34 protein-coding genes and 1 other RNA gene (2 of these 35 running past the window's edge) are annotated in these 57,671 nt (G+C 38.8%); 19 read left to right on the forward strand and 16 right to left on the reverse strand.

The genetic code is table 11. The features are described from left to right. From acs to Q0940_RS07520, 4 genes are all read left to right on the forward strand, one after another. Positions 1 to 1,362: the 3' portion of an acetate--CoA ligase gene (gene acs, locus Q0940_RS07505; protein WP_299266430.1), read on the forward strand. Its footprint begins 582 nt before the window's first position; 1,362 of the gene's 1,944 nt are visible here — the last part of the coding sequence; its start codon lies off the left edge, out of view; its stop codon occupies positions 1,360 to 1,362. 4 nt (positions 1,363 to 1,366) lie between these two features. Continuing rightward, entirely contained in the window at positions 1,367 to 2,020 is a 654-nt protein-coding gene (locus Q0940_RS07510; RefSeq protein WP_299266432.1) for a response regulator transcription factor, read from the forward strand. 190 nt (positions 2,021 to 2,210) lie between these two features. Beyond that, positions 2,211 to 2,534 (forward strand): hypothetical protein, encoded by a 324-nt coding sequence (locus Q0940_RS07515; RefSeq protein ID WP_299266435.1) that lies wholly within the window; start codon positions 2,211 to 2,213, stop codon positions 2,532 to 2,534. Positions 2,535 to 2,704: 170 nt separating this feature from the next. Further along, entirely contained in the window at positions 2,705 to 2,911 is a 207-nt protein-coding gene (locus Q0940_RS07520) for a cold shock domain-containing protein (RefSeq protein WP_299266438.1), read from the forward strand. Between the two features lie 271 nt (positions 2,912 to 3,182). Here Q0940_RS07520 and Q0940_RS07525 read toward each other — a convergent pair whose 3' ends face one another. The 3 genes from Q0940_RS07525 to Q0940_RS07535 all read right to left on the reverse strand — a co-directional run bounded on the left by Q0940_RS07525 (position 3,183) and on the right by Q0940_RS07535 (position 9,272). Next, positions 3,183 to 6,632 (reverse strand): PAS domain-containing hybrid sensor histidine kinase/response regulator, encoded by a 3,450-nt coding sequence (locus tag Q0940_RS07525; protein WP_299266440.1) that lies wholly within the window; start codon positions 6,630 to 6,632, stop codon positions 3,183 to 3,185. A gap of 64 nt (positions 6,633 to 6,696) precedes the next feature. Further along, complete coding sequence (locus Q0940_RS07530; RefSeq protein WP_299266443.1) at positions 6,697 to 7,401, reverse strand: exonuclease domain-containing protein; 705 nt, start codon at positions 7,399 to 7,401, stop codon at positions 6,697 to 6,699. Next, positions 7,401 to 9,272: a DUF294 nucleotidyltransferase-like domain-containing protein gene (locus tag Q0940_RS07535; protein WP_299266446.1), complete on the reverse strand. Its 1,872-nt coding sequence runs from the start codon at positions 9,270 to 9,272 to the stop codon at positions 7,401 to 7,403. The genes Q0940_RS07530 and Q0940_RS07535 overlap by 1 nt, the downstream gene beginning before the upstream one ends. A gap of 309 nt (positions 9,273 to 9,581) precedes the next feature. On the opposite strand from Q0940_RS07535, the gene Q0940_RS07540 reads away from it, so the two are divergent. From Q0940_RS07540 to Q0940_RS07570, 7 genes are all read left to right on the forward strand, one after another. Next, positions 9,582 to 9,833, forward strand: a complete 252-nt coding sequence (locus tag Q0940_RS07540) for a DUF4212 domain-containing protein (protein ID WP_105050787.1) — start codon at positions 9,582 to 9,584, stop codon at positions 9,831 to 9,833. Further along, positions 9,833 to 11,572, forward strand: a complete 1,740-nt coding sequence (locus Q0940_RS07545; RefSeq protein WP_299266459.1) for a sodium:solute symporter family protein — start codon at positions 9,833 to 9,835, stop codon at positions 11,570 to 11,572. The genes Q0940_RS07540 and Q0940_RS07545 overlap by 1 nt, the downstream gene beginning before the upstream one ends. A 212-nt stretch (positions 11,573 to 11,784) precedes the next feature. After that, positions 11,785 to 12,222 (forward strand): hypothetical protein, encoded by a 438-nt coding sequence (locus Q0940_RS07550; RefSeq protein WP_299266461.1) that lies wholly within the window; start codon positions 11,785 to 11,787, stop codon positions 12,220 to 12,222. Positions 12,223 to 12,457: 235 nt separating this feature from the next. Then, on the forward strand, positions 12,458 to 12,628 hold the full coding sequence (locus Q0940_RS07555) for a hypothetical protein (RefSeq protein ID WP_299266463.1): 171 nt from the start codon (positions 12,458 to 12,460) through the stop codon (positions 12,626 to 12,628). Between the two features lie 302 nt (positions 12,629 to 12,930). After that, positions 12,931 to 16,653: a BspA family leucine-rich repeat surface protein gene (locus Q0940_RS07560; protein WP_299266465.1), complete on the forward strand. Its 3,723-nt coding sequence runs from the start codon at positions 12,931 to 12,933 to the stop codon at positions 16,651 to 16,653. A 324-nt stretch (positions 16,654 to 16,977) separates the two neighbouring features. After that, entirely contained in the window at positions 16,978 to 21,525 is a 4,548-nt protein-coding gene (locus tag Q0940_RS07565; protein WP_299266467.1) for a BspA family leucine-rich repeat surface protein, read from the forward strand. A 318-nt stretch (positions 21,526 to 21,843) separates the two neighbouring features. Next, positions 21,844 to 25,653, forward strand: coding sequence for a BspA family leucine-rich repeat surface protein (locus Q0940_RS07570; protein ID WP_299266474.1), 3,810 nt, complete (start codon positions 21,844 to 21,846; stop codon positions 25,651 to 25,653). Between the two features lie 650 nt (positions 25,654 to 26,303). Here Q0940_RS07570 and Q0940_RS07575 read toward each other — a convergent pair. The 3 genes from Q0940_RS07575 to rsmI all read right to left on the reverse strand — a co-directional run bounded on the left by Q0940_RS07575 (position 26,304) and on the right by rsmI (position 29,083). Continuing rightward, complete coding sequence (locus tag Q0940_RS07575) at positions 26,304 to 26,837, reverse strand: hypothetical protein (RefSeq protein ID WP_299266476.1); 534 nt, start codon at positions 26,835 to 26,837, stop codon at positions 26,304 to 26,306. 703 nt (positions 26,838 to 27,540) lie between these two features. Then, an RNA gene (gene rnpB, locus Q0940_RS07580) (RNase P RNA component class A) lies at positions 27,541 to 27,949 on the reverse strand. A gap of 294 nt (positions 27,950 to 28,243) precedes the next feature. Further along, the gene (gene rsmI, locus Q0940_RS07585; RefSeq protein ID WP_299266479.1) at positions 28,244 to 29,083 is read right to left on the reverse strand and encodes a 16S rRNA (cytidine(1402)-2'-O)-methyltransferase; all 840 of its coding nucleotides are present in this window, start codon (positions 29,081 to 29,083) and stop codon (positions 28,244 to 28,246) included. Positions 29,084 to 29,357: 274 nt separating this feature from the next. Here rsmI and Q0940_RS07590 point away from each other — a divergent pair, with 274 nt between their 5' ends. From Q0940_RS07590 to dolP, 4 genes are read left to right on the forward strand one after another with little or no spacing between them, the layout of a single operon-like run. Next, positions 29,358 to 31,169, forward strand: a complete 1,812-nt coding sequence (locus Q0940_RS07590; protein WP_299266482.1) for a penicillin-binding protein activator — start codon at positions 29,358 to 29,360, stop codon at positions 31,167 to 31,169. After that, positions 31,147 to 31,509 (forward strand): YraN family protein, encoded by a 363-nt coding sequence (locus Q0940_RS07595; protein ID WP_299266486.1) that lies wholly within the window; start codon positions 31,147 to 31,149, stop codon positions 31,507 to 31,509. The genes Q0940_RS07590 and Q0940_RS07595 overlap by 23 nt, the downstream gene beginning before the upstream one ends. Next, entirely contained in the window at positions 31,506 to 32,093 is a 588-nt protein-coding gene (locus Q0940_RS07600) for an SIS domain-containing protein (protein ID WP_105050794.1), read from the forward strand. The genes Q0940_RS07595 and Q0940_RS07600 overlap by 4 nt, the downstream gene beginning before the upstream one ends. A 45-nt stretch (positions 32,094 to 32,138) precedes the next feature. Beyond that, the gene (gene dolP, locus Q0940_RS07605) at positions 32,139 to 32,711 is read left to right on the forward strand and encodes a division/outer membrane stress-associated lipid-binding lipoprotein (protein ID WP_299266491.1); all 573 of its coding nucleotides are present in this window, start codon (positions 32,139 to 32,141) and stop codon (positions 32,709 to 32,711) included. A 115-nt stretch (positions 32,712 to 32,826) separates the two neighbouring features. Here dolP and Q0940_RS07610 read toward each other — a convergent pair whose 3' ends face one another. From Q0940_RS07610 to Q0940_RS07620, 3 genes are all read right to left on the reverse strand, one after another. Continuing rightward, the gene (locus Q0940_RS07610; RefSeq protein ID WP_299266494.1) at positions 32,827 to 35,058 is read right to left on the reverse strand and encodes a hypothetical protein; all 2,232 of its coding nucleotides are present in this window, start codon (positions 35,056 to 35,058) and stop codon (positions 32,827 to 32,829) included. A gap of 357 nt (positions 35,059 to 35,415) precedes the next feature. Next, entirely contained in the window at positions 35,416 to 35,790 is a 375-nt protein-coding gene (gene erpA / locus Q0940_RS07615; protein ID WP_299266497.1) for an iron-sulfur cluster insertion protein ErpA, read from the reverse strand. A gap of 156 nt (positions 35,791 to 35,946) precedes the next feature. Further along, positions 35,947 to 36,663 carry a DUF6776 family protein gene (locus Q0940_RS07620; RefSeq protein ID WP_299266500.1) on the reverse strand — a complete coding sequence of 239 codons (717 nt, stop codon included), beginning with the start codon at positions 36,661 to 36,663 and terminating at the stop codon, positions 35,947 to 35,949. A 134-nt stretch (positions 36,664 to 36,797) separates the two neighbouring features. Between Q0940_RS07620 and Q0940_RS07625 the strand changes: the two genes are divergently transcribed. The 4 genes from Q0940_RS07625 (at position 36,798) to hemL (ending at position 41,497) form a co-directional block, all read left to right on the forward strand. Beyond that, complete coding sequence (locus Q0940_RS07625) at positions 36,798 to 38,489, forward strand: chloride channel protein (protein WP_299266502.1); 1,692 nt, start codon at positions 36,798 to 36,800, stop codon at positions 38,487 to 38,489. Continuing rightward, complete coding sequence (gene hemJ, locus Q0940_RS07630) at positions 38,486 to 38,935, forward strand: protoporphyrinogen oxidase HemJ (protein WP_105053618.1); 450 nt, start codon at positions 38,486 to 38,488, stop codon at positions 38,933 to 38,935. The genes Q0940_RS07625 and hemJ overlap by 4 nt, the downstream gene beginning before the upstream one ends. Before the next feature lie 161 nt (positions 38,936 to 39,096). Then, a complete protein-coding gene (locus Q0940_RS07635) occupies positions 39,097 to 40,101 on the forward strand; it encodes an aspartate carbamoyltransferase (protein ID WP_299266505.1) in 1,005 nt (334 codons plus the stop codon). A 115-nt stretch (positions 40,102 to 40,216) separates the two neighbouring features. Continuing rightward, on the forward strand, positions 40,217 to 41,497 hold the full coding sequence (hemL, locus tag Q0940_RS07640) for a glutamate-1-semialdehyde 2,1-aminomutase (RefSeq protein ID WP_299266507.1): 1,281 nt from the start codon (positions 40,217 to 40,219) through the stop codon (positions 41,495 to 41,497). Between the two features lie 694 nt (positions 41,498 to 42,191). Here hemL and Q0940_RS07645 read toward each other — a convergent pair. From Q0940_RS07645 to Q0940_RS07675, 7 genes are all read right to left on the reverse strand, one after another. After that, positions 42,192 to 46,433 carry a BspA family leucine-rich repeat surface protein gene (locus Q0940_RS07645; protein WP_299266510.1) on the reverse strand — a complete coding sequence of 1,414 codons (4,242 nt, stop codon included), beginning with the start codon at positions 46,431 to 46,433 and terminating at the stop codon, positions 42,192 to 42,194. 674 nt (positions 46,434 to 47,107) lie between these two features. After that, positions 47,108 to 49,387: a penicillin-binding protein 1B gene (gene mrcB / locus Q0940_RS07650; RefSeq protein ID WP_299266515.1), complete on the reverse strand. Its 2,280-nt coding sequence runs from the start codon at positions 49,385 to 49,387 to the stop codon at positions 47,108 to 47,110. A gap of 115 nt (positions 49,388 to 49,502) precedes the next feature. Beyond that, complete coding sequence (locus Q0940_RS07655; protein WP_299266520.1) at positions 49,503 to 50,654, reverse strand: ABC transporter permease; 1,152 nt, start codon at positions 50,652 to 50,654, stop codon at positions 49,503 to 49,505. Further along, entirely contained in the window at positions 50,651 to 51,589 is a 939-nt protein-coding gene (locus Q0940_RS07660; RefSeq protein ID WP_299266523.1) for an ABC transporter ATP-binding protein, read from the reverse strand. Before Q0940_RS07660 ends, Q0940_RS07655 begins: the two co-directional genes overlap by 4 nt. Next, positions 51,586 to 52,566 (reverse strand): HlyD family efflux transporter periplasmic adaptor subunit, encoded by a 981-nt coding sequence (locus Q0940_RS07665; RefSeq protein ID WP_299266526.1) that lies wholly within the window; start codon positions 52,564 to 52,566, stop codon positions 51,586 to 51,588. Before Q0940_RS07665 ends, Q0940_RS07660 begins: the two co-directional genes overlap by 4 nt. Before the next feature lie 98 nt (positions 52,567 to 52,664). Further along, positions 52,665 to 55,241, reverse strand: coding sequence for an ATP-dependent helicase HrpB (hrpB, locus tag Q0940_RS07670; protein ID WP_299266529.1), 2,577 nt, complete (start codon positions 55,239 to 55,241; stop codon positions 52,665 to 52,667). 367 nt (positions 55,242 to 55,608) lie between these two features. Next, a protein-coding gene (locus Q0940_RS07675) for a hypothetical protein (protein ID WP_299266532.1) crosses the window boundary here: on the reverse strand, positions 55,609 to 57,671 show its 3' portion. Its footprint extends 268 nt past the window's final position; 2,063 of the gene's 2,331 nt are visible here — the last part of the coding sequence; its start codon lies off the right edge, out of view; the stop codon is at positions 55,609 to 55,611.

Below are 57,671 nucleotides of genomic sequence, written 5' to 3' on the forward strand. Positions count from 1 at the left end.
AGCTTACCACTAAAACAAAATGTAGATGAAGCATTGGCAAGAGACGACGTTACTTGTGTCGAAAAAACCATAGTGTTTAATCATGACGATCACAAAATGCCATTACTGGACAAACAAGTTTGGTGGGACTCATTTGTTGGGGATCTTGAAACTACATGCCCTGCTGAACCTATGAATGCAGAAGATCCTCTGTTTATTCTTTACACATCAGGTTCAACTGGTCAGCCAAAGGGGCTAGTTCATACTACTGGCGGTTATTTAGTTTATGCATCGCTGACTCATCAAATGATTTTTGATTATAAACCGGGTGAAGTTTACTGGTGTGCTGCCGATGTTGGTTGGGTTACCGGTCATACCTATATTGTTTATGGACCACTTGCTAATAGAGCAACAACCGTAATGTTTGAAGGTATTCCAACTTACCCAGACGAACGCCGTATTGGTCAAATTATCGATAATCATAACGTTAATATTCTATATACAGCGCCAACTGCTATTAGAGCATTAATGGCAAAAGGTGACTTGGCAGCCAAAGACTCTCACCGTGATTCTTTACGTTTATTAGGTAGCGTGGGTGAACCTATTAACCCTGAAGCTTGGCAGTGGTATTACGAAGTTGTGGGTAAATCAAGATGCCCAATTGTTGATACTTGGTGGCAAACTGAAACAGGTGGAGCAATGATCACTCCACTTGCTAGCTCTACAAAATTAAAACCAGGCTCTGCAACCTTCCCTTTCTTTGGTGTGCAACCAGCACTAGTTGATCCTGAAGGTAATGAACTTGAAGGCGAAAATGAAGGGAACTTAATCATTAAAGACTCTTGGCCAGGACAGGCAAGAACCATACATGGTGACCATAAGCGTTTTGAAGAAACTTACTTCTCAGCTTATGATAATGTTTATTTCACGGGTGATGGTTGTAAGCGTGACGCTGACGGATATTACTGGATCACAGGGCGTGTAGATGACGTTCTTAACGTGTCAGGTCACAGGTTAGGTACCGCTGAAATTGAAAGTTCATTAGTTGCACACGAAAAAGTCGCAGAAGCAGCCGTTGTGGGTTATCCTCATGATATTAAAGGCCAAGGTATTTATGTTTATATCACTCCTATATCTGGAACGGAAGTAACGGAAGAATTGACCAAGTCTATACGTGATTGGGTTCGTCACGACCTTAGTCCTATAGCAACACCAGATATGATCCAGTGGACAAACGGTTTACCAAAAACCAGAAGTGGCAAGATCATGCGCCGTATATTAAGAAAAATTGCAGCTAATGATTATGCTCAACTGGGTGACACGTCTACTTTGGCCGATCCGACTGTGGTGGATTCCATCATAGAAAATCGACTAAACAGATGAGTATATGGCTAACTTTTTAATTGCAGACGACCATCCATTATTTCGTGAAGCGCTTATTGGCGCTTTACGAAGTCAATTTTCTGAGCTGAGTATTGTGGAGTCCGATTCACTTGAATCCACAATCCAGCAAATTGAAAACCACGATGACCTAGACCTAGTATTACTAGATTTACATATGCCTGGTAGCGGTGACTTATACGGCATTATTAGAATTAGAGAAGATTACCCAGAATTACCAGTTGCGGTAATTTCTGGCTCAGATCAACTGGATATCATTTCAAAAGTCATGGGGTTTGGTGCAATGGGCTTTATTTCCAAATCTTCATCATCCGTTCAAATCGCTCAAGCAATTAATAACATATTAGAAGGCGATACTTGGCTTCCTCCTGGCATTGAAAATCAAATTCAAGCGCTATCAAGCGATGATCTTAATTTAGCTAACCGAGTCGCGAAGCTAACGCCTCAGCAATATCGAGTTTTATATTTATTACATGAAGGTATGCTAAACAAACAAATTGCTTACGAGCTTAATGTTACTGAAGCTACCATCAAAGCGCACATAACGGCAATATTCAAAAAGTTAGGAATTAACAATAGAACTCAAGCTGTATTACTTGCAGAAAAACTACAACTTGAGCCTAGTATTTCTAGCAAATAACTTTAACGATATAAATTTATGCTATTTCAACTTTAAATAGGATTTATGAGGTTCAATGGTATTTACTCAGCGACATTACAGTACAATAGTTTCAAGCGTGAGGGTTATACCGACGGCTACAATTTGTTACAATCGCAATATGAGCACTTGTAGCTCGAATCTATTAATCTTATAAGAGTAAAATAACGTAATGAACAAATTTTCAAATATTGCCGAATTAATTGAAGTTTACGAAGCAGAAATTAATGCGCTTAACGTTAATATTGCTACTTTAAAGAAAAAACCACAAAGCTTTAATGAACGTGTACTTTTTAATTATATTGATACGGGTAGCACAGGAAAAACTAAAGATTTTGTTAGAGCATTAGGCATAATGTCTGAACGTGGTTCATTATTTTCGTCCGCTGATGTAAGTAAATTAATCAAAGATGGTGCTGGAGATGTCTCTCCTGAGTTGTTATCGATAGCCAGAAAAGTCGTTGGAATGAAAAAAAGAAACGGTAAAGGTCAATAATTTCATAATAATTGACAATAGTAGGCATTGTTTATCAGTTTGGTATAGCCAAACAGCAATAAAAAATTTAAACTAGCTGAAGTTAGTTAATTGAATAAAATTCAAAGTCTGATTTGTAATGGTGATAACAAGTCAGAAATTTATTTTTCACCGAAGAGAAAGAGAAAGTTATGAGTAAAGGTACAGTTAAGTGGTTCAGCGCAGATAAAGGTTTCGGATTCATTACTCCTGAAGACGGAAGCAAAGATTTATTTGTTCACCATTCAGAAATTCAAGCAGGCGGTCAATTTGCAACATTAGACGACGGTCAAGCTGTTGAGTTTGAAGTTGGCCAAGGTCCTAAAGGCCCTTGTGCAAATAAAGTTGTTGCTCTTTAAGCGATAACTCATAGGCTGGCTGATGCGCATAGCGCATTAGCTTTCCTATACTTCCCCACCCTAGATTGAATTTACACCTGCAGTAAAAAGTATCCGCCTTACAACAAAATACATTCCTAAAGAACTTAAATACAATCAACAAATAATTACACCACCTTTATTAGATTGCCTTTTTTAGAATATTTCTAGCTCTATAATTTTAGCTCCATACATTCAGTCATTCCCAAATTCATTAATACACAAGCCATTCAGCTTAAATCAACATCAGCTATTACTGCTTTTGCACCAAACTTTTCAGCCAAGATTTTAATGCCGCTGGCTTTAATGGTTTTGGCATATAACGTACATCTAATTGTTTACACGTTTCTTTTAAGCTCTCTTCTTTAACTGCTGTTATTAAAGCCGCAGGAATGTCCAAATTCCAATGCGATCGAACTTGTTGTATTAATTCTAACCCTGAGGTTGTAGACGGTACTAATTGATAGTCAATTAATAGTGCATCTGGGCAAACGCATTCAGATAATTGTAAATACTCACTGAGTGCTTCAACACTAGAAAAACATAAACAATGGCAGCTCCATTTCTCCAACAGAGACTTCATAGCATCTAAGTTTTGAATCTCATCATCAACACAAATAACATTTAAATGATTAAACTGACTAGATTCATGTTGTGCAAATTTTGATGTTTCCGCAACGAGATTAGAGTCGCCCAATTGAATACTGACACCAAAGCAAGAACCTTTACCAAAGCGCGATGATAGTTTTATTGGGCATTTAAGTTGTTCACTCATACGTTCAACAACACCTAAGCCTAATCCTAACCCTTTAATACTTCCGGTATGTGTGCGGTAAAAATCTTGAAAAACATGTTGATGATCTGACTCTGAAATACCTTCTCCGGTATCCCAGACTTCAATTCTTATCGTTCCTTTTTTTTCATGCCTAATACCAATTAATACTTTACCTTCATTAGTATATTTAACTGCATTTGATAGAAAGTTTTGTAGTATTCTGCGCAAATAAGTTGCATCGCAATACACAACAACATCATGCCAATGCTCAATAAAGTGGATCCCCTTATCTTGGCATTGAGCTGAAATTTCATCACATAAAGAGCGTAATACGCTAGATAGTTTAAAATGAGTAAATGTGGGGACTAAAGCACCTTGCTCTAATTTAGATATTTCCAACAAAGTCGCGAGTAAATCCTCCATTGCATATAATGACTGATCAACTTTATCTAAAGTTTGATGCTGGCTTTCGGTAAGTGAGTCTTCACTTAATGATGAAACATATAACCTTGCTGCATTTAATGGCTGCAATACGTCGTGACTCGCCAGTGCTAAAAATCGGGTTTTTGATGCATTGGCTTGTTCGGCTTCTTGCTTAGCTAACCTTAATTCTTGGCTAATTTCACTTATTTGATCGACTCGACGTTTCACCTTATGCTCAAGGTTAATATTAGCGTCTTTTAATGCTTGTTCAGTTTCTATAAAACTGGTGATGTCATTAAAACTTGTTACAAAACCACCATTAGGCAAGGGGTTTCCAACCATTTCAATCACACGACCGTCTGAGCGTCTACGGATAAAACTATGTGTTTGGCTGCTTTGTAAATGTGATAAACGCTTATTTACTAATTCATCAATTTCGCCATGACCGCACTCACCTCTTAATGCATTAAATTGGATCAAGTTTTTTACCGGCAATCCAACTTTTACCATAGATTTAGGATAATCAAATAACTCTAAATATTGCTTATTCCAAGCCACCAAATTTAAGTCTTTATCTATGACACTAATACCCTGGCTTAAATTTTCTAATGAACTAAATAGAATGGCTTGATTAGTTTTTAATGCCATCGTGGTATCGTCAAAGAAGTTCACAACATCTTCAACATCTAATTGTTTACCGGAGAGAACTATATTAACCAACGACTGAGCAGAAGAAGCGCCTAACACCCCAGCCAACATCCGTTCACAATATTCGACAAAGTGATGTGTTAATTCTTCAGTGTCTTTTAATTTAACAACTTTGGAACCTTCTTTAATCGCTAGCTCTTCTTGGTCTTGTTCATATTCCAGTAATAGTTGTTCACATCGACCATTACCTAAAAAGGTCATCAGCAAATCAGTTAAATCTTTTACGCTTGCGCTAGTATGCACCAACCTTTGTTTAGCAATCGGAACTTTAACATTTGGGTGCACAAACGCTGCGGCCTGAATTTTATCAATTAATCGTTCTTTGGCCATTAACGAAAATGCATAATAAGCCAAACAATTCACTATTAAACTTATGATCACGCCTTGGCTAATTATCCCACTATGTTGTGATACATCACTCGCTGACGCAAGTGGCATAAGTAGAAACATCAACCAACTTAAGAAACCAAGTGTTAAACCAGCGTAAACCCCATTAGCGTGACCTTTTCGCCAATATAAGCCACCAATAATAGCGGGTAATAATTGGATCACTAAAGAAAAGGCAATAAGGCCAATACTGTGTAACGAGGTTTGATTTGCCCAAGATAAATAATAGGCGTAAGACAAGAGTAAAATGGCACCAATAGTAAACTGTCGTAAAGGAACAACTTTAAATTTGTACATTCCTTGATCTAGTATTTGGTGGCTATCACGTTTTAATAGTAACGGCATAAATACATCATTTGTGATCATTGTACTTAAGGTTAGTGTCGCGACAATGATCATGGCACTAGCAGCCGATATACCACCTAAGAAAACAAATATAGTTGCCCAATGACTATTAACGTACATTGGTAATTCCATTGTGAAAATATCTTTATTAACACCTGTATCTAATAAAAAATAATGACCCGCTAGGGCAATAGGAATAATCGCAGCTGCTGTTAATACTAGATATAAAGGAAATAACCAACGCGCTGTTTGTAAGTTTTTTGAATCGCTGTTGTCCACCACCATGACATGAAACTGCCTTGGTAAACATAATATTGCAGCGCCAGCCATAAAGGTTTGTACAATAAAATCTAAGCTAAAAAATCGGTCTGTAGTCCAAATCGATTCAGGCATAGCAGGTAAATCAGCAATTTCTATTTGATCAAATAACGTTAATGCTATCCAAGCAGAAACCACTAAACCGAGTAGCTTAAATAAAGATTCAAACGCAATGGCAAAAATAAGTCCAGAGCGATACTCAGTAACATCCGCTTTCCTTGCTCCATATAAAATAGCGAATAAAGCAATTAATAATGCCGCTAAAAATGCTGAAGTATATTCAATACCAGTCACACTATCGTTTACTAAAGTAAGAGCTGAAAAACTCGCGTTAATGGCTTTAAGTTGTAATGCAATATAAGGAATGATGGCCAAAGTCGCGATAACAGTGACAATAAGCGCCGTTTGCTGACGTTTGCCATAACGAGCTGAAATAAAGTCAGCAATGGACGTTAAATTTTGTTTTTTAGATACTTGAACTAATTTGGCTAATATAGGATAACCAAATAACATCAATAAAATAGGGCCTAAAAGAATTGGTAAAAACTGCCAACCATCAGTAGATGCTGTGCCTACAGCTCCAAAGTAAGTCCAACTAGAACAGTATATGCCCAGCGCAAATGCGTAAATGATAGGATGATGAGTGATCTTTTGTGATAACGGATTGTTAGTTCTGTCGCCCCATCGAGCTATTAAGAACATTATCCCTGCATATATAGCTGAAACTATAATTATCACTGCTGTCATTAATTTTCCCTTATGCGTTATCTACACAGTACTATTTTCGTTACTGCAACATTTAAGTAAGCTACTAAATTAACACATCTTTTAATTGCATTCTGTTTGCTTTTTTCTCATCGATCATAGTCAAATACAACTCTGCTGTTGCGATTGCATCTGACAATGCATGATGTTGTTGATAAAAAGGTAATTTGGCTCGCTTTCGTAAATTAGCTAAGGTTAAATCTTGTGGTTCAAAAGGAAGGCCTCGACGATTAAATGCTTTATTAGCTAACACCAAAGTATCTATCATAGGTAATACAGGTGCGACACCATACAACTTTATGCAAGCTTCATTAATAAACTCACGTTCTATTTTATTAAAATGCACCAACATCACCTTACCTGCAATAAGCTTTAAAAACTCATCCATGACTTGCCTAAGGGATGAGCCTTTTTGACATTCAGAATCAGTAATTGTATGGATAGTGACATTCTCTGCATCAAGCGCTTGATCTATAGCAATGATCTCATGAAAACTTGAGCCAAGTTGAATTTGGCTATGGGACATATTTACGCAGCCAATACTCAATAACTTATCTTTTGTTGCATCTAAACCTGTTGTTTCAAAATCTACAGAAACAATATCAACTGACGACAATTTAGCATTCAACGCTGGCATTGGAACTGATAAAAAATCATAAAGACCGTTATCTTTTGATAAACGGTGTAATAAAGATAATCGTACTTTTTCATACTTACGATTTGCCGGAGTTAACAACCAACCTAAAGGCATTAGAGAACCGCCTGCCTTGCATCTTGCAAGGTTTTAATAACTTTAAATGCGTCTTTTAAATATGTACGTTCAAGACGAGAAATATCCCCAGGCGATAAATAATTATTAACCGGCAAACCCGCCAAACTTTTTTTCAAATATAAACCTAGTTTTAATTGAACCAAAAATTCAAATGCATCAATCAAACTAAGTGCCGATGAACGACTCACAACACTATTACCCGTTTTCATTTCTGCCACTTTTTGTAGTCTGCCTATTGTGCAAGTTTCTTCTATTCCAAGTGCTAAAGCATAAATACGCGCTAAGTCTACGATGGGAGCAATCGCATTATGTTTTAAGTCCATGGTTGATTTATTATCACCACTTTGAATTAATACAAAATCCCTAATAAAGCCTAACGGGGGTCTATGTGCTTGCATATTCTTACTTAAATGTGCCAAAAACAATGTGCTTTTAGTGGTTTTGCTCAGCACGTATTTTTTTATGTCACTAATTAAACTAACTTCGCCATACACAAAACTTAAATCAAAAAAGATACTAGAATTTAATAAAGCTTGTGGTGATGGGGTATCAATCCAAGCTCGAAAGTAATCAAGCCATACCTTTTGGGTTTGACGCCACTTAATATTGCTGGCCATAACATTACCAGGACAATACACAAAACCACAAAGGTTCAAGCCATCACAGACAAAATTGGCTAACTTTTTAAACCAATCAAAATGCTCAGGTAAGGCTTTATCACTAATGATCAAACCATTATCTTGATCCGAATACGCTAACTGCTCTTGCCTCGCTAAAGAGCCTGCCGAAAACCAAGCAAATGGAACCGGAGCTTGGCCTAACTCTTCTTGCCCCAACTCTATAAGTCTTACCGTAAGTGCTTTTGATAATGCGCTAATGCTCTTACCTATTTGTAATCCTGCTATGCCTAACTTAGTCATTTTCAATTGTACGTCAGGTAGCATTACACCGACTTTGACTAACTCATCCACCGTTTTAGCTCGGCGGATGACACTGATAAGATGCGCGGCATTTTGCGCTTCTTTGTGCATTAAGTCGGTAATGGTGATAACACCATGTAGCTGACTATTTTTAGTAACAAGTAAGTGATGAATATTCTTATCCATCATCATAATGAGTCCATCAAAAGCAATACTATTAGCATCTATGCTGTAAAGATCTTTGGTCATGATCTCACTAACTTTGGTGTTATACGGTAAACCTTCCGCAACACAACGCACACGAATATCTCTATCTGTGACTATACCCAAGTCTTCGATAGCAATTGAATTTTCTTGTTTTAAAACAACTAGACTGGAGTAGCCTAAACGAGTCATTTTTTCAGCGGCTTGTTGAACCGTCTCATCTTGCAAAATGGTTGCGGCTTGTTTGGAAATTAAATCACCAATCAAAGTATTATTTAACGGAGATGCATTTATTTCAGTAGCATGCTGGCTAATAATTGTTTGTTTAAGTCTTGTCTCATGTGAGGCAGTTAAAAACTGTATAACACTTGGATATTCGTCCACGGCAGATAAAATATCATCAAGCTTCAAGCAATAGACTAAGGCATCCTCTTCTACTACTAAGGTTGAGTTATTGTTTAAAATTAACTGACGGCATAAATCACCTTCACCGTATTTTTCAATGGTACTTGTTTCATTATTTATGCAGGTTCGTTTTACCAAAATGCCTTTTTTAATCAGTAATATAGTATCTTGCAACTCGTCATTATCTGTGAGCACTTGACCTGCTGTTACATAAGTAATAGTTATGTTTTTAGTTAATTCTTGCAAGACTTGTTTGGGCAAAATATCAAATGGAGGGATTTGTTGAACAAACATGACATGTTCTATTAACTCGCTATTCATCTCTTTCCCCTAAATCCATTCGAATTTGCAATTTCATTGCATATTAATTTTTACATGCTTTATTTTTAAAGGGTTAACGCTATTTTTACAAGATTTAAATCGCCTCTTTAGACTAAAGTTGAATACCGCATATGTGATCTCATTGTTAATGTAATTCTAGTTGGTTGGTGTATCAATGTTGTTGATAGTCTACGTGCTTAACTTTTATGATTCGGCTTTAACAGGGTTAGCTTCTAAGAGTTTAGTTTCCATAACAATGATATATCAAATCTCCCTTTGCAATTAACAGAGATTAATTTGGAGTAAGTTGTGGAAAATAAAACGTCATATTGGCAAGAAAATCTTCGCCTAATATTTATCTGCTTAATAATATGGTTTGTTGTGTCATTTGGTCTAGGCATTATGTTTGTCGAAGAACTTAACACAATACGATTAGGCGGTTACAAACTTGGATTTTGGTTCGCTCAACAAGGTTCTATCTATACTTTCTTAGGTCTTATTTTTTGGTATACCAAGAAAATGAATGACCTAGATAAAAAATATAATGTGGAGGAAGAATAATGGAACAGCTGAAACTCTTTACCTATATCGCCGTATTCGGCTCTTTCGCGTTATATTTTGCTATTGCATGGTGGGCTCGTGCTACCACAACTAGCGACTTTTACGTTGCCGGCGGCGGCATAACGCCATTACAAAATGGTATGGCCATTGGTGCCGACTGGATGAGTGCTGCGTCGTTCATATCTATGGCTGGCTTAATCGCTTTCCTTGGTTATGGTGGCTCTGTATTTTTAATGGGTTGGACAGGTGGTTATGTTTTACTCGCCATGTTACTCGCCCCTTATATGCGTAAACACGGTAAATTTACCGTTCCAGAATTTATCGCTGATAGGTATTATTCAAAAACAGCACGTATAGTTGCTGTTATTTGTTTAATCATCGCTTCATTAACCTACATCATAGGTCAAATGAAAGGTGTAGGCGTTGCTTTCTCTCGCTTCTTAGAAGTTGAATATGACAATGGTTTATACATAGGTATGGCGGTTGTTTGGGTTTATGCTGTTTTAGGCGGCATGAAAGGTATTACTTACACGCAAATCGCACAATATTGTGTACTTATATTTGCTTACACCATCCCAGCTGTATTTATCTCATTAGAATTAACAGGTAATCCAATTCCACAACTTGGTTTAGGTAGCACACTAGCCGATGGCAGTGGTATGTACTTGTTAGACAAACTCGACTTAGTAGTAACTGATTTAGGCTTTAAAGAATACACCACAGACAATATGGGCGGTTCAGTTAATATGTTCGCTTATACTCTATCGTTAATGATAGGTACTGCGGGTTTACCTCACGTTATTATGCGTTTCTTCACCGTACCTTCGGTAAAAGCAGCACGTTCATCTGCAGGTTATGCTTTAGTATTCATCGCGTTACTTTACACAGTTGCTCCAGCTGTTGGCGCAATGGCTCGCTTAAACCTTATGAATACGATTGAACCAGTTGCAGGTCAAAACTTAGAATATGCAGAACGTCCTCAATGGTTTAAAGATTGGGAAAAAACAGGCCTATTAAAATACGAAGACAAAAATGGTGATGGTAAAATTCAATACACGGCAAACAAAGAAACAAATGAAATGGTTAAAGTTGACCAAGACATTATGGTTCTTGCTAACCCTGCTATTGCTAACTTACCAAACTGGGTTATTGCACTTGTTGCCGCAGGGGGGATTGCAGCAGCACTGTCCACCGCAGCAGGTTTATTACTCGCCATTTCTTCATCAGTTTCGCACGATTTAATGAAAGGAGTCTTTACGCCTGACATATCGGAAAAGAATGAACTGTTGGCCGGCCGAGTAGTAATGACAATATCGATCATGGTCGCAGGTTACCTCGGACTCAATCCGCCTGGATTTGCCGCAGGTACGGTAGCGTTAGCCTTTGGTTTGGCTGCGTCATCTATCTTCCCTGCACTAATGATGGGTATATTCTCTAAACGTATGAACAGCAAAGCCGCTATCTGGGGTATGTGTTCTGGTATAGGCGTAACTATGCTGTATGTATTCCAACATAAAGGCATTATGTTTATCCAAGGCACTGATTTCTTAGGTGGTTTAGAGCCAAACTGGTTCTTTGGAATTTCACCTAATGCATTTGGTGTCATCGGCGCAGTTGTTAACTTTACCGTAGCATTTATCATACTTCAGTTCTCAGAAGATGCTCCTGAAGAAATTCAAGAGATGGTAGAAAACTTCAGAACTCCAGTGGGTGAAGTAGTTGCAGCACACGATCACTAAACTCTAAGCAACACCGTTCCTAGCTTGGCCTCTTTTTAGAGGCCTTTTTTTCTTGACCTTTTTGGTGAGCTATTGTCTTAGTTATTAACTTTCTTAACTATTTAATCTGACTCTTTTGATATAGTCTTTTACATGGCTTTTATTTTTACAGAAATTTTATATAAGCCCCTATATCGTCCTTTACAAAATCAATAACAATTAACGGATACGAAATGAACAAACATACCAAAACTGCATTATTTGTTGCACCAGTGTTAATAATTTTAGGTTATATATTGTCGGATATATACTTAGAGAACAATGCCTACAACGACAAAGTCGTTCAGCTATTACCAGTGGGTAATTGTGATATTCTTAATAAGTCCTGCGTGTTAGAGGCCGATGATTTACAAGTTAGTATTTACGATGAAAACGGTACTACCTTCATCAACTCTACATTTCAATTAACAAAAGCCACTTTATTTTTGGTTGATATAAACGGCCAAAGCACAGAAGTAAAACTACAAATGCACGACAATCCATTTTATTGGAAACAAGAAACTCAGTTGAGGCAGTTAACATCAAATTCAGGTGATAAGTACAAGCTAAGATTAATAGCCGAAATCAAAGGCGGAAAATACATTAGTGAGTTTTATACCAAAACGTTTTAAGTTGTAAAAGTAACCATCTAACACCAGGTTATTTATGTTTCGTGACTATTAATGAGAGTTTATAACTTTGTGTTTTATCTTAGCGTTTCTACTTTCGTGCTCTGGTTCTCTTTCCATTACTATAAATTTCAAATCCGTTACCTTTTTAAAGTCTGGAGGCGGATCCAAGTTTAGCCGTAGCCTTATTATTACGGCAACGATATAATCCCTTTAAATACACACTAAGGTGATCATTATGTCTGAGAAAAAAGTTAAATTTGAATTTGAAAAAGCCACCAAGAACAGTGTGCGCTATAAAGAAGTGCCCGAAGAAGGCATGCCACCGATCATAGGAAGTATCTACATACAGAAATGGTTTGCTGGCGATAGTAAAAACATAGAAGTGACTATTAATAAAAAAGATTAGAAATACCCCCTGCCATAAGAATGAAAGTTTGAGCACTAACTCAAACTTTTTATATTAAAACCATTCTTAATTTAATATTAAAACTAACAAAAACGCCCCGTAAATTTAAATAGCGATAAAAAACCATCAAATTCAAGTACATAAAACAGGCAATTTTTACGTTGATAAATACCAACTGGTAAAGTAAAATGCGCGCCAATACCGAATGGTAAGGTAGCGACCTTTTTTTCTTACCATTAATGACTCATTTATAACTATTTCTAATGCTGTATTAGCTTTACGTTAATTAAAGGAAACGTTACATGTCTTTGCCCTCTTTAATCGTCAATAACCTTGGTTATTTGAACTTATTTAACCTACTTCGTAATAGCGTCCGAGCACTTGCTGTTGTTACTTTAACTTTATCGCTGGCGGCTTGTGGCGGTGGTTCATCTAGTGGCGGTGACTCTAGTGACGGGGAAGTGATCATTGAAGACACAACAGCACCAGTTATTACGTTAAACGGTGAAAGTGAGATAACGATTGAATTAAACAGTGTTTATTCAGAATTAGCTGCGACAGCAACGGACGATACTGACGATAATGTTGAAGTTTCAATTACAGGTGAAGTCGATACTTCTACAGTGGGAACTTATATCATCACTTATACAGCGACCGATTCAGCGGGTAATATTGCAACGTTAACCTTAACAATTCACGTTGTTGATCCTGGCTTCCCTACAATTACCTTAAATGGTGACAACCTCATTGAGCTAGTTCATGAGAATACTTATAGCGTTTATAACGAACTTGGTGCGACCGCTTTTGATGAACAAGATGGTGAGCTTGAAGTTACTATTTCTGACAATATCGACATAAATACACTTGGTAGTTACACAGTTACTTACACAGCAACAGATAGTGAAAATCATGAAACTATTATAACGCGTACTGTTAATGTCGTTGAACCAACGCCATTTATTACCGTGTGGAAAACGGATAATTATAGACAATTTCCTACTTATGATTCAGATGATGACCAAATACGCATTGGTACGCTTGGTGAGGGATATAACTTTACGATTGATTGGGGTGATGGCACTGTTGAGTCAAATCAAACAGAAGGAAAGACCCACACATATGCTCAACCTGGCATTTATACGATAAAAATCACAGGCCAATTTCCAAGGTTATATTTTGATTCTGATCGTAGAGGGTATGACAATGACAAGTTATTATCTGTTGAACAATGGGGAAATAACATTTGGCAAGACATGACACAAGCATTTGAAGATGCAAGTTATGTTGTTTTTAATGCCACTGACAAGCCTAATTTAACTCAAGTTACTAGCATGTCTTCTATGTTTGAAGGCGCAACTTCTTTTAATAGTGATATTACTGATTGGGATGTATCTAACGTAACTAATATGGGGTCGATGTTCTACTATGCCCAAAACTTTAATCAAGATTTAACTAATTGGGACTTTTCACAAACCCAATATCTTAGTTTTTATAACGCTAGTTTATCTCGAGCCAATTATGATGCATTGCTTATTAGTTTAAGTAAACAAACGCTACAACCTGATCTAAATATTACAGTAGACGCTTATTATAGTGAAGCTGGTGAAGCAGCTAGAACCTTCATTGAAGAAACATACAATTGGACCTTTGACGATTGGGGACTATACAGTTCATCCATTCCAGATGATAGAGAACCGGATTCAATTGTAAATGGTGAGTCACTGGTTACTGTAGCTCTTAATGGCACTTATGTTGAGTTAGGTGTGATTTTTATTGATGAAGTTGATGGTGCACTTGACGTGGTCATCACAGGCGAGGTGGATACCAGCACTGTCGGTACTTACACGTTAACTTATACTGCAACAGATAATTCAAACAACTCACTTTCAACAAATCGTACTATAAGTGTCGTTGATATAGATGTAACTAAACCGACCATTATCCTTAAAGGTGATAGCTCTGTCACACTAGGGCAAGATGAAACCTATGTTGAGCAAGGTGCCAATGCTGTAGATGCACGAGATGGTACATTAAGTGTCACCATTACAGGTACTGTTGATGATAAAACAACGGGGACTTACACGTTAACCTACACCGCAGAAGATGCCGCCGGCAATATAGCAAGCGTATCACGTACAGTGATTGTTCCTGCCGATAACAGCGCCCCTATTATTACTTTAAATGGTGACTCAGTTATTAAACTAACTATTGATACCTCTTATACAGAATTAGGTGCCACAGCTAATGATTGGCGAGAAGGTGAAATTACCAACATCACCATTGATGATAGTGATGTTGAAATAGATACTATAGGTACATATACCGTAAGTTATAGTGCGACAGATAGTAAAGGTAATACTGCTACTGTTATGCGTACTGTAGAAGTATTAGACCCTGATGATACAGACCCAGTTATTATATTAACGGGTGATTCTACTATGGAGTGGACACAAGGATTTGACTATAGCGATTTAGGCTTTGCTGCGTTTGATGAGCGTGATGGTGACATTACCGTTGTAGTAACTGGTAGTGTAGACACTTCCACAACAGGCTCTAACACAATAACTTACACAGCAACCGATGCAGCTGGCAATACAACAAGCATAGACAGAACAGTTAACGTTGTTGCAGCTACCCCATTTATTACCACATGGGACATGCCTGCAGATGACTTAACATTAACCATACCAACAACTGGAACAGGTTATGATTACACTATTGATTGGGGTGATGGCACCACTGAAAATAATCAAACAGGCGATGCCACTCATACTTATTCATCTGAAGGTGTGTATACGGTAACTATTACAGGCCCATTCCCAAGGTTGTATTTCAGATTTGGTGGTAATGGTAATAATAAAGAATTACTAACCGTTGAACAATGGGGGAATAATATTTGGTCAAGTATGGAAAGAGCATTTTATAGAGCTGAAAACATGACGATGATGGCAACGGATATACCTATACTTCACCAAGTTACTAGTATGGCTAATATGTTCGACTCTGCCGATTCATTTAATGGATATATCGGCAACTGGGATGTATCAAACGTTACAAATATGTCGGATGCATTTAGAAGTGCCGAGTCATTCAACCAAGATATTGGTGGTTGGGATGTATCTAATGTAACCAATATGGACAGCATGTTTCACAGTGCATTTATATTCAACCAAGATATTAGCGCTTGGGATGTCTCAAACGTCACAAATATGGATAGCATGTTTTACTCTGCACGGGTTTTTGATCAAGATATCAGTACGGCCAATGGTTGGGATGTTTCAAACGTCACAAATATGGCCAGCATGTTTCACAGTGCATATGTATTCAACCAAGACATCGGTGATTGGGATGTATCAAACGTAACTGATATGAGTAATATGTTTAGAGGTGTCAGCCGATTTAATCACGATATCAGTGGTTGGGATGTATCAAACGTAACTAATATGGCAGGGATGTTCATAGGTGCGAATGCATTTAATCAAGATATTAGTACCGCTAATGGCTGGGACGTATCTAATGTGACCAGTATGGCTTCAATGTTTGCATCTAACAGCACATTTAATCTAGATATCAGTGACTGGGATGTATCTAACGTAACAGATATGCAAAGTATGTTTAATAACTCTAATTTTAATCAAGATATCTCTGGCTGGGTTGTCTCTAACGTAACAACGATGGAAAGTATGTTTGAGAACAATGATAAATTTAATCAAGATATTAGTATTTGGAACATATCAAGTGTTACGAATTTAGAAAGTATGTTTGAAGAGGCTTCTGCGTTTGATCAAAACCTTGGAGATTGGACCATGTTGAACGTAACATCAATAAATCGAATGTTTTACCTCAGCGGGTTATCTACAGCTAATTACGATGCTGCACTAAATGGCTGGTCTACTCAGGTATTACAACAAGGTGTATATTTCACAAGCTCTGGTAGCGTTTATAGCAGCGCCGGTGAAGCTGCTAGACAGTATATTATAGACACTTATGTTTGGACTTTCTCTGGTGATAGTTTAGAGCCTTAACAAATAACTTTTAGCTTTGATTCAAATGCCGCTTTACAGCGGCATTTTTGTTTTCAGTTTATTAACTTATTGCTAATAACCAGTCATAAAATCGCTTCCCATAAATCACTATTCATAAAACAGGCTTACCTGTCTAATAAAAAGCTATCAAATTCAAGTACATAAAATAGCCAGTTTTTACGTTGATAAATACCAACTGGTAAAGTAAAATGCGCGCCAATACCGAATGGTAAGGTAGCGAGCTTTTTTTCTTACCATTAATGAACTCATTTATAACTATTTCTAATGCTGTATTAGCTTTACGTTAATTAAAGGAAACGTTACATGTCTTTGCCCTCTTTAATCGTTAATAACCTTGGTTATTTGAACTTGTCTCACTTACTCCGTAATAGTGTACGAGCACTTGCTGTTGTTACTTTAACTCTATCGCTGGCGGCTTGTGGCGGTGGAAGTGGTGATTCGGCTGAAGAAGTTATAATAGAGGTACCTGTTGATGATGCTGGTAGTGAAGTAGTTGTAGACACAACAGCTCCAATAATTACCTTAAATGGTGATGCAGAAGTAAACACTGAATTTGGTAATGCTTATATAGATTTAGGCGCGATAGCGACAGATGAAAGAGATGGCACTGTTGATGTGGTAATTACAGGCTTAGATGTCGTAGATACATCCGTATTTGAAACTTATATCATCACTTACACGGCAAGTGATTCTGCTGGAAATACAACAAGTTCAACACGTACAGTTACTGTTGTTGATACAACCCCGCCTTTAATTACGTTAGAGCACCCTTCAGATGTTAGTTTTGTTTTAGGAAACCCTTACAGTATTTATGAACAAAGCAGTGCAACGGCTGTTGACTTAGTAGACGGTGCAGTTGATGTCACAATCACAGGAACAGAAGAGGTCGATACTACAACCGTAGGTAGTTATAAAGTTACTTTCACAGCTACCGATGCGCGAGGCAATGAAGCTATTACAATTCGTACTGTTAATGTTGCTGAACCAACGCCTTTTATTACGACATGGCAAACTAACCACCCAAATGCAAATTACAGTTACAGCTCTGGTGAAAATCAAATTAAAATTGGTACTTACGGCTCTGGTTATGACTTTACGATTGATTGGGGTGACGGTACGGTTGAGTATAATCAAACTGAAGGGAAAACTCACACTTATGTCGAAGCTGGCACTTACACCATAACGATTACCGGTACATTCCCACGGTTATATTCTGATTCAGACTCTATTGGTTATGACAATAGAAAATTATTATCCGTTGAGCAGTGGGGGAATAATATCTGGCAAAATATGGCTCAAGCTTTTCATTCTGCTAGCAATATGAATATTAACGCGACAGACACTCCAGATTTAAGTCAAGTCACTAATATGTATGACATGTTTTATAATGCAACTTCATTTAATAGTGACATTAGTCAGTGGAATGTTTCAAATATCACAAACATGGAAAGGATGTTTTATGGTGCAGATACCTTTAATCAAAATATAAGTGAATGGGACGTATCAAGTGTTACAAGTATGGAAAGGATGTTTTCTAATGCTTATGCCTTTAATCAGTACATTAGTCAATGGAATGTGTCTAATGTCATCACTATGGAAGGTATGTTTTCTGGTGCTGACGCTTTTAATCAAGACATCAGTCAATGGGATGTTTCCAGTGTCATCACTATGGAAAGTATGTTTTCTGGTGCTGACGCTTTTAATCAAGACATCAGTCAATGGATTGTGTCAAATGTTACCACTATGAAAAGTATGTTTTCTGGAGCTAATGTTTTTAATCAAGATATTAGCGGTTGGGATGTTTCTAGTGTTGAAAGTATGGAGGATATGTTCAATGGAGCTTCTGTGTTTAACCAATATATTGGGGGTTGGGATGTCTCAAGTGTCACCGATATGGAATCTATGTTTGAAGGAACAACATACTTTAATCAAGATTTAAGCCTGTGGGATGTGTCGAAAGTAACAACTATGGCATATATGTTTCATGAGGCTAACGCATTTAATCAAGACATCAGTAACTGGCAAATATCTAATATATCGACACTGAACCAGATGTTTTATGAGGCACATTTATCAGTGTCTAATTATGATGCATTACTGGATGCTTGGAGCAAACAAACTGTACGAACAAATGTTAATCTAAATGTTGATTCATACTATAGTTCAGCATCCAGTGCCGCTAGAGGTATATTAGACGTGGATTCAGGTTGGGATATATCCGATTTGGGTAAGTTACCAGAAACTGCCGACCAAACAGCCCCTATAGTAAGCTTAATAGGAAACTCCTCTATTACAATTTCAACTGGCACTGATTACGTTGAGCTTGGAGCCTTATCGATTGATGACCGTGATGGAGCTATGCCCGTTACTACGATAACCGGAACGGTAGATACATCGAAAATAGGTCAGTACATATTAGCTTATATCGCAACAGATGCAGCCGGCAATAAAAATAGCGCAACGCGTACTGTAAATGTCGTAGAAGCTGATATCCTTGCTCCAGTTATATCACTCAGTGGTAAAAGCTTAATAACTTTAGAGCAAGATGAAGCTTATTTTGAGACTGGTGCAACGGCTGTAGATGCCCGAGATGGTATTTTACCTGTAATCACTACAGGTTATGTGGACGATAAAACAACTGGTACTTATACATTGACGTACAGTGCTACGGATGTTGCAGGTAATACAGGTGCCACTACACGTTCCGTTATTGTACCTGCGGATATTACTCCTCCAAACCTTACATTAAATGGGAACGATGTTATTAAACTTGCCGTTGATGAGGTGTATACAGAGTTAAATGCTACAGCTACAGATTGGCGAGATGGGGTTATAAATAACGTCGAGATTTCTGGAACAGTAAACACAGCAGTATTAGGCGATTATATTATTACTTATACAGCACAAGACAGTGCTGGCAATGAAGGTATGATCACCCGTATCGTTCAAGTGTTAGGTGATGACATTGTACCTCCCGAAATCACCTTAACAGGTGGCGAAACAATCAATTGGACTCAAGGCTTCAGTTATAGCGACTTAGGGTTTTCTACTTATGATGCACGTGACGGTGACATCACAGTGGAAATAACAGGTGAAGTTGAAGTTGATACTACCCAAACAGGTTCTTATACCATAACTTACACAGCTACCGATGCAGCAGGTAATGAAACTGTTGTGACTCGTACAGTTAACGTAGTTGCACCAACACCATTTGTTACCGTATGGCAAACGGATGCGGAAGGTGGTAATGACACATATCAATCAGATGAAAATCAAATAAGAATTGGCACCACTGGTTCTGGTTATGATTTTACTATCGACTGGGGTGATGGCACCGTTGAAGAAAATCAAACTGCAGGTAAAACTCATACCTATACAGCTGCTGGAACCTATACGATAACAATCACGGGAGCATTTCCTCGTTTATATTCAGATTCGTTTTTCCGGGGATATGATAATGCGAAGCTATTATCTGTTGAGCAATGGGGGAATAACCACTGGGCAAGTATGGAGAAAGCATTTCATAGTAACCTCAATTTAGTGATTAATGCGGCTGATACGCCTGTGTTACACCAAGTGACGAGTATGGCTGAAATGTTTTATGGAGCAACAAAAGTCAATAGCGACATCAGTAATTGGGATGTATCTACGGTCACTGATATGCGTGAAGCTTTCTATAACGCTAGCTCTTTTGATCAAAACATTAGTGGTTGGGATGTATCTAATGTAACCGATATGAGCGGGATGTTTAATAGCGCTCGTGTGTTTAATCAAGATATTAGTAGTTGGGATGTATCCAATGTGACCGATATGGCCAGCATGTTTAATGGAGCCTACGCTTTTGATCAACCAATTGGAGACTGGGGGAATAAAGTTTCTAAAGTGACAGATATGTCTTTTATGCTTTTTGGCACTACAGTTTTCAACCAAGATGTTAGTGGTTGGGATATATCTAATGTAACTAATATGAGTGGAATGTTTGGAAGCGCCCGTATTTTTAATCAAGACTTATCAAGTTGGAAATATGATGTATCAAATGTAACGGACATGTCTAAAATGTTCAACGGAGCCGAAAGTTTCAATAAAGATATTAGCGACTGGGATGTTTCTAACGTAACAGATATGAGTGGTATGTTTAGGAATGCTAGTCTGTTCAATCAAGATATTAGTGGCTGGGATGTATCTAACGTAACAGATATGAGTGGTATGTTTCAGGGTGCAACTATTTTCAATCAAGATATTGGTGAGTGGGATGTACTTAAGGTAACAAGCATGGAGGCAATGTTTTATGACGCCTCCAACTTTAACCAAAATATTAACGAGTGGAATGTATCCAATGTAGTAAATATGAATCACATGTTTCGCAATGCTTTTGACTTTAACCAACCAATGGATGAATGGGCAAACAAGCTGTTAAATGTAAGTTCTATGAATTACATGTTTTATAGCGCTGATGTATTTAATCAAGATGTTAGTCAATGGGATGTCTCCAATGTAACAGATATGAGTTACATGTTTTATAGCGCTGATGTTTTTAATCAAGATATTAGTGGCTGGGATGTATCCAGTGTAACAGTTATGAGTAGCATGCTTCGCGATACAGTTGCTTTTAATCAAAACTTAGGGGAGTGGAACGTATCATCGGTAACTTTAATGAATAGTATGTTATCCGGCAGTGGATTATCCACCAATAATTACGATGCACTGTTAAATGGTTGGAGTTTACAAACGTTACAATTAAATGTTCGTCTAGATGTTGGCTCTAATTTCAGCGCAACTGGAGAAGCTGCTAGAGAATCAATTATAAATATTTATGGCTGGACTATTTATGATGATGGCTTAGAGCCTTAACTCAAAAAACTTTGAGTGAAGCGCCAAGAGAGCAAATCATTTGAAGTTATAATCTGTAAGTAAAAACGATCCCTAGTTTCGAGAAAATTGAAACTAGGACTCCACCTCCTTGAACTCTGTTGTACTAGCTCAGTTATTTTAACCGCCCCCAAAAAGCACATAAAATAGACAGTTTTTACGTTGATAAATACCAATTGGTAAAGTAGAATGCGCACCAATACCGAATGGTAAGGTAGTTTAACTATTCTTATCTTTGCGATTAATTTACAACTATTTCTAATGCTGTATTAGCTTTACGTTAATTAAAGGAAACGTTACATGTCTTTGCCCTCTTTAATCGTCAATAACCTTGGTTATTTGAACTTATTTAACCTACTTCGTAATAGCGCCCGAGCACTTGCTGTTGTTACTTTAACTTTATCGCTGGCGGCTTGTGGCGGTGGTTCATCTAGTGGCGGTGACTCTAGTGACGGGGAAGTGATCATTGAAGACACAACAGCACCTGTTATTACCTTAAACGGTGAAAGTGAGATAACGATTGAATTAAACAGTGTTTATTCAGAATTAGCGGCGACAGCAACAGACGACACTGACGGTGATGTTGAAGTAACCATTTTAGGTGAAGTAAACACCTCTGAAATTGGTACTTATACTATTACTTACACCGCAAGTGATGCTGCAAGCAATACAGCCACAGCAACTCGAACTGTAAATGTAAATGTAAATGTAAATGTTGTTGATACAACCCCGCCAGTTATTACGTTAATGGATGATTCAGAGGTTCATTTAGTTCAAAATAATACTTTCAGCGTTTATGAAGAAACTGACGCAACTGCCTTTGATAATATTGATGGTGAAGTTGATGTCGTTATTACCAATGATATAGACACGACAACCGTTGGTAGTTATACAGTAACCTACACAGCAACAGATAGTAGCGGGAACGAAGCAGTTGAAACTCGTAGTGTTAACGTTGTTGAACCAACCCCTTTTATTACAACATGGAAAACAAACCAAGAAAGTGATAATTCATCGAATGATTCAGAAGATAATCAAATAAAAATTGGTACCTATGGTGATGGCTATAACTTTACGATTGACTGGGGTGACGGCACCATTGAAGAAAATCAAACCAAGGGGAAAACTCATACTTACGATGTTGCAGGTACTTACACGATAAAAATAACTGGGCAATTTCCAAGATTATATTTTTCTTCTGTATATAGCGGGTATGATAATGACAAAATATTGTCAGTTGAGCAGTGGGGAAATAACATTTGGCAAAGTATGGAAAGAGCATTTTATTATGCTGACAATGTTGTTTTTAATGCCACAGACATCCCAGACCTAAGTCAAGTTACCAGTGTGTCCGGTATGTTCAGAGGCTCTGAATTTTTTAATAGTAATATTAGTGATTGGGATGTGTCTAATGTAACAGACATGAGTTATATGTTTTCCGATGCAACGGCTTTTAATCAAGATATCAGCCAATGGACCGTCTCTAATGTAACAGACATGAGCTATATGTTTTCCGATGCAACTGCTTTTAATAAAAATATCAGCGGTTGGAATGTGTCAAACGTCACAAACATGAGAAACTCGTTTTCTAAAGCAATAACATTCAATCAAGATTTGAGTGGTTGGGATGTATCTAATGTCACTGACATTTACTACATGTTAAATGAGGCAGCCTTATCTATAGATAATTACGATGCTTTACTTATTGCTTGGAGTAAACAAACATTACAATCCGGTTTACGTTTTAGAGCCACCTCTTATTATAGCGAATCAGCAAAGTCAGCTAGAGACGTAATTAGAAATACCTATGGTTGGAGTATTACAGCCGATGAATTGTGGGAAGATACCGATGTAGATACAGACGAGCCAGAAATAGAGCTTTACGGTAATAGAATAGTAACTATAAGTGTAGGTTCAACGTATGTTGAGTCCGGTGCATTCGCTATTGATGAGTTAGATGGTTCACTTGATATTGTTATTACTGGTGTTCTTGATATCAATACTATAGGCAGTTATACGTTAACTTACACAGCTACGGACAATGCAGGTAATGAAGATTCGACAACACGTACTATTAATGTAGTTGAAGTGGATGTTGTTGATCCGATTATCACCCTTAAAGGTGACAGTACTATCACGTTAGAGCAAGATGAAACCTATATTGATCCCGGAGTTACAGCTGTAGATGCTCGCGATGGAGTGTTAACCCCTAATATTATAGGTAAAGTGGAAGATAAAATTACAGGCACCTATACACTAACTTATACCGTTACAGACAGTGCTGGCAATTCAGCCAGTGTAGATAGAACGGTTGTTGTTCCTCTTGATACTACAGATCCTGTTATTAGTTTAATTGGCGACGAAATAGTAAAATTAGACGTAAATTCAGGTGATTATATAGATGCGGGTGCAACAGCAATAGATTGGCGAGATGGAGATGTCACGGTTACCATAATAAGTAACGATGTTGATATGACTAGTGTATCAACCTCTTACGAAGTGGTTTATCAAGCCACAGATGCTGCTGGTAATGTCGGTGAAGCAACTCGATATGTCCAAGTTTTAAATCCTGATATAAAAAGCCCAGCAATCGCTATAACCAATGGAGATTCGATTGAGTGGACGGTAGGATTTGATTACAACGACTTTGGTGCTAGCGCTTATGATGAGCGTGATGGTGAAGTAACGGTTACCCAAACTAATGATATAGACACTTCTACAACTGGCACTTATACAGTTACTTACACAGCCACAGATGCAGCAGGCAATGAAAGTACAGCAACTCGTACAGTAGACGTAGTTGCCGCAACCCCGTTTACTACAACATGGGATATACCAGCTAACTTTGAATTAACCATACCAACCACAGGGACAGGTTATAATTACTCCATAAATTGGGGAGACGGTAATACAGACACAAATCAAACTGGCGACGCTACACATACTTATCTAACAGAAGGTGAGTACACCATTGAAATTACAGGCCCATTCCCAAGGTTGTACATTAACAACAATACAACAATTAAAGATAAAATTATCTCAGTGGAACAATGGGGGAACAATATATGGTCAAGCATGGTAAATACTTTCAACGGCGCTGTAAATTTAACCATAAACGCGTCTGACTCCCCTGTATTACACCAAGTTACTAATATGACTGGTATGTTTTCAGGTGCGACATCGTTCAATAGTGATATAAGTGATTGGGATGTATCTAATGTCATGCATATGAGTTCTATGTTTAGTGGAGCAACAGCATTCAATCAAGATATTAGTAACTGGGATGTTTCAAATGTTGCAACAATGACTGCTATGTTTAGAGAGGCAACGGTATTTAATCAAGACCTAAGCGCATGGAATGACCGCGTATCTCAAGTCACAGATATGCGTAACATGTTTTCTTATACCGAGCAATTTAACGGTGATATTACTGGTTGGGATGTTTCAGGCGTTACCACAATGACGGCTATATTTAATGGAGCAATAGCCTTCAATCAAGATATTAGTGGTTGGGACGTTTCCAACATAAAAAGTATGTATCTTGTGTTTTCCAACGCTGACAGTTTTAACCAAAACCTTAATCAATGGGATGTATCAAATGTAACTAGTTTCCGCTCTATGTTCAGTGGAGCTGATAAATTCAATGGTGACATTACTGAATGGGACGTCTCTAGTGCTACTGAAATGCATTACATGTTTTATGAAGCTCAAGCATTCAATCAAGACATAGGGAAATGGAATGACCTATCAAACGTTGAAAATATGGGTTATATGTTTAAAGGGGCAATAGCGTTCAATCAAGATATTAGTAGGTGGGATGTGTCCAGTGTGACAACAATGGCTGTTATGTTTGAAGGAGCAACTAGCTTTGACCAAAATATTGGTCAATGGAATATGTCTAATGTAACAAATTTATATCATCTGTTTTATGACGCTAATTTATCTACCGCTAACTACGATGCATTACTTATTGGTTGGTCAGCACAGTCATTACAAATTAATAGAAGTATGACTGTTCACTCTAGTTACAGTAGTGCAGCTGCATCAGCAAAAGAATATATTGAAAATGCTTTCGGTTGGTATATCACTGATAACGGTGAAGCTCCATGAGCAACTTAATTACTTTGTTTTAATATTAAAGTTGCCGCTTTACAGCGGCATTTTTTTTGGTGAAAAAGATAGAGCAGTTTCGAGCTGCGAGTGGCGAGTTTCGAGTTTCGAGAAAAAGATAGAGCAGCTTCGATAAGAAAAAATTTGAGTTTTTGCTTTTACTCGTAGCTACAAACTCGTAGCTGAAAAAAGTTGCGAGATGGCCGTCAAGCCGCGATTTTGTATTAGCGGAGAGGGCAATTAAGAGCAGCTCTAAGCTGTAAGCTGTAAGTAAAAGCGAAAAGCGGTTGTAAGTTTCTTATGACTTATAGCTTTTAAAAGAAGGTGCGAAATGGCCGTCAAGCCGCGATTTGAGTTAGTTCCGTGCTGCGAGTGACGAGTTTCGAGAAAAAGACAGAGCAGCTTCGATAAGAAACAGAGTTTGAGCTTTTGCTTTTACTCGTAGCTGAAAGCAGTTCCGAGGTTCGAGTGGCGAGCGGCGAGAAAAAATTAAATTTGAGCTTTTGCTCGTAGCTACAAACTCGGGGCTCGTAACTAAAGAAAGTTGCGATATGGCCGTTAAGCCGCGATTTGATTTAGCGTCAAATTAACTAAAAGCGTCAGTAAAAAAAATCCTACTGACGCCATCAGTTATGAACTCATCCTAGACTCTAATTATAATCCACTCTAATAGTTCTAAATCTAGTATACCCATCACGCTCAGAATCTATAGGATTACCTACATCACAGATAATTGTAGCTCCAACTAACTCGTGCCCAGCCGATGTTCTAGGATAATTACCTATATTATCTAGACGAAAATGCTCTCTACCATAAATATCAGTAACAACGTCAAAATACCCTAAATTCACACCAGAACCAGAATATCTGATAATCAATTGGCAAGTACGAAGTTCCACGTTATTCACAGAAACCAATATGACTACGCTAGCTATATCTCTATCGTGCTTTAATGGCATATCACACTCAATGGTCTCACGAGCACTATGTGCTTCAAAATACCCGTCGGCTCTATTTATATTATCATCAAGTAAAGGGGTGTTACTGTTAAGACGCCTTGCATAACAACTTGTTGAAGTCATAAAGTACTCAGACTCTAATGACGTTGGTCTAGTGTCTGCGATCGCAGTATGACATGACAAAAAAACTAATAACGCAACAAAATAACTTAGTAACAATTTCATAAAAATCCTTATTATATATTAAAAGCTAATTTCTACTTAGCAATCATAAACTAAGCTAATTAGTTATTTAAATCAAGGGGGATTGAAGCCTTAATTATTTGTTAGCGAATAGGGCAATTTAGCAGCAGCTGTAAGCTTGAAGTCTTAAGCTGGAAGTAAAAAGAAAAGCGGTTGTAAGTAAAAAAAAGATGCGAGATGCCGTTAAACCGCGATTTGAGTTAGTTCCGTGCTGCGAGTGACGAGTTTCGAGAAAAAGACAGAGCAGCTTCGATAAGAAACAGAGTTTGAGCTTTTGCTTTTACTCATAGCTACAAACTCGGGGGATCGTAACTAAAGAAAGTTGCGAGATGGCCGTTAAGCCGCGATTGAGTTAGTTCCGAGCTGGCGAGTGGCGAGTTTCGAGTTTCGAGTTTCGAGAAGAAATTAAATTGGAGCTTGTGCTCGTTTCTCGTTGCTGAACGTAGTTTCGAGGGTAAAATGAGTTTTAGTTTTAGTTTTAGTTTTAGCTTTAGCTTTTACTCGTAGCTCGAGACTCGATTCTCGTTGCTGAATGAAGGTGCGAAATGGCCGTCAAGCCGCGATTTTTGTATTAGCGGAGAGGACAATTAAGAGCAGTTTCGAACTGCGAGCAGCGAGTTTCGAAAAGATTCGAAATTTAAGCTTTTACTCGTAGCTCGAGACTCGATTCTCGTTGCTGAATGAAGTTGCGAGATGGCCGTTAAGCCGGGTTTTGTCTAGGACAATCATTCGTCTAGGCCTTAAATCGCTCTAAGGCTCAAGCTTTCTACCCGGTTCCCGCGCGGACCACGCGTTGACCTCTAAGGATCGAGGAACCCTATTTGAAATTGCTCCGGCTGAAGTTTACCGTGCCACGAACTATTACTAGTCGCGCGGTGCGCTCTTACCGCACCCTTTCACCCTTACCTGTGCACTTTTACAAGAAAAGGCCATCGGCGGTATACTCTCTGCTGCACTAGTTGTAGGCTCACGCCCCCCAGAAGTTATCTGGCAACCTGTCCGTATGGAGCCCGGACTTTCCTCCCCCACATCCGTCTACTAAAACCCGAAAGTTAAAGTACAACGATATAGCGGCGATTGTCTTGGCCATCTCGCGGCGCGGATTATAATGGATGTAAAGCAATAAAGCGAGTTAATCTGACATAGCTTCGCGGATAAGAGCAGTTTACGTGTGTCGAGGAAAAGATAAAGTTGCTGCAAGTTTAAAGCTGTAAGGTGTAAGTAGAAGCGAAAAGTGCTTTTTCCTAAAAAAAGCCTTTTTGAAGCTGCCTCGAAATGTGAATATCCAGTGCCAAAATTTTAAAATCAAGAAAAAAACTCGACACTGTTCACTCACTTTAACTTCTTGATTGTCTTACCACTTATAGCTTATAGCTTACAGCTGTCTTTTAACCTTCCTGCCACGTCAGTGCTAATTTATACAGATCATTCTTCTTCAAGACATGGACTTGTGCGGTTATCGCAGCGGCTTTTTTAGTTGGTAGTTCAGCCATTAATAATTTCATTAACTTCTCCGCTTCTGGCGACAAGGCTTGTTCGGTTTTATTTGGCGCTAGCATCAACACCATTTCACCTTGTTGACGGTCTTTATCTTCACCAAACCAATCTATAACTTTTTGTGCATTACCTTTAACAAAGCTTTCAAAGTGCTTAGTTAGCTCTTTGGCTAACACTACCTCTTTATCTTCGCCTAGTGTTTGCTTGATATATTCCAAGGTATCAATAATTCTGCGTGGGCTTTCATAAAATACCGTGGTGAAGTCAGCATTTTTATATTTTTCTATTTCGGCAATTCTGGCTTGCTGCTTTACTGGTAAAAAGCCAGCAAACAAAAACTTATCTGTTGGTAAACCAGCAGCACTCAATGCGGTGATCACGGCACTTGGTCCAGGAATTGGATTAATGGTAACGCCTTGCTCTCTCGCAATATTAACTAAATTGTAACCAGGGTCAGAAATTAATGGAGTACCTGCATCACTTATTAAAGCAATATTTTTACCTTCATTAACTAAATCAATTAAATATTGGGCTTTTTGTTTTTCATTATGATCATGCAAAGCAAACATTTTGGTTTTAATCCCAAAGTGCGACAATAGCTTACCGCTATGGCGTGTATCCTCTGCAGCAATTAAATCTACACTGTGTAATATCTCCAACGCACGTTGTGTTATGTCAGATAAATTGCCGATTGGAGTGGCAACAATATAAAGAGTTCCAGCTTCTATCATGTTTGAATGTCTCTTGGCCGTTGTGTAGATGATAATTGGCTTGTATGATACCTTTTTATTTAAAGAATAAGTAACATCAAGTACATTAATCATATGAATCAATTAATGTAATTGGTGTAGTATCGTTTAACCTGTTAAATTTGAATTAACTTCAGATTAATTGCGTTAAAATGTATGGAATTGTATTCAATTAAGGTAGATGTACGTGACTCTTGGACAAACAAGCAAATCAGTCTTTAGCAACTGGTTACGCTTAATTCAGCTGTGTGTTTGCATGATAGTTATTGTGAGCTGCTCTTCTTCTGAGCCTTCAAAAGAAACTCGTTCAAGCAGAGTTAACCAGCCACAACGCCATGATCAACTCAGAGAAGTTGATCCTATTTATAATAGTGAATATTTTTTAAACCGAGCTGATGAGCTTGGTTTAATTGAAGGTAGACCTTATAGAATAACTGCGGCAGAACTAGCTATTCAGGAAAACCACAGTATTGGTTACATCAAAAAAATTCTAGTTAACATCGACTTAGATGCGCGTGGTACTTTAGATAACGACATCACTTTAATAAAACTTTTACTATATATAAAAAGCAATCAAGATGCTGAACGACTGTTAATACGCTTAAAAAGAGGTGTATTGCCAATTAATTATCAAGTACCTATGTGGTTATTAACCGCACAAGTAAGCTCTAATAATAATCAGCATGCAAAAACAGTAAGAACTTTATTTAGGGTAAAAGACTTATATGTAAAAAGATTGTCCGCATTTGACAAAATATTAGCAAACGAATTAATTTGGAAACATATCGTTCAAGTCCCTGAAGATTCATTAAATCAATTTGTAAAAGATTTTGGTAGTGAAGCGGCTAGTTGGGTGCAATTGGCGAAAATTGTGCGCAATAACATTGGTGCACCAGAGCAGTTCCCTATTGAGTTAGCTCGCTGGCATACCAATTACTCAAGATTTGATGATTTTGAGTATTTACCTCAACAAATAAAAGACCTTATTTCCGTTGCACCTTATTCACCAACAAGAATAGCATTGTTATTGCCTCTTACGGGCTCTCTTTCAACTCAAGCGCAAGCCATAAGAAATGGATTTTTAGCCAATTTAAACTTTGATGATAATGTTGAAGTTACAATAATGGATACTGAAATTGAAACTTTAGCCAGCATAGAACAGAAACTAGTTGAAAATAGAATTGGATTTATTGTTGGTCCACTGAAAAAAGATAAGATCACTGAGTTCCAAAAAAGTGAAGTGCTGAGCAATATTCCAACCTTATATTTAAACTCAATAGAGTTAGAACAATACGACAACCCTTCTCAGTTTTATTTCTCTTTAGCACCTGAAGATGAAATTGACCAAGCGGTAGATTATTTCATAAGTAAAAAAATAGCATATCCAGCGCTTATTTATGCGGATAACTCATTAGGTAGACGTTTAGCTGAACAGTTTAAACAACAGTGGCTATTTCAAACCGACAAAGAAATAGAAACAATTGCTTTTAAAAATAAATCTAAACTAGGGGTTGCAGTTAAAAATTTATTAGATGTAAATTACAGTGAACAACGTGTTAGAGAAATGAAGCGTTTATTTGGTATTCATCTAAAAACAGAAAGTCGAAGCCGAAATGACATTGATGCAATTTACGTTATCGCCAACTCTCAACAAACTCGTTTGATTAAACCGTTTTTTGATACTAATGTAAGTGTGTTTAATAAATTATTACCTATTTATGCTTCTAGCCGTAGCTATTTAATTGGTGAAACCCGCTCGCAAAAACGTGATTTAAATGGTTTAACCTTTACCGAAATGCCTTGGTTAGTTGAAAATACAAATAAAGAAGCGACTTCAATTTACCGACAAGTTAGTGAAGATCAAACTCAACTTAAAAAGCTATTTGCCTTTGGTTATGACGCAAAATATTTGATCCCATTATTAAAACAACTACAGACATTACCCGATTTAAAGGTAACAGGTCTAACAGGTAAATTAAGTTTAACTAAGCAAAATACGATTAAACGATATTTAGATTGGTCAAGGTACCAACAAGGAAAAATCGTTGTTCTTAAACAACTTAATTAATAAACGTTCTTTAGGCGATATTAAAGAGCAACAAGCGAAAAAACATTTACAAGCTCAAGGTTTGACCTTTGTTGAACAAAATTTTAATTGTAAGTTGGGTGAAATCGATCTGATATTTTCAGATCCTAACTCTGACATTTTAATATTTGTTGAAGTTAAGTATCGTTCTAGTAGCAAGTTTGGTGGTGCAGCCGCATCGGTTACACCAACCAAACAACAAAAAATAAAAAAAGCCGCGCTTTTTTATCTATCCCAAAGTAAAATCACTCCATCTATCCGATTTGATGTTGTTGCTTTTGATAATGAGCAAATAAACTGGATTCAATGTGCATTTACATGACTGACAATAAAATAAAACAATTATATACCAATAACATACAAAACCTGATGGCATCTGGTGAGCAAAACGCTGACTTTTTAGCACTTTCAGCGGCATTAATTTCACAGACTTTATTATCTGGAAATAAGGTTCTAACTTGCGGTGACACCTTGTGCTCTATGATTGCTGATCACTTTGCTGGTATCTTAGTTAATTATTATGAAATTGAGCGTCCGTCTTTACCCGCAATTGCCTTATCTAATACCGCACATACTTGTGCATTTGAACCTTTAGATAACAATCACTTAATTGACGTATATGCGCGCCAGATTAGAGCGATGGGAAATGCACAAGACATACTGGTCGTATTTTCAATAAACAACCGGGAACTTTCCATAAAATCAGCTATCGAAGCTGCATTGACTAATGATATTCAAGTCATTGCATTTACCTCTGATGATGGTGGTGAGATCGCAGGTTTATTAGGTGAAAACGACATAGAAATCCGTTTACCTACCAACAAACCAAGCAGAACGTTAGAAATTCAATTATTCACAGTTCATGTATTAAGTGAGTTAATAGATGAAGTTATCTTTTCAATGTGATCCGTCTTTTTCGATGTGATAAATAATAAAAATGAGAAAACCAATATGACATTTACCAAAAAGCTATTAATTTTGGCACTATCTCTTTCTACCTTGCAAGGCTGTACAACACTTTTTGTTGCAGGAACGGCCGTTACAGCGGTTTCAGCGGCTAATGATCCTCGTACTATAAGTACACAAATAGATGACAGCAGTATTGAGCTTAAAGCTAGCTTAGAGCTAATGAAAGACGATGGAATTAGTAAACATACTCACCTTAATGTTATTAGCTACAACGGCAAAGTATTAGTAGTTGGTCAATCACCAAATAAGTTTTTAATTCATTCTGCTATTAACATTATTAGAAATATTGATGGTGTTAGCAAAATACATAATGAAATAAAACTAGGAACACCAGCCTCTTTTTCAACAAAAACAGCAGATACTTGGATAACCACCAAAGTTAAGTCAGAACTACTAACTGATGATGTAGTAAAAGGCCATGACATTAAAGTAGTGACAGAAAATAATGAAGTCTACTTAATGGGTTTAGTTAGTAAAGAGCAAGCATCTCTAGCGGCGACAATAGCGTCAAATGTAACTGGTGTTACTAAAGTGATCACTGTATTTGAAAATTAGGATCATCTATAACTGTTATTAAATTATCCCGCGTTAACCACAAAAAAACGAACAAGTAATTGTTCGTTTTTTGTTTTCATTCTGTAATAAACACACTCATTACTTCTATATTTTACTAATACACATAAACCGCACCTGAGTCGTAAACGGTGTCTCCGACTCCAGTTTCAGTATTTTTATTTTCAGTTCCATCTGTAATAATACCAACTTGGTTGCTATCTTCTTTACCCGCACCAACAGCTAAAACCGCGCCATCGTTACTTAACGCAATTCCACTCCCAAAGTCATCTCCAGCTCCGGTATTAGACGCTTTTATATAAGCGCTTTGCGCCCAAACACCATTATTATTAGTAAATAAATATACTGCACCAGAATCAGTGGCAATATCGATGTCCCCGCCAGTGGCTGTACTTTCAGAACCATCAATAATAATACCCGTTGCACTATTATCTTCCCTATAAGCACTAATCGCTAACGTATTGCCATCACCACTTAAGGCAATAGTACGACCAAAATAGTCATCTTCTCCTGTATTAGATGCTTTTATATAAGCACTTTGAGTCCAACCTGCACTACTATTACCGAATAAATACACTGCCCCAGAATCACTTTCATCTCCAATATCCCCATCAGTTTCTGAGTTATCTGTAAAAATACCTGTTGCACCATTATCTTCTCGAGTAGCGCTAATAGCTAACGTATTTCCATCATGACTTAAGCTAAGAGCCAAACTAAAAAAATCATTACTACTGTCATTTGAAGCTTCAAGATAAGTAGTTTGCGACCAAACATCAATGCTACTATTAAATATGTAGGCTTTTTCGGATGAAGAGCCTACCGCTAATGTATTTCCATCGAAGTTTAAAGCAACAGAATTACCAAACCCTTCAGTTTCATCCGAGCCCTTTATATAAGCAGTTTTCTTCCAACGACCATCTTCATTTTTACTATATGAATATACTGCACCTGACGAAGCAGCAGTGCCAATCTCTTGTGTTGTCTCTGAGCCATCGGTAATAACGCCAGTTAAACCATTATTTTCATCTGACACGCCTACCACTAACGTATTTCCGTCACCGCTTAAAGCTACGCTACCACCAAAATATTCACTTTCCCCTGGAATAGACGCTTTAATATAAGCGGTTTGTGTCCAAGCGCCATCATTGTAATTAAATACATACGCGGCACCGGACTCACTAATACTAACTGTGTCAGTAATTTCATCGCCATCCATAAACACGCCTGCTGTACCATGACTCTCACCATAAGCACCAACAACCAAAGTAGCCCCATCATCACTTAAAGCAAGAGCGTAACCAAAACCACTATAAGAGCTGGCATTGGATGCTTTAACATAAGCAGTTTGTATCCACTTACCACTGTTATCACTGTATATATATACGGCACCAGACTCAGTAGCTGTTCCGACATCAGTAACTTCTGAGCCGTCAGTTATAATTCCTGTAGCAGAGTTACTTTCAGCAGAAGCACCTACTGCTAATGTATGACCATCACCACTAATTGCAACACCTCCCTCACCAAAAGCATCATACTCACCTGTATTAGAAGCTTTAAAATAACCAATCATTTTATTGATATCATCTGTGCTTATATTCGCCTCAGATGATAATTCAAATTCGCCACTAGACGATGCCAAAATAAAATAATCCGTTGATAATGCACTCACCAAACTATCTACTGTTATTGTAATTGTTAATTCATCTGTCAATGAGGTTAATGGATCACAGTTATTATCTTGAGTTGTGTCTTTTTCACATATTGTATAAACAACACTTTGACTATCACTTACTGCTGCAGAGCTCCAGGTTAATGCCACTTTTTTAATATCGTCACTTGCAACCTCAATATCTTCAAGGGTAAATGAAGCCAAGCTAATGTCATTGATAGAAAGCACTACAGTAATTGATGAACTATTACCTGATGTGTCTGTTGCTGTAGCTGTAAACGTATAACTACTTTGAGTCTCAAAGTCAGGTGTAACTATTAACGTTACCGCACCCGTTGCAGGCTCAATCGTAAATGCACTACTATCATCACCCGACAAAGTGTAGTTTGCTGTATCATCATCTGAAGTGACAGTGTAAATAACCAGCCCTGCACTTGTTCCTTCATCTAACGTTAATGTTGTACTTGAGGTAATGCTTGGAGCTGTAGTGTCTTCATCAACGATAACCACATCACCACCTGAACTATCACCTGAGCCACCACCACAAGCAGCTAAAGAAATAGCAAACGTTATAGAAATAAGTGAGCGACGGCTATTAAGGAACAATTGAAATAAACCAGTAAAACTAATACAACTGGTGTTTGATGAAAGTGAAGGCATGTAACGTTTCCTTTAATTAACGTAAAGCTAATACAGCATTAGAAATAGTTATAAATGGGCCATAAAGATAAAGCGGGAAATTTACAGCCTTACCGTTAGGTATAATCCGCGAATCTTACTTTACCATTTGGTATTTATCAACATAAAAACCGTCTATTTTATGTACTTGAGTTAATTAACTTTTATTGGGATTAAGGGAGAAAAACAAGTTTATAACCTAAAAACTTTAAAATATAACTGAATGATGCAGTACTTCATTCTTGTTCTTACATATAAAATTACATACAGCTAACAGCTGAGAAAAAGGCATAAAAAAACCGCTAATCAGCGGTTTTCTTTGTAACTATTTGTTTTGATTTAAACGCTAAAGCTAGCACCACAACCACAGGTTGTTGTTGCGTTAGGGTTGTTAACAAAAAAGCGTGAGCCTTCTAGTCCTTCAGTATAATCAACCACGCCACCAACTAAGTATTGTAAGCTCATAGGGTCGATAACCATGCTAACGCCTTGTTTTTCAATCGCCATATCGCCTGGATTTACATCTTCATCAAAGGTAAATCCATACTGGAAACCAGAACAGCCACCACCGGTTACATAAACTCTAAGTTTTAATTCAGGGTTCTCTTCTTCGTCCACTAATTGTTTAACTTTAGTAGCGGCGGCATCTGAAAACTGGATTGGCAGCTCAGGAATATCTGCTGATGCTTCAGCTGGAGTAACAAGTTCAGTCATGGAAAAAACCTCTAAAATTTGAGGGCAAGATTATGTAATACCCGACAGTTTTAGTCAAGTATTCAAATCCAGTAAAATGCCCAACAACAGCAATTACATCTGCGTATTAACGTAAATCATAACGCAAATAATATAACCTTCTATAACGAGGTATCTTTATTCCTCTAACTCTGGCCAGTCAAATTTTTGCGTGAACGACTTATATGGCTGCCAGTTATTTTTTGGTTGGATGACTTTAACCGCTAATTGCTCAGCTATCATTCCAGGCTCTAGTTCAAACTCGGCTTCAAAATATTGGAAAAAGTGAAAACTAAATGTCAGGTTCTTTTTCGACATTTTCGCCAACTTGGCTAAGTCTAACGTACGCTTTTCATCATTTTGGCTAACAACTAAATTAAGGCGAATATTTCCTCTAGCGTAACGTTTCGCTGAATTAGTTTGAACCAATGCAAACCTAAATACATAACGGTTAGCAATATTAGTCGCTTCAACATTAAATTGTTCAACTGAAATACCATCGGCCACTAATTCCGGCGCTAATACTTTTTGGTAAAAGTTAAGCTCACGTCTAAGGGCAAATGACTCTTCACGAATATCCAATAATTCTTCCTGAATTTGTTCGTTGGCTCTTTGCTCAACTTCAAGCTCAACCGTTAGGTAGTTTATTTGCCTTATTTTTTCATCCAATTCGCTGTATAAATTTTCTAAACGAAAGTCTTGGTCTTTTATTTTATTCTCTTGCCAAATATCACTTTGACCACCTAAGGAAAATCCAAGGTAACCAACCAACAAAGTAATAATTAAAAAAGCCAACATAAACTTGAATCGGCCTAGCTTGTATTTCAGGCCATTAAAGCTCCACCAAGGAGTCATAGATTTTCCTATCGAAAAGATTGTAAATTACCTAATATCAATTGTTATTGAGTTTAGATAATTTTAATTACACTTACTGACTTTATGGTACACTTTTGTCCTATTGATTGACCACTACTTATATCGGAATTTTAATGCTCTCTGCTGGCCTTTATGCATTAAGGAAACGACTGGCTGTTCCCTACACTAGCTTGCAACTTAGCCTTTTAGGGCTAATTGGTGGAATTATTGCAGCGTGTTTAATTGTATTATTCCGTTTATCAATAGAATTTATTCAATTATCTTTTACTCCTAACGGTATTTTTGGCGACATCTCACCGTACATTATCCCTTCACTTCCTATATTAGCCGCAGTTTTAATTGTTATTATTGCAGACTTAACTGGATTTAAAAATTACCGACTAGGTATTCCTTTTGTATTACACCGAATTAAAGCGCATTACGGCAATATGCCATTTGGTAATGCTATTAATCAATTTTTTGGTGGCATCTTAGCCTTAGCTAGTGGCTTTTCTGTCGGACGTGAAGGACCTTCTGTTCATATTGGTGCTTCTGGTTCTAGCTGGTTAGGTAATTGGCTACGTTTGCCATACAATGCAGTAAGAACATTAACCGCATGCGGTATCGCCGCTGGTATTTCAGCGTCGTTTAATACCCCACTGGCTGCCGTCATTTTTGTAATGGAAGTAGTGCTCAGAGAATACAAAATCCATATTTTTATTCCAGTAATGTTGGCCTCTTCAGCAGGTTCCATTATTACGCAGGCTGTATTTGGTCAACAATCTGAATTTGCATATTTAAGCGTATTTAACTTACCAGTAAATCATTACCCTTACTTAATATTACTCGGCATCACCTTAGGTGCGTCAGCTTACGTATTTAATACTAATTTAATGCGTATGATGCGTACATTCCGCCATGTATCTATTTTCCCTCGTCTATTATTTGCAGGTGTAATCACCGCATTATTTGGTTTCTTTGTACCAGAAGCATTAGGTGACGGAACCAGCGCAATAAACGAAGCTATGCTCTCGCCTACCAATATTCAGCTTATTATTATTTTATTATTCTCCAAGCTTATCTTAACTTGGGTAGCACTAGGTTTAGGTATTCCTGGCGGTATTATTGGTCCAGTATTTGGTCTTGGAGTATTAGTGGGCTTAAGTGTCGCGAATGTGATTATGCTGTTTGATCCGAACATTCAGTTTGTTAGTACGTTTGGAGTCTTAGGGATGGCTGGACTAATGGCGTCTTGTTTACATGCACCATTAGCTGCACTTGTCGCTGTTATGGAACTAACTCGCTCTGCTGATGCGGTAACGCCAGCCATCATAGTTATTGCTACGTCTTACATTACCAGTGCTCAAGTATTAAAAAACCGCTCTATTTTTTTACAACAACTTGAGTATCAAAAACTCTCATTTCAAACCCCACCTGTTATTGATGTACTGTCAAAAACCGGTGTGTTAGCAGAAATAAAAACCAACATTAGCCTTATAGAATACCGAAGCGAACAAGACGTTCGCTTCCATTTAAAACAAGCCAAAGATGATGAAATTGTTGTGGTATCCATCAAACACGGTTTAGGTACAGATTATTCTTTAGCGGAAACCGAACCAACCATTACCGGTGATGCGAGTAAAATCAAATACACCCCACTGCAAACACTTGATACACGTACCACCATGGCTCATGTATACGAAGTGCTAGAAGATCAACGAGACGGCGCAGCATTAATCATGTCTACCGACGGTGATAAAGTCATGGGCATCGTTTTATGGGAACAATTACATACAATTTTAATGAAGAGGTACGCATTAGCATAATGACTATTTTATGGTTAAAAGCATTTCATATATTTTTCATGGTGGCCTGGTTTGCGGGTATTTTTTATCTACCAAGGTTATTTGTTTATCACTCAGAAAATAACAGTGCGACTAACGCTAACATGCATACGTCAGACACTTTAAAAGTAATGGAAAGACGGTTGTTATTTTTTGTTACTCCTTTTGCCATTTTTACCTTAATTTTTGGCACTTTGCTGATCAGCCAATATGGCGCAGCTTGGTTTAAACAGGCTCATTGGTTACACGCCAAATTACTACTGGTTACCATCTTGTATTGTTATCACGGTTACTGCTTTAAACTATTAAGTGACTTTAAACACAACCGCAATACAAAGAGCAGTAAGTTCTACCGAATTTTTAATGAAGTACCAGTACTAATACTGCTAGCCATTATTTTACTGGCGGTTTTAAAACCAGCCTTTTAGCTGGAAATTACTTAACTATTAAGTCGTGAATTTACCTTCGGTAACACGCTTAATACTTTTTAGGTAATTACACCAACGGGTACAATCTTAGCTTTGGTCTTTAAGGCTACTCAGCTATAATCGCACCCAAATTTTTCAGCCCTTTTAGCGTGGATCTTTGTATGAATTTTTCTGGTCAACATGTACTTTCAGTTAATCAATTTGAGCGTGACAATTTAGAATACATTTTCAGTATTGCTGAAAAAATGGAGCCCTACGCTAAACGAAAAGTTCGTACTAATGTGTTGGACGGCGCTATTTTAGGCAACCTATTTTTTGAACCATCAACGCGTACCCGTGTTAGCTTTGGCTGTGCCTTTAACTTGTTAGGTGGTGAAGTTAGAGAAACCACAGGCATGGAAACCTCAGCGTTAGCCAAAGGCGAGTCGTTATACGACACCGCACGCGTAATAAGCAGCTACAGTGACGTTATCGCTATGCGTCACCCGCAAGCAGGTTCTGTTGCTGAATTTGCAGAAGGTAGCCGAGTTCCCGTTATTAACGGTGGCGACGGTGCCAACGAGCATCCAACTCAAGCCTTGTTAGACCTTTATACTATCCAGTCTGAATTACGTGCCTTTGACCAAAAAGTAGATGGCATGCATATCGCTATGGTAGGCGATTTAAAAAATGGCCGTACGGTGCATTCTTTATCTAAATTATTATCTATGTATAAAAATGTGCATTTAAGCTTAATTTCACCAACTGAATTAGCTATGCCAGATTACGTGATAGACACCCTTGAAAACGCCGGACACAAAGTGACTATTTCAGACAATATGGAACAAAACTTAAATGCGGATATTGTTTACCAAACTCGCATTCAAGAAGAACGTTTTGAAAGCCAATTAGAAGCCAACAAATACCGTGGCCAGTTCCGTTTAAACAGCGACATCTACACACGTTTTTGTAAATCTAATACCGTGATCATGCATCCATTACCGCGTGACTCACGCGCCGACGCGAATGAGCTAGACAACGACTTGAATCAAAATCCAAATCTGGCTATTTTCCGCCAAGCAGATAATGGCGTATTAATTCGCATGGCGCTGTTTGCTATGACATTGGGCGTGGCTGACAAAGTCGACAAATACCAATGTGAAGTGCCTTTTTACAGCGCAAAATAAGCAGATAGAAAATACGCCAGTAAAAAATAAATAGATAAGACAGCAAAAACAAATTCGTCTAAACCTCAGTCATCGGCTGAGGTATTTATAACAAACAAATATATTAAGAATCCTTATGAACAAATCTTCAGAGTTATTTGAACAAGCAAAAAAACATATCCCAGGTGGCGTTAACTCACCAGTTCGTGCATTTAATGGTGTAGGCGGCACGCCTGTGTTTTTCGCTAAAGCAGACGGCGCATGTGTTTACGACGTAGACGGTAAAGAATATATAGATTATGTAGGTTCTTGGGGACCAATGATCTTAGGTCATAATCACCCAGCAATTAAAAAGGCCGTACTAGAAGCAGTAGAAAACGGCTTGAGCTTTGGCGCACCAACAGAAGTTGAAGTGACAATGGCTGACAAGGTATGTGAATTTTTACCGTCAGTTGAAAAAGTACGTATGGTTAACTCAGGCACTGAAGCCACAATGACGGCAATTCGCCTAGCACGTGGTTTTACCGGTCGTGACAAATTACTTAAATTTGAAGGTTGTTACCACGGTCATGCAGACTCTTTATTAGTTAAAGCGGGTTCTGGTTTATTGACCATGGGCGTTCCTAGTTCTCCAGGTATTCCTGCCGATGTTGCAGCGCATACCTTAACGGCAGAATTTAATAATTTAGACTCAGTACGTGCGCTATTTGAAGCGCAACCTGATGATATCGCTTGTATTATTGTTGAGCCAGTTGCGGGCAACATGAACTGCATTCCACCAAACGACGGTTTTTTACAAGGTCTTAGAGACTTATGTGATGAATTCAAAGCGGTATTAATTTTTGATGAAGTGATGACAGGTTTCCGTGTTGCTAAAGGCAGCTGTCAGACTCTGTATAACGTTAAACCAGATTTAACTACACTAGGTAAGATCATTGGCGGCGGCATGCCTGTAGGCGCATTTGGTGGCCGAGCTGACATCATGGGGCATTTAGCACCAGACGGCCCTGTGTATCAAGCTGGTACATTATCAGGTAACCCAGTTGCGATGGCAGCAGGTTTAGCGGCATTAGAGCAGTTAGAAGCAGACGGTTTCTACCAAGAGCTAACAGACAAAACCACTTATTTGTTAAATGGCATAAAAGCACAAGCCGCTAAATACAAATTAGCCATGACCACCTCACAAGTTGGTGGCATGTTTGGCTTATTCTTTACTGACAAAGAAAAAGTCCAAAGCTTTGCAGAAGTAATGACCTGTGATGCAGACAAGTTTAAACGCTTCTTCCACCTATGTTTAGAACAAGGTATTTACTTAGCACCATCAGCATTTGAAGCAGGCTTTGTATCAGCCGCCCACAGCTATGAGCAGTTGGATAAAACGATTGCAGGGATTGGTAAGGCGTTAGAGCAGCTGTAGACAAAAAGCAGTTTCGAGCTACGAGTGGCGAGAGGCGAGAGGCGAGGAAAATACAGACCAGTTTCGAGTACAAAACCAGTTTGAGCTTTTGCTTTTACTCGTACCTCGTACCTCGAGACTCGATTCTCGTTGCTGAAGGAAGTTTCGAGCTGCGAGTGGCGAGTTTCGAGATAAAAGTAGTGGCGAGATTCGAGAAAAAGCTCGTGGCTCGTGCAAAAGCTTGAATTGGGTTGATACTCTTTTCAAGCTTTTTTGTTAATTATTATTCTGGGGATTCATATTTGAAAACTACATGTTTTACAAACATTGGAATCCCAAGATATTAATAATCTACTGCAGTTTTCTTTATAAACCTTCCATCATTCTCTAACCCTCCCATAAAATCAGAAGGTAAAAACCAAAGAGTAAGTATTAATATAAAGAACGTTATCCAAAGGTATTTTTGGGGTAATGGCTTTCTTGTTGGTACCACAACAGTGAACAATGGTTGTAGGAAAAAGCAACGATTATCAAGGATGGTTAATACTGCAACAGATAGTAATCATTAATGTCAGCTATTGACTAAGGCTGTTAACAAACAGGATTTCACTTTACTATCATTCATAAAAAATGCCGCTAAAAAGCGGCATTTTAAATGATGTATATTTACTCTGTCATCTCATACCACCGCACAAGATGACAATCACGCAGTGATTTAAGGTTCTAAACCATCATCAGTAATATTCCAACCAAAAGTACTCTCTAGCAGGTCACGTGCTGCACTAGCACTATCACTATAATAACTATCAACCCCTAAAGTCACGTTTTCCTGTACGGTTTGAGCACTCCATCCAATAAGTAGTGCATCGTAATTAGCCACCGATAAATTAGCGTTAGAAAACATACTACTCATTCTAGTAACAGATTCAATGTTCCAGTTACTAATATCTTGGTCGAAAGCGACTGCACCTTGGAACATGTATTGCATTTCCGTCACATTAGATGTATCCCAACGACTAATATCTTGATTGAAAACGCCTGCATATCGGAACATGTATTGCATTTCCGTCACATTAGATGTCTCCCACTCACTAATATCTTGATTGAAAGCGACTGCACTGTCGAACATGTATCCCATATTCTCCACATTAAATGTATCCCAACCGCTAATATCTTGGTTGAAAGCGGCTGCATCTGCGAACATGTTATCCATTCTCGTCACATTAGATGTATCCCAACCGCTAATATCTTGGTTGAACAAGGCTGCGCCCTCAAACATATTAGCCATATTGGTGACATTAGAAGTAATCCATTCGCTAATGTCTTGATTAAATTTACTTGCGCCCGAGAACATGCTGTACATATTCTGCACATTAAACAGGTTATACTTCCAATTATCTAATGGCTGATTAAAAGCAGTGGCACCATTAAATATATAATTCATGGTTGTTACACTAGAAACATCCCACGCATTAATATCCTGATTAAAAGCACTAGCCCCACTAAACATAGCAGACATGTTTGTGACATTTGACACATCCCACTGACCAATATCTTGATTGAAAGCCCTTGCGTTGTAAAACATTTGAGTCATAACAGTGACATGAGGAGTAATCCATTCGCTAATATCTTGATTAAATTTACTTGCGTTCACGAACATGCTGTTCATAGTTGTCACATTATACAGTTTATCTTGCCAACCATCTAATGGTTGATTAAAAGTAAAGGCTCCAAAAAACATGCTAGTCATGTCGGTCACACTAGAAACGTCCCACGCGTTAATATCCTGATTAAAGATTGCAGCATTATAAAATATTGAATTCATACTGGTTACACTAGAAACATCCCAAGCACTAAGGTCCTGGTCGAACGCTTTAGCATTTTTGAACATGTTGCGCATATTTGTGACGCTCGAGGTGTTATCACTCCAATCTCCAATAGGTTGATTGAAATATTCAGCGCCTTCCAACATACTTTGCATTGTAGTAATAGTCGATACATCCCAACTACTAATATCGCTATTAAAGTTGGTAGCATCCTTAAACATTTCGTTCATGCTGGTCACTTGATGTAGTACTGGTGAATCTGTCGCTGTAATTTCTAGGTTCTCAGCCCCTTCAAACGCACTGTCCATACTTGACCAAATGTTATTCCCCCAAGCTGTAACCTCAGTAAGCTTAGAAGCAATTGATGAAGTACCGTTTATGTACAACCTTGGGAATGGACCTGTTATTTGTACTGTGTATGTACCTGCCACAGCATAAGTATGCGTTGTGCTACCGGTTTGATTCTCTTCAACAGCACTACTGTCCCCCCAATCAATCGAATAATCATAACCTGAACTAGAAGTCGGTATCGTTAAATCAAGATCATCAGCCGGAATTTCCCAAGTCGTAATAAATGGCGTTGCTGCAACGACATTAACAATACGAGTTACTACCGTTTCATTGCCTGCAGCATCAGTGGCGGTATATGTTAATTCATTCTCGCCTGTTGTCGTCGTATCAACGCTACCAGTTACTACAACAGTAAGTTCGCCATCACGTTCATCATAAGCAGAAAAACCTAATTCGTTAAAGCTAAAGTCTTGAGTCCAGTCGATGGTATTGCCGCCTGTTAAGGTGATAACTGGCTCAGTACCATCAGTATCTAACACTTGAACAGTACGCGTAACACTTCCGACATTACCGGCAGCATCGGTTGCTGTGTACGTTATCTCATAATCGTCTTCTACGGCAGTATTTACAGTGCCAGAAATAACAACGTTAACAATACCATCTCGCCAATCTTCTGCTCTAGCGTCTAACTCGGTATAAGGCGTATTTATAGTAAGCTTGATGACAGCGTCACCATTTAAAGTAACAACCGGAGGAGTGGTATCAACAGGGACGATAACTGTACGCGATGTTGTCACCGTATTCCCTGCTGCATCTGCTGCCGTGTAAGTAATGGTGTAGGTGCCAGTTACTCTATAATCCACTATTCCAGAGATGACTGGAGTTAATATACCGTCTCTTTCATCAAGTGCTGTTACGCCCAGATCAATATACGCTTCATCTTGACCTAACGTAATGGTAGGTGCGCCGTTTAAAGTTAAAACAGGATCAATAGTGTCAGCCTCAATCACATTCACAGTACGCGTTATAACGTCTTCATTACCCGCTGCATCTCTTGCGGTATAAGTGACGGTGTATTCACCTAGTGTTGTGGTGTCAACTGTTCCGCTGATTATAGTGACTGGCATAGCACCGTCGCGATCATCAATAAACAGAGCGCCAAGCTCAACATAATCAGTGCCTACTGAAATAGTCACATTAGACTCACCAATTAAAGCCACTTCTGGGCTAACGCTATCAGCTTCTGTTGGTAGCAATCCCTTATCAGAAATAGTCCAATTGAAGTCGTTTACTAGTTTATCTCTAGCGTCGCTAGATGCTGCGCTGTAGTATGAATTAACGTTTAAATTTACAGATGTCTTTAGTTTTTGCTGGCTCCACGCGATCAATAACGCATCATAATTAGCCACTGACAAATGAGCATCAGTAAACATGTTATCCATGAGCCTCACGTTTTTCACTTGCCAGCTACTTATATCCTGATTAAAGTATTTAGCGTTTTCAAACATACTTACCATGCTATCGACGTTAGATACATCCCATTGGCTTAAATCTTGGTTAAAGTCTGTTGCACCTTCAAACATCGATTCCATGTCGGTAACGCTTGTAACTACCCAGCCACCAATATCTTGATTAAAGGCTTCAGCATCACGAAACATATAATCCATTGCTGTAACATTGCTAACATCCCACCCACTAATATCTTGATTAAAAGACTCAGTATCATAGAACATACTTTGCATTTCAGTGACATTGGAAACATCCCACTGGCTAATATCACTATTAAATGAATAGGCTCGGTAAAACATATCCGACATATCCGTTACGTGACTCAAATCAGGTACATCAGTTGCGTTAACAACCATATTATTTGCCGAATGGAACGCTTGAGACATACTCGACCATTGATTATTACCCCACTGTTCAACCGATAATAATTTATCATTATCATAACCACTGCTGTCAAAATCAGAATACAAACGAGGGAATCTGCCGGTAATTTTTATTGTATAAATGCCAGGAACTTCATAAGTATGAGTTTTACCTTCAGTTTGATTATACTCAATAGTGCCATCCCCCCAATCAATGGTAAAATCGTAACCAGTGCCTTGTGTGCCAATTTTTATTTGATTGTCATCTGACGCATCACTGCCAGCACTTGGGTGGTCAGTTTGCCATGTTGTAATAAATGGTGTTGGGGCGGCCACCGTAATAGTACGAGTTACAACAGCTTTATTACCACTAGCGTCGGTTGCTGTGTAGGTCACGACATAAATGCCGACCGCATCAAGGTTTATATTTTCTTCGCCTGTAATAACAACATCAACTTCACCATCTATAAGGTCAACTGCCGTTGCACTACTTGATTCATAAACATTGTAAGGACTGCCAAAAACAAAACTTACATCTGAAGGATCTTCCAACGTAATAACAGGTGCTGTTATATCAGCAACCGTTATTGTACGCGTTGCACTAGCTGTATTACCCGCAGCATCAGTCGCTGTGTAAGTGATAGTGTAAGTTGCAAATACGGATGTATCTATCTCATCCAAACCAGTTGTGATTACATCAACATTACCATCTGTTTCATCATTAGCTGTAGCGCCCAAATCAGAATATGTACTGCCAAGTCCAATCGTTACTTGAGCATCGCCATTTAAGGTTATAACAGGAGCTGTTGTATCTACAATCTGTTCACTGTCAGAATCATCAACAGGTACTTCTATTACCGTATCATCGTCAGGTGTAGACGAACCACTACCCCCACCACAAGCGGTTAATACGCTTGAAAAAGCAATAACAGCAAGTATACGTATGCTTTTCTGCGTTATATTAGACATGTTTATTTTAATAAACCGATTGCCAAAAAGACCGAAAGTTGTGAGTGTGGATAAAAACATTAAATTTTCCTTTAATTAGCATTAAGCTAATACAGCAATAAAGTAGTTGTAAATTAGTCCATGATAGGTAAAGTCATCTTCTTTACCGGGTAGTATGGAAAGTCGCGCATAATACTGTACCAGTTAGTAATGGTCAACATTCATTGCACAATTTACATACTACTTTTGATGTTTAAACAAACTAACATTAAGTAAGATTTTGATATAGCAGGCTTTAAAGTATAAATTCGGTATATCAGCTGTAAGCAAACTTCGAGATAGAAGTAGTTGCGAGATAAAAGCAGTTTCGAGCTACGAGAGGCGAGAGGCGAGAGGCGAGAGGCGAGGAAAAGATAGAGCTGTTTCGAGTACAAAACCAGTTTGAGCTTTTGCTTTTACTCGTACCTCGAGACTCGTTTCTCGTTGCTGAAGGAAGTTTCGAGTGGCGAGTGGCGAGTGGCGAGTGGCGAGAAAAAGATAAAGCTGTTTCGAGTACAAAACCAGTTTAAGCTTTTACTTTTGCTTTTACTCGAAACTCGATTCTCGTTGCTGAAGGAAGTTTCGAGTGGCGAGGAAAAGATGGAGCAACTTCGAGACTCGAATCTCGTCACTCTTAGCTCGCAGCTGCTCTTCTGTCATTTCAAAAAATCAAAAAACGAGGGACATTCTTTAATTTGATCTGATTTTGAGGCCACTTCGGCTTTTCTAATTGGCAGTAAAATATAGTCACCACATTCACCGGAAAGGATCTCACCTGTATTTAAATCTACTGGGTAAACATCAATATCATTTGGTTTTGGCGTGACAATAGACTCCGCCTTTCTGGCGGCTTGTAAGTCTAAGAATATAGTTACCGCCCCTTGGCTACCCGTAAGTTTAACCGGTGAGTTATCGTCTTTGCCTATCCAAATAGTGGTTAGCTTATTTTGGTCAAACCCCATAAACCAACTATCTCTTGAGTCGTCGGTGGTGCCGGTTTTACCTGCATATTGCACATGTGGGTAATACATACCTAAACGTTTTCCGGTGCCCACTTCGGTTACTTGTTTTAGTCCTTCATTAAGTAGGTAACTGGTGGAGTAGTCGGCCACCTCCGTAACGTCTTTAGATTTACTCCAAATAGAAAATCCATTAACGTCGGTAACATCAAGTATTGCAGAGCTTGTTAACTTTTGACCGTAACTTGCAATAGGTTGCAACATTTTAGCAACATTAAGCGGCGACATAGGCACAGCGCCCAACAAGATAGATGGGTATTTAGGTATATTTTGCTCTACACCTAGCGAGTTTAATGTTGATATCACCTTATCTAAGCCTAATTCCAAGCCCAAATGCACGGTTGGTAAGTTGATAGAATTAACTAAACCTTGCTGTAATAGCACGGACTCAGAGGTGGTTTTATCGTAATTTTGCGGTTGCCACTGATCTCCCTGATTGTTTTTCATGGCAAGGGCTTTATTAGATAACACGCTGGCAAAGTTATATTTTTTTGATTGCAGTGCAGTTAAGTAAATAACGGGTTTGACTAAAGAACCAATATTACGGTTGGCATCTAGCGCTCGGTTAAAGCCAAACGAGTTTGGATTTTTATCACCCACTAACGCCATAATACTCGCGTTGGAATTATCGATAGAAACAACGGCACCGTTGATATCTTTTAAGCTGTATTTGTTTTCTAATTTTCTAACACTACGGCCAAATAACTTCTGGTAGTTTTTCTGTAACACAGGATCAAGGCCTGTGAATACTAACAAGCCGTTGGCACTGTATTCATCAACTTCAAGCTCTTTTAACTCACGTTCTACTAGCTGCATATAGGCCGGGTATAACTCTCTACCTTTGGTTTTTTGCTGTCTTATCACCATAGGTTTAACGATATATTTCTCATATTCCGCACTGTCTATTACGTTTTCAGACACCATTAACTGCAGCACTAAATCTCTGCGTTTTTTGGCACGTTCTACATGCCTAGTTGGATTGTAATATGACGGGCCTTTGACAATAGCAATCAATAAGGCGAATTCGTGCTGCTGTAATTCCACCAGCGGCTTACTAAAATAGAACTTACTGGCTAAGGCAAAACCATGTACTGCACGACTGCCATTTTGGCCTAAATAAATTTCATTAAAATAGGCTTCCAAAATGTCATCTTTACTAAATCGGTAATCTAGAATTAATGCGGTTATGGCTTCTTTGAATTTTCTAAGGTAAGTTTTTCTATTGTCATTTAACAATAGGTTTTTAGCTAACTGTTGCGTAAGTGTACTGCCGCCTTGCACTTTTCGACCAGCAACTAAATTGGCCCACAATGCTCGTAAAATAGCAAAAGGCGATACACCATGATGATGATAAAAGTTTTTATCTTCCACCACCAATAACGTATCTATCATCCATTCTGGCACTGTGGCTAAATTGATAATGTCGCGGTCTTCATTTTTAGAGTTGGTTTTACGGGAAATTAATAAAGGGTCTAAGCTTTCAATACTAGACAATAACCACTGACCGTCTTGCTCGCGTTGTGCCGAGACAATACGGTCGTCACTAAATTCTACTTTTAATTTTTTAGGTTCAAGCTGGTCGTCAACGTAAATAAATCCACGGCGGTAAACTTCTACCGTTTGGCCTGACACGCTGTACTGACCTGGCTCTACAGCGTTATCGACTTGCCTATAACTCAGAATCTTAAGCTCAGCGACTAATTCATTTTTAGGTAAAAACTTGTGTTGATACAAGGTCAAAGGACGAGCAAATACCTTAACGGGCGTTTCCCATTTTTGTCCTGTCATACGGGTTTGTACCCAAGCATCCATGTAAATAACATAAAATGCTAAAACAATAGATACCAAAACAATGACTTTTAAAAAACGGACACTCCATTTTTTTAGGAACTGATTAGGGTCAACCGACTCTGTCATACTTTATTATTCTCATGGTTTACAATTAAAAATCGCGAAAAGTGATACTGTCATTTATTGTGACAAATTCATATATTTAAAGGCGATTATAAGCTGTTTATCTTTTTATATCAGCCTAGCCAAGCGTTTTCTTAAAACGCATAGATGCGACCGCTAAACCAATAATGGTAAACAGGCCTAACCAATATATATCAAACGTAAGATCGGTAAACTCCAGGTCTTTTAGTACCACCCCACGAATTAACCGCATAAAATGCGTGGCAGGAAAGGCTTCTGCAATATATTGAGCCGCCAACGGCATGCCTTCATAAGGAAACATAAAACCCGACAAGAGTATCGATGGCAACAAAACAAAGATTGTCATTTGAGTAGACTGCAGTTGGTTTTTTGCGATAGTTGAAATCACCAAACCTAAAGTGAGACTGGCGGCTATAAATAACAAAGTAATCGCTAACAGAGACAGCAAGCTACCATTTACCGGCACATCAAATAGCAGATAACCTAAGCCTAAAATAATCACCACTTGTACTACGCCAATAAAAATATACGGAATGATCTTACCTAACATAATTTCTATCGAACGAATTGGCGTGGTGATCAGCATTTCCATATTGCCTTGCTCACGTTCGCGCACAATAGCTGCCGAAGTAAACATGATCATTGTCATGGTTAATATAATACCGATTAAGCCCGGTACTATATTTACCGCCGTTCGTTGTTCTGGATTGTAATACAAGGTGACTTCAAACGTTGGCGTACTTCTATTTGCAGGCTTTACCGACACTAATTCAGACAAGGGCATATTGCGTAAACTTTTAATGGTTGCAGCAATTGCAGTATCGGCGCCATCTACCAGCCACTGTGCAATTGGCCTACTGGTTTCTTCATCACTAGATGCAGGCAAGCCAAAACCAGAGCTAGGATGACGGGCAACACGTTTAGTGACATCTGGCGGGATAATTAATATTGCGCGGATTTCAGAGCGCTTAAGTGCGTCTTCTGCCGTTTTTATATCTTGGAATTGCTGCTCAAATTTAACCACTTGAGTGGCGGAGATAGTTTGTACTAACACTCGGCTTAACGCACTTTGGCTTTGATCAACCACGCCAACTGGAATATGTCTAATATTGGTATTAATCGCATAACCAAACAACATCAGCTGAACAAGTGGGATCATTATCACCATGCCAAAGGTCATTCTGTCACGTTTAAGTTGGGTTAATTCTTTGAAGAATATCGCCTGAATACGAAGTAAACTTAACATCATTGTCGGCTATTCCCAGTGCAAGTAACAAAAACATCTTCCAAACTTGGTCTAACCAAGTCCACAAAATCTGCAGTTAAATTACTGTGCTGCATAATAAAACCAATTGGGTCTGTTACCGTATTATGAATTAATACTCTAAGGCGAGCTCCCAACTGAGAGCCAGTGATCACTTCTGGCAACGACATTAAATGCTGTTTTAATTGGCGTAATTCAGGCGCTGAAATTTCAATAACATGGGCTGCCATATTATTCATTAACTCTTCTGGCGTACCGTCGGCACGTTTAACACCGTCTTCTAGTATCGCCAGCTTATGACAGCGCTCTGCTTCATCCATGTAATGGGTAGACACCAAAACACTGGTACCTTGATCACATAAATCAAATAACTGCTCCCAAAATTCACGGCGGTTTTCTGGGTCGACAGCTGACGTCGGCTCATCTAAAAATAACAATTCTGGTTTATGCAAAGTTGCGGCGGCCAATGCTAAACGCTGACGCTGTCCACCACTCATGCTACCAGCAAATTGGGTTTGCTTATGGTTTAAACCGTAAATAGACAGTAATTCGTCAATTCGTTTTTTTTGTTGAGTGCCAGTAATGCCGTATATTTTGCTAATAAACTGTAGGTTTTCTTTTACCGTTAAGTCGTTATACAAAGAAAATCGTTGCGTCATATAACCAATTTTAAGTCTGAGTTTTTCAGCCTCTTGCGGCAAACGTAAACCTAACACTTCAATCTCGCCAGAGGTTGGCGTTAACAAGCCTGTTAACATACGAATAGCCGTAGTTTTTCCGCAGCCATTTGGCCCCAAAAAACCATAAATACGTGATTTCTCAACGCTAATATCAAGGTTATCTATCGCTTTAAGATCGCCAAAATGTTTACTTAATCCTTTGGCTTGAATCGCGTATTCAGACTCGGATGAATTATTCATGGCAACTCTACTTGTGCACCAACACCGTTAGGTAAAGTGGCGTAGCTATCCGGTAATTGGACTTCTGCCAAATACATCAAACGAGAACGTTCGCCCTGGTTCAACGCATAATAAGGAGTAAATGCAGGCTCTGATGAAATCCAGCGCACTTTGCCCGGCATTGACTGTTTTAAACCATCTACTCTTACGGTTAACGTATCCCCTGCCGATATTTTTATTCTGTAAGGTTCTGGGATATACACACGAGCATAAGGCGCAACGCCGGCTAATACCACAGCCACAGGACTACCTAGAGTGACACGTTCGCCAAGGTTCCAAGGTAGGTTATCTAAAATTCCGTCACGGGTTGCCACTACCGTTAAATCTAGTAGCTTTTTAGACTCGCTGGCGGCTATCGCTTCCATTGCCGCTAAATGCGCTTTAGCAATGGCTAAATCTTCTGGACGTGTACCATTGGTTAGTTTTAATAATTCTTCTTTTGCCGACTGCACCGCTGCAACATTGGCATCTCTGGACGCTAACGCTTGATCTAACGAGGCCTTACTAACAAGCTCTTGCTCAACTAAGTTTTTTGCTCGGTTGTAACCAATTTCACTTTCCAGCAGAGACGCTTTAGCACCATCTAACTTTGCGGTGGCAGATGCGACATCTTCTGATCGAGCACCGTTTCGTAGTTTTTCTAAGTTGGCTACCGCTTCTTTTACGTTAGCTCTGGCTTTTGCTGTCATGGCCAATTGCAAACGTGTATCTAACTGTACTAATACATTGCCTTTTTTTACTCGCTTACCCTGTGCGATAGGCAAATAAACTACAACTTCATTGGCTGTGGCGGTATGGGAGATTCGGTCACGTTCCAATGTCCCCAAAGCCATACTAGGAGAGTCCAGATCACAAGCGCTTAAGGTTAAAGTTAGCGTTATAACTGCAACTTTAGAAAGTGCTTGTGAAAGACCTTGGCTGAATAGACGAATAAACAAAATACATTCCTATTAAATTGGACGTGCGTGGCGTTAATCTAGCATTTTATATCTAAGCTGAATATTTTTTATGGCTTATCTATTAAAGTATTAAAGCTCTACCGATTTAGCTGAGACTTAGTTTTACTGGTGGCCACAAAATTAATTGGGTCGTCTGGCCACGGATGCTTAGGGTATCTACCTTTCATTTCTTTTTTTACATCTTGATACGCATTGTTCCAGAAATTAACTAAATCTTGAGTCACTTGTAACGGCCTTTGTGCCGGCGATAACAATTCTATTAACAAAGGTTGTTTACCGTGGCAGATAGCTGGGCTGGTTGGATCACCAAACATTTCCTGTAATTTGGCAGACAGTTTCGGCGTGTCGGCCAAGTAATCAATTTTTCGGCTAGAACCCGCTGGCGTTTTATAAGTGTCTGGACAGGCTTTTTGGAGTTCTTGTTGTAATGACCAGTCCATTGAATTTAGCAGTATGTCAGTAATGTTGAGTTTTTTTAATTGCGCGACACTTTTTACATCCGCCAAATAACTCACTAACCAGTTCTGCGGATTATTAATCCCCGTGAATAAAGACTCAAACAAAGAGTCATAACTAAAATCAGGCCAAGGCTTTTGTGAAGCGTTATCTTGTGAAGAGCTATTTTGAGGTAAATGTTCTGCCACTAGCTGTAATTTTTTGATCAGTACATCCGTTGACTCATTAATGTTTAAACAGTTCAGCCCTTTTTGCTTAATGTAATCCAACCAAATTTGTTGCCAACCTTCTGGCGTTAACGTCAAAGGTTTTGCCTTTTCTGATAGAACCAGCTCGCCAATTTTTACTTGCTGGGCTTGATACGGTTTTTGTAATGCGTCTGACCAACCGGTTTTATCCTCAGATACGATAAGCTCAGGTAACACCTCTTGTATTTCCGTTAAGCTTACCGCGGCATAAGATTGAACATACTGGCCGTATTGCCCAGCATTAAATTGTGCTATCACAATAAGCTCTGCGCTTGGTTCAACTTGGTTGGGATGAAATTGCACACCAACGCCGTTACTTAACTTCCACTGTTTACCAATCTTTTTGGCTATATTTTTGGCTATCCTGTCTGGAAATGCCAACGCCAATAACAAGCCTATATGTTCAGGCTCTAGCTGAGACTTTTGTATTTTTGCTAACTTAAAACGTTTGCCATAACGGTTAATAAACTCAGATAACTGCGACCAAGTGTAATGATCCATTTTTTCTATTTGCGCAGTTAAGTCGCTTTCGTTGTTAGACGCTCTACCGTGCTCAATTAATGCGGCTAATACACAAGCGGTTGGTAACAAACCACTTTGTTCGCTTGACGAGTTTTGCAAAGCTGCGGCTTTAAGCAACATTTTACTTAAACGTAATCCTGCTCCAATATTTTGATATTGGTTTGCCAAATTACTAACTTTCAGTCCGCTAACGCCTTGCTCTAAATAACCGCTTTCTAAATAGCCTAGCCCTTGTAGTTTTTGTTGCGCTACATTTAATAAAAAGGGTTCTGGTTTGGTGAGCCAAAATAAGTCGTTAAACTGTGCGCCCCACAAATGCACTTCTAGTAACAACTGGGCTAAATCGACTCGTTCTATTTCTGCTGTGTCGTGTTTTCTACGGCGGTCAAAGTTTTCTTGTGATCCTAAACGATAACAAAGTCCTGCGCGTAAACGCCCAGCACGTCCCATTCGTTGTACAGAAGACGCTTGTGAAATTTGTTGCGTCACTAACTGCTCAGATTTAAGCTTTGGTTGATACACCATTACTTTTTCAATGCCTGCGTCCACCACAATATCCACACCGTCTATGGTTAAACTGGTTTGAGCTATGTTAGTGGCCAGTACAATTTTACGCATGCCTTTTTCGGCTGGTTTTATTGCGTTAGCTTGTTGCTCTATGGTGAGGCCACCAAATAGCGGATAACATTTAATGTGTGCTGGTAAGGTTTGGTTTAGCCTTTGTTGCACTCGGTTAATTTCACCAATACCGGATAAAAACACCAAAACAGAAGACTGCTGATTGTTAAAATTTGAGTTAATCGCCACATCAACAGTACGGCAAATATCATCAATACTTGGGGTGGTATAAGTCGTTGCTGTGGCGTTTACGTATTCTAATGTAACTGGGTATTGTCTACCGTCTGACTCTACGACTGGAGCATCCAAGGAGGTTGATAAGGCTTGCAAGTCTAAGGTGGCCGACATGATCAGTACCTTAACCGTTTCATTTAACTCTTGTGCATCTAAGGTTAAGGCGAGCGCTAAGTCGGTTTGTAATGCACGTTCGTGGTATTCATCAAAAATAACTAAAGCAATATTGTTAAGCTCAGGATCATTTTGTAACTGCCTAACCAACACGCCGTCGGTCATTATGGTAATAACCGTATCTTGCGAGGTTTTGTTTTCACCACGCATTACCAAACCAATTTGCTGACCTATTTTTTGCTTTAACTGTGATGATAAATACGTTGCAATTTGCCTGGCGGCTACTCGGCGCGGCTCTAATATAATGATCTTATGCTGATTATTAAATTGCCCAGTTTGTAATAGTAATAACGGCAACCGAGTTGACTTACCAGCCCCTGGTGGCGCTTGCAAAATAACACGACTTGACGATAAAAGTGCTTCAGCCAGTTGTGGGAAAATATCATCTATTGGTAAGGTCATGTATTCTGCTTGCTCAGCGACTAAATTCAGCTTTAAGTGGAAACAATTATAAAGAATATTTAAACAAACAAAACCTTTAGATCCTTGAACGCTTGAAATGATAACGTCTGGAAAACACAAGGTCACAAAATACAAAAATCACTCGCGGTATTTTATTGCTTTAGATTTATCCAGCACTGACAAGTTGGCTATTGCTTATTGGCGTGACAAGCAAGGTTTTGCTCCTGATTAACACCACAAACAAAAACGCCGTGAGCAATTTTCATTCGTCACGGCGTACATACACTATTTAGTGCTTAGCTTGTTTTATCCTATCTTATCTTAGAGAACCAAGCTCTAAGGAAACACAGATCTAAGCAAATACAAGCTAAGGAAAAAACGGCACATTCAATTGTTCATCAAACAATATCCAGCTATCTGGTTTGCCATCGTTATTAACGTCACCGTTTGAATGTAAGTAACTCGATTTTAATGGGCTAGTCCCATTGAGTATTTCAATGTTATCCCACACACCATCGCCATCTGTATCCGCTTTACCTGCACTTTGACAAGGTGGATTACCCAAATCAGCTATCGCAGTAGAATAAGGCACGGTACAATTTGCTAACTCATCAGCATTACTAATACCGTCAAGGTCAGTATCTACATCATTGTAGGTAATGCTCTTTGAACCAGCTAATTTAGCACTCACCGCGCTGCTATCACCGCCATCATCACTATCACCCCAAGCCGTGACAGAGCCATCATTGTGCAATGCAGCAAAGGCTCCTTCTGTTGCGCTTATTGATACTATAGGCGTAGTACCTTCAAGTTCAGTAGTAACCGCGCTGCTATCACCGCCAAAGTCATCACTCCCCCAAGTGGTGACGGAGCCATCACTGTGCAGTGCAGCAAAAGCACCATAATTTTGACTACTTGCAGCACTAATTGATACTGCAGGATTACCACCACCAAGCTCAGTAGCAACCTCATCACTATCAGCGCCAAAACTATCCGCCCCCCAAGTAGTAACCGAACCATCATCGTGCAGTGCCGCAAAGGCTCCCCCTGCAGCGCTTATTGATACAACATCATTAGTACCGTCGATATCAGCAGCAACTGCGCCGCTATCGCCGCCGAAACTACCTCCCCCCCAAGTAGTAACAGAGCCATCACTGTGCAGTGCAGCAAAGGCAACAGTTGCTGCAGTTATTGACACAACCTCCTTACTACCATTAAGTGCAGTGGCAACCGCAGTGTCAGTGGTGCTATCACCGCCATTAACGGCATTCCCCCAACTAGTGACTGAGCCGTTACTGTGCAGTGCAGCAAAGGCTTGTCCTGTAGCACTTATTGATACAACAGGTTTACTGCTATTAAGTGCCGTCGCAACCGCAGTATCAGTAGTGCTATCTCCGCCAGTGTTACTACTCCCCCAGGTGGTGACAGATCCATCATCATGAAGAGCAGCGAATGCAGTAATTGTAGCACTAATTGATAGGACTGGATTGGTTGTATCATTAAGCGCAGTAGCGACCGCAGTGTCACTGGTACTATCACCGCCAAAGCTACTATTTCCCCAAGTAGTAACTGAACCATCATAATGTATCGCAGCGAATGCTGAGGTTGTAACGCTCATTGACACGACGGGATTTGTGCCATTAAGTTTGGTTTCTACCGTAGAACTATCACCGCCATAGTTACTACGCCCCCAAGTGGTGACGGAGCCGTTACTGTGCAGTGCAGCAAAGGCATTGTCTGTAGCACTTATTGATACAACAGGATTAGTACCATTTAGTTTAGTAGCAACCGTAGTGCTATTACCGCCTTCATTATCTCCCCAAGTCGTTACTGATCCATCAGTATGTAGTGCAGCAAAAGCTCCATAATACGTACCAATATCATCAAGAGAGGTACCACTGATTAACATGACGGGATTGGTACCATTAAGTTTGGTTTCTACCGTAGAACTATCACCACCTAATGCACTATCCCCCCAAGTAGTAACAGAGCCATCACTGTGCAGTGCTGCAAAGGCGTAACCATTACTAGCAATAGACTCAACACGCACCACACCTTGTGTAACCGTTAACGTGTAAGTGATGCTTTGCTCAATAAAGTCGTCACTTGTTGCTTCCGTTGCCGTAATAATGGTTGTTCCGGCACCTACCGGGGTGACTTCACCGCTATCATTTACGCTAGCAACATTAAGCTCTGATGAAGAATATGTAATAACACCGCCATTACCGCCAGTGGCCACTTGCGTAAATGCAGCGTCATCGGTGGTTTTTGTTATACCAGATTCACTGATGTCATCGCCAAATACTAATGACTGACCCGCTATTTTATTAACCGTTAACGTATAACTAACGCTTTGCTCAAGAAACTCGTCACTTGTCGCCTCCGTTGCGGTAATAGTGGTGGTTCCGGCAGCAATAATAGTGACTTCAC

It is taken from the genome of uncultured Psychrosphaera sp., from assembly GCF_947500655.1.
Lineage (GTDB): Bacteria > Pseudomonadota > Gammaproteobacteria > Enterobacterales > Alteromonadaceae > Psychrosphaera.

Coding starts and splice junctions, on each gene's coding strand:
- Q0940_RS07510 (WP_299266432.1), top strand. CDS start 1,367: ATGGCTAACTTTTTAATTGCAGACGACCATCCATTATTTCGTGAAGCG.
- Q0940_RS07515 (WP_299266435.1), top strand. CDS start 2,211: ATGAACAAATTTTCAAATATTGCCGAATTAATTGAAGTTTACGAAGCA.
- Q0940_RS07520 (WP_299266438.1), top strand. CDS start 2,705: ATGAGTAAAGGTACAGTTAAGTGGTTCAGCGCAGATAAAGGTTTCGGA.
- Q0940_RS07525 (WP_299266440.1), bottom strand. CDS start 6,632: ATGACAGCAGTGATAATTATAGTTTCAGCTATATATGCAGGGATAATG.
- Q0940_RS07530 (WP_299266443.1), bottom strand. CDS start 7,401: ATGCCTTTAGGTTGGTTGTTAACTCCGGCAAATCGTAAGTATGAAAAA.
- Q0940_RS07535 (WP_299266446.1), bottom strand. CDS start 9,272: ATGAATAGCGAGTTAATAGAACATGTCATGTTTGTTCAACAAATCCCT.
- Q0940_RS07545 (WP_299266459.1), top strand. CDS start 9,833: ATGGAACAGCTGAAACTCTTTACCTATATCGCCGTATTCGGCTCTTTC.
- Q0940_RS07550 (WP_299266461.1), top strand. CDS start 11,785: ATGAACAAACATACCAAAACTGCATTATTTGTTGCACCAGTGTTAATA.
- Q0940_RS07555 (WP_299266463.1), top strand. CDS start 12,458: ATGTCTGAGAAAAAAGTTAAATTTGAATTTGAAAAAGCCACCAAGAAC.
- Q0940_RS07560 (WP_299266465.1), top strand. CDS start 12,931: ATGTCTTTGCCCTCTTTAATCGTCAATAACCTTGGTTATTTGAACTTA.
- Q0940_RS07565 (WP_299266467.1), top strand. CDS start 16,978: ATGTCTTTGCCCTCTTTAATCGTTAATAACCTTGGTTATTTGAACTTG.
- Q0940_RS07570 (WP_299266474.1), top strand. CDS start 21,844: ATGTCTTTGCCCTCTTTAATCGTCAATAACCTTGGTTATTTGAACTTA.
- Q0940_RS07575 (WP_299266476.1), bottom strand. CDS start 26,837: ATGAAATTGTTACTAAGTTATTTTGTTGCGTTATTAGTTTTTTTGTCA.
- rsmI (WP_299266479.1), bottom strand. CDS start 29,083: ATGATAGAAGCTGGAACTCTTTATATTGTTGCCACTCCAATCGGCAAT.
- Q0940_RS07590 (WP_299266482.1), top strand. CDS start 29,358: ATGATAGTTATTGTGAGCTGCTCTTCTTCTGAGCCTTCAAAAGAAACT.
- Q0940_RS07600 (WP_105050794.1), top strand. CDS start 31,506: ATGACTGACAATAAAATAAAACAATTATATACCAATAACATACAAAAC.
- dolP (WP_299266491.1), top strand. CDS start 32,139: ATGACATTTACCAAAAAGCTATTAATTTTGGCACTATCTCTTTCTACC.
- Q0940_RS07610 (WP_299266494.1), bottom strand. CDS start 35,058: ATGCCTTCACTTTCATCAAACACCAGTTGTATTAGTTTTACTGGTTTA.
- erpA (WP_299266497.1), bottom strand. CDS start 35,790: ATGACTGAACTTGTTACTCCAGCTGAAGCATCAGCAGATATTCCTGAG.
- Q0940_RS07620 (WP_299266500.1), bottom strand. CDS start 36,663: ATGACTCCTTGGTGGAGCTTTAATGGCCTGAAATACAAGCTAGGCCGA.
- Q0940_RS07625 (WP_299266502.1), top strand. CDS start 36,798: ATGCTCTCTGCTGGCCTTTATGCATTAAGGAAACGACTGGCTGTTCCC.
- Q0940_RS07635 (WP_299266505.1), top strand. CDS start 39,097: ATGAATTTTTCTGGTCAACATGTACTTTCAGTTAATCAATTTGAGCGT.
- hemL (WP_299266507.1), top strand. CDS start 40,217: ATGAACAAATCTTCAGAGTTATTTGAACAAGCAAAAAAACATATCCCA.
- Q0940_RS07645 (WP_299266510.1), bottom strand. CDS start 46,433: ATGTCTAATATAACGCAGAAAAGCATACGTATACTTGCTGTTATTGCT.
- mrcB (WP_299266515.1), bottom strand. CDS start 49,387: ATGACAGAGTCGGTTGACCCTAATCAGTTCCTAAAAAAATGGAGTGTC.
- Q0940_RS07655 (WP_299266520.1), bottom strand. CDS start 50,654: ATGATGTTAAGTTTACTTCGTATTCAGGCGATATTCTTCAAAGAATTA.
- Q0940_RS07660 (WP_299266523.1), bottom strand. CDS start 51,589: ATGAATAATTCATCCGAGTCTGAATACGCGATTCAAGCCAAAGGATTA.
- hrpB (WP_299266529.1), bottom strand. CDS start 55,241: ATGACCTTACCAATAGATGATATTTTCCCACAACTGGCTGAAGCACTT.